Annotated in this window: 55 protein-coding genes and 2 riboswitches (2 of these 57 cut by a window edge); of the genes, 45 read left to right on the top strand and 10 right to left on the bottom strand. The window is 43.0% G+C overall.

Annotation, left to right across the window (positions count from 1 at the left end; all coding sequences use genetic code 11):
• Positions 1-379: part of an ABC transporter permease coding region (locus ACQRCC_RS01715; protein ID WP_427849078.1), annotated on the top strand (this coding region is incomplete at its 5' end). 1016 nt of the annotated region lie to the left of the window's left edge; the window shows 379 of its 1395 annotated nt.
• Between the two features lie 35 nt (positions 380-414).
• Here the strand turns inward: ACQRCC_RS01715 and ACQRCC_RS01710 are convergent.
• Positions 415-675 carry a helix-turn-helix domain-containing protein gene (locus ACQRCC_RS01710; protein ID WP_427849077.1) on the bottom strand — a complete coding sequence of 87 codons (261 nt, stop codon included), beginning with the start codon at positions 673-675 and terminating at the stop codon, positions 415-417.
• A gap of 126 nt (positions 676-801) precedes the next feature.
• Between ACQRCC_RS01710 and ACQRCC_RS01705 the strand changes: the two genes are divergently transcribed.
• The 4 genes from ACQRCC_RS01705 to ACQRCC_RS01690 all read left to right on the top strand — a co-directional run bounded on the left by ACQRCC_RS01705 (position 802) and on the right by ACQRCC_RS01690 (position 2966).
• The gene (locus ACQRCC_RS01705) at positions 802-1179 is read left to right on the top strand and encodes a hypothetical protein (protein ID WP_427849076.1); all 378 of its coding nucleotides are present in this window, start codon (positions 802-804) and stop codon (positions 1177-1179) included.
• A 186-nt stretch (positions 1180-1365) separates the two neighbouring features.
• On the top strand, positions 1366-1749 hold the full coding sequence (locus ACQRCC_RS01700; RefSeq protein WP_427849075.1) for a sporulation initiation factor Spo0A C-terminal domain-containing protein: 384 nt from the start codon (positions 1366-1368) through the stop codon (positions 1747-1749).
• Positions 1750-1865: 116 nt separating this feature from the next.
• The gene (locus ACQRCC_RS01695) at positions 1866-2171 is read left to right on the top strand and encodes a hypothetical protein (protein WP_427849074.1); all 306 of its coding nucleotides are present in this window, start codon (positions 1866-1868) and stop codon (positions 2169-2171) included.
• Positions 2172-2285: 114 nt separating this feature from the next.
• A complete protein-coding gene (locus ACQRCC_RS01690) occupies positions 2286-2966 on the top strand; it encodes a response regulator transcription factor (protein ID WP_427849073.1) in 681 nt (226 codons plus the stop codon).
• Position 2967: 1 nt separating this feature from the next.
• Here ACQRCC_RS01690 and ACQRCC_RS01685 read toward each other — a convergent pair whose 3' ends face one another.
• Positions 2968-3486 (bottom strand): N-acetyltransferase family protein, encoded by a 519-nt coding sequence (locus ACQRCC_RS01685; protein WP_427849072.1) that lies wholly within the window; start codon positions 3484-3486, stop codon positions 2968-2970.
• Between the two features lie 63 nt (positions 3487-3549).
• Positions 3550-4554, bottom strand: a complete 1005-nt coding sequence (locus tag ACQRCC_RS01680; RefSeq protein WP_427849071.1) for an asparaginase — start codon at positions 4552-4554, stop codon at positions 3550-3552.
• Between the two features lie 191 nt (positions 4555-4745).
• Here ACQRCC_RS01680 and ACQRCC_RS01675 point away from each other — a divergent pair, with 191 nt between their 5' ends.
• From ACQRCC_RS01675 to grdF, 4 genes are all read left to right on the top strand, one after another.
• Positions 4746-5450: an ABC transporter ATP-binding protein gene (locus ACQRCC_RS01675; protein WP_427849070.1), complete on the top strand. Its 705-nt coding sequence runs from the start codon at positions 4746-4748 to the stop codon at positions 5448-5450.
• Positions 5451-5751: 301 nt separating this feature from the next.
• Entirely contained in the window at positions 5752-6150 is a 399-nt protein-coding gene (locus tag ACQRCC_RS01670; RefSeq protein WP_427849069.1) for a GrdX family protein, read from the top strand.
• A gap of 22 nt (positions 6151-6172) precedes the next feature.
• Positions 6173-7459 (top strand): sarcosine reductase complex component B subunit alpha, encoded by a 1287-nt coding sequence (gene grdG / locus ACQRCC_RS01665; protein ID WP_427849068.1) that lies wholly within the window; start codon positions 6173-6175, stop codon positions 7457-7459.
• A gap of 16 nt (positions 7460-7475) precedes the next feature.
• A complete protein-coding gene (gene grdF / locus ACQRCC_RS01660; protein ID WP_427849067.1) occupies positions 7476-8783 on the top strand; it encodes a sarcosine reductase complex component B subunit beta in 1308 nt (435 codons plus the stop codon).
• 39 nt (positions 8784-8822) lie between these two features.
• Here grdF and ACQRCC_RS01655 read toward each other — a convergent pair whose 3' ends face one another.
• A complete protein-coding gene (locus ACQRCC_RS01655; protein WP_427849066.1) occupies positions 8823-9806 on the bottom strand; it encodes a sigma-54 interaction domain-containing protein in 984 nt (327 codons plus the stop codon).
• 142 nt (positions 9807-9948) lie between these two features.
• Between ACQRCC_RS01655 and rpoN the strand changes: the two genes are divergently transcribed.
• Positions 9949-11256 carry an RNA polymerase factor sigma-54 gene (rpoN, locus tag ACQRCC_RS01650; RefSeq protein WP_427849065.1) on the top strand — a complete coding sequence of 436 codons (1308 nt, stop codon included), beginning with the start codon at positions 9949-9951 and terminating at the stop codon, positions 11254-11256.
• A 7-nt stretch (positions 11257-11263) separates the two neighbouring features.
• On the opposite strand, the gene ACQRCC_RS01645 is transcribed toward rpoN, so the two are convergent.
• Positions 11264-12382, bottom strand: a complete 1119-nt coding sequence (locus ACQRCC_RS01645) for an Ldh family oxidoreductase (RefSeq protein WP_427849064.1) — start codon at positions 12380-12382, stop codon at positions 11264-11266.
• Between the two features lie 116 nt (positions 12383-12498).
• Positions 12499-12582, top strand: a riboswitch (ZMP/ZTP riboswitch).
• 108 nt (positions 12583-12690) lie between these two features.
• Here ACQRCC_RS01645 and ACQRCC_RS01640 point away from each other — a divergent pair.
• Together ACQRCC_RS01640 and ACQRCC_RS01635 are read left to right on the top strand one after the other, a co-directional pair.
• Positions 12691-14376 (top strand): formate--tetrahydrofolate ligase, encoded by a 1686-nt coding sequence (locus ACQRCC_RS01640; RefSeq protein ID WP_427849063.1) that lies wholly within the window; start codon positions 12691-12693, stop codon positions 14374-14376.
• Between the two features lie 14 nt (positions 14377-14390).
• Positions 14391-14813 (top strand): prepilin peptidase, encoded by a 423-nt coding sequence (locus tag ACQRCC_RS01635; protein WP_427849062.1) that lies wholly within the window; start codon positions 14391-14393, stop codon positions 14811-14813.
• Positions 14814-14851: 38 nt separating this feature from the next.
• Here ACQRCC_RS01635 and ACQRCC_RS01630 read toward each other — a convergent pair whose 3' ends face one another.
• Both ACQRCC_RS01630 and ACQRCC_RS01625 read right to left on the bottom strand, forming a co-directional pair.
• A complete protein-coding gene (locus ACQRCC_RS01630; protein ID WP_427849061.1) occupies positions 14852-15589 on the bottom strand; it encodes a response regulator in 738 nt (245 codons plus the stop codon).
• Positions 15582-16670, bottom strand: a complete 1089-nt coding sequence (locus ACQRCC_RS01625) for a sensor histidine kinase (protein WP_427849060.1) — start codon at positions 16668-16670, stop codon at positions 15582-15584. The genes ACQRCC_RS01630 and ACQRCC_RS01625 overlap by 8 nt, the downstream gene beginning before the upstream one ends.
• Before the next feature lie 192 nt (positions 16671-16862).
• Between ACQRCC_RS01625 and ACQRCC_RS01620 the strand changes: the two genes are divergently transcribed.
• The 12 genes from ACQRCC_RS01620 (at position 16863) to ACQRCC_RS01565 (ending at position 27726) form a co-directional block, all read left to right on the top strand.
• Positions 16863-17819, top strand: coding sequence for a tRNA dihydrouridine synthase (locus ACQRCC_RS01620; protein ID WP_427849059.1), 957 nt, complete (start codon positions 16863-16865; stop codon positions 17817-17819).
• Positions 17820-17823: 4 nt separating this feature from the next.
• Positions 17824-18441 carry a DUF3841 domain-containing protein gene (locus ACQRCC_RS01615; RefSeq protein WP_427849058.1) on the top strand — a complete coding sequence of 206 codons (618 nt, stop codon included), beginning with the start codon at positions 17824-17826 and terminating at the stop codon, positions 18439-18441.
• A gap of 90 nt (positions 18442-18531) precedes the next feature.
• Positions 18532-19017 carry an AAA family ATPase gene (locus tag ACQRCC_RS01610; RefSeq protein ID WP_427849057.1) on the top strand — a complete coding sequence of 162 codons (486 nt, stop codon included), beginning with the start codon at positions 18532-18534 and terminating at the stop codon, positions 19015-19017.
• Positions 19018-19168: 151 nt separating this feature from the next.
• Positions 19169-20509, top strand: coding sequence for an MATE family efflux transporter (locus tag ACQRCC_RS01605; RefSeq protein ID WP_427849056.1), 1341 nt, complete (start codon positions 19169-19171; stop codon positions 20507-20509).
• Positions 20510-20583: 74 nt separating this feature from the next.
• Complete coding sequence (pyrH, locus tag ACQRCC_RS01600; RefSeq protein WP_427849055.1) at positions 20584-21279, top strand: UMP kinase; 696 nt, start codon at positions 20584-20586, stop codon at positions 21277-21279.
• A gap of 18 nt (positions 21280-21297) precedes the next feature.
• Positions 21298-21849 (top strand): ribosome recycling factor, encoded by a 552-nt coding sequence (frr, locus tag ACQRCC_RS01595; RefSeq protein ID WP_427849054.1) that lies wholly within the window; start codon positions 21298-21300, stop codon positions 21847-21849.
• A gap of 100 nt (positions 21850-21949) precedes the next feature.
• The gene (locus ACQRCC_RS01590) at positions 21950-22669 is read left to right on the top strand and encodes an isoprenyl transferase (RefSeq protein WP_427849053.1); all 720 of its coding nucleotides are present in this window, start codon (positions 21950-21952) and stop codon (positions 22667-22669) included.
• Positions 22662-23459 (top strand): phosphatidate cytidylyltransferase, encoded by a 798-nt coding sequence (locus ACQRCC_RS01585; RefSeq protein WP_427849052.1) that lies wholly within the window; start codon positions 22662-22664, stop codon positions 23457-23459. The genes ACQRCC_RS01590 and ACQRCC_RS01585 overlap by 8 nt, the downstream gene beginning before the upstream one ends.
• Before the next feature lie 18 nt (positions 23460-23477).
• Complete coding sequence (locus ACQRCC_RS01580; protein ID WP_427849051.1) at positions 23478-24620, top strand: 1-deoxy-D-xylulose-5-phosphate reductoisomerase; 1143 nt, start codon at positions 23478-23480, stop codon at positions 24618-24620.
• A gap of 9 nt (positions 24621-24629) precedes the next feature.
• A complete protein-coding gene (gene rseP, locus ACQRCC_RS01575) occupies positions 24630-25661 on the top strand; it encodes an RIP metalloprotease RseP (RefSeq protein WP_427849050.1) in 1032 nt (343 codons plus the stop codon).
• Positions 25662-25669: 8 nt separating this feature from the next.
• Positions 25670-26467, top strand: a complete 798-nt coding sequence (gene arsM, locus ACQRCC_RS01570; RefSeq protein ID WP_427849049.1) for an arsenite methyltransferase — start codon at positions 25670-25672, stop codon at positions 26465-26467.
• Positions 26468-26484: 17 nt separating this feature from the next.
• A complete protein-coding gene (locus ACQRCC_RS01565) occupies positions 26485-27726 on the top strand; it encodes an AGE family epimerase/isomerase (RefSeq protein WP_427849048.1) in 1242 nt (413 codons plus the stop codon).
• 67 nt (positions 27727-27793) lie between these two features.
• Here the strand turns inward: ACQRCC_RS01565 and ACQRCC_RS01560 are convergent, their stop codons facing one another.
• Positions 27794-28684, bottom strand: coding sequence for a LysR family transcriptional regulator (locus ACQRCC_RS01560; protein ID WP_427849047.1), 891 nt, complete (start codon positions 28682-28684; stop codon positions 27794-27796).
• A gap of 265 nt (positions 28685-28949) precedes the next feature.
• Between ACQRCC_RS01560 and ACQRCC_RS01555 the strand changes: the two genes are divergently transcribed.
• The 5 genes from ACQRCC_RS01555 (at position 28950) to ACQRCC_RS01535 (ending at position 33961) form a co-directional block, all read left to right on the top strand.
• Positions 28950-30215: an SLC13 family permease gene (locus ACQRCC_RS01555; RefSeq protein WP_427849046.1), complete on the top strand. Its 1266-nt coding sequence runs from the start codon at positions 28950-28952 to the stop codon at positions 30213-30215.
• A gap of 44 nt (positions 30216-30259) precedes the next feature.
• Positions 30260-31159, top strand: coding sequence for a L(+)-tartrate dehydratase subunit alpha (gene ttdA, locus ACQRCC_RS01550; RefSeq protein ID WP_427849045.1), 900 nt, complete (start codon positions 30260-30262; stop codon positions 31157-31159).
• Positions 31159-31785, top strand: coding sequence for a L(+)-tartrate dehydratase subunit beta (gene ttdB / locus ACQRCC_RS01545; RefSeq protein ID WP_427849044.1), 627 nt, complete (start codon positions 31159-31161; stop codon positions 31783-31785). The genes ttdA and ttdB overlap by 1 nt, the downstream gene beginning before the upstream one ends.
• Before the next feature lie 191 nt (positions 31786-31976).
• Entirely contained in the window at positions 31977-33383 is a 1407-nt protein-coding gene (locus ACQRCC_RS01540) for an MATE family efflux transporter (RefSeq protein WP_427849043.1), read from the top strand.
• On the top strand, positions 33383-33961 hold the full coding sequence (locus tag ACQRCC_RS01535) for an AAA family ATPase (RefSeq protein ID WP_427849042.1): 579 nt from the start codon (positions 33383-33385) through the stop codon (positions 33959-33961). Before ACQRCC_RS01540 ends, ACQRCC_RS01535 begins: the two co-directional genes overlap by 1 nt.
• Before the next feature lie 114 nt (positions 33962-34075).
• Here ACQRCC_RS01535 and ACQRCC_RS01530 read toward each other — a convergent pair whose 3' ends face one another.
• Entirely contained in the window at positions 34076-35341 is a 1266-nt protein-coding gene (locus tag ACQRCC_RS01530; protein WP_427849041.1) for a peptidoglycan-binding protein, read from the bottom strand.
• A gap of 349 nt (positions 35342-35690) precedes the next feature.
• On the opposite strand from ACQRCC_RS01530, the gene ACQRCC_RS01525 reads away from it, so the two are divergent.
• The 4 genes from ACQRCC_RS01525 (at position 35691) to ACQRCC_RS01510 (ending at position 41190) form a co-directional block, all read left to right on the top strand.
• Complete coding sequence (locus ACQRCC_RS01525; RefSeq protein WP_427849040.1) at positions 35691-36758, top strand: carbamoyl phosphate synthase small subunit; 1068 nt, start codon at positions 35691-35693, stop codon at positions 36756-36758.
• A 3-nt stretch (positions 36759-36761) separates the two neighbouring features.
• Complete coding sequence (carB, locus tag ACQRCC_RS01520) at positions 36762-39959, top strand: carbamoyl-phosphate synthase large subunit (protein WP_427849039.1); 3198 nt, start codon at positions 36762-36764, stop codon at positions 39957-39959.
• 182 nt (positions 39960-40141) lie between these two features.
• Positions 40142-40690 carry a cell wall hydrolase gene (locus tag ACQRCC_RS01515; RefSeq protein WP_427849038.1) on the top strand — a complete coding sequence of 183 codons (549 nt, stop codon included), beginning with the start codon at positions 40142-40144 and terminating at the stop codon, positions 40688-40690.
• Positions 40691-40845: 155 nt separating this feature from the next.
• Complete coding sequence (locus ACQRCC_RS01510) at positions 40846-41190, top strand: cupin domain-containing protein (RefSeq protein WP_427849037.1); 345 nt, start codon at positions 40846-40848, stop codon at positions 41188-41190.
• Positions 41191-41316: 126 nt separating this feature from the next.
• On the opposite strand, the gene ACQRCC_RS01505 is transcribed toward ACQRCC_RS01510, so the two are convergent.
• Positions 41317-42429 (bottom strand): pyridoxal phosphate-dependent aminotransferase, encoded by a 1113-nt coding sequence (locus tag ACQRCC_RS01505; RefSeq protein WP_427849036.1) that lies wholly within the window; start codon positions 42427-42429, stop codon positions 41317-41319.
• Between the two features lie 147 nt (positions 42430-42576).
• On the opposite strand from ACQRCC_RS01505, the gene ACQRCC_RS01500 reads away from it, so the two are divergent.
• The 12 genes from ACQRCC_RS01500 to grdA all read left to right on the top strand — a co-directional run.
• Positions 42577-45873 (top strand): DUF5717 family protein, encoded by a 3297-nt coding sequence (locus ACQRCC_RS01500; protein ID WP_427849035.1) that lies wholly within the window; start codon positions 42577-42579, stop codon positions 45871-45873.
• A gap of 15 nt (positions 45874-45888) precedes the next feature.
• Positions 45889-47172 (top strand): DUF5716 family protein, encoded by a 1284-nt coding sequence (locus ACQRCC_RS01495; RefSeq protein ID WP_427849034.1) that lies wholly within the window; start codon positions 45889-45891, stop codon positions 47170-47172.
• Positions 47147-47914 carry a hypothetical protein gene (locus ACQRCC_RS01490; RefSeq protein WP_427849033.1) on the top strand — a complete coding sequence of 256 codons (768 nt, stop codon included), beginning with the start codon at positions 47147-47149 and terminating at the stop codon, positions 47912-47914. The genes ACQRCC_RS01495 and ACQRCC_RS01490 overlap by 26 nt, the downstream gene beginning before the upstream one ends.
• 82 nt (positions 47915-47996) lie before the next feature.
• Complete coding sequence (gene purF / locus ACQRCC_RS01485; RefSeq protein WP_427849032.1) at positions 47997-49424, top strand: amidophosphoribosyltransferase; 1428 nt, start codon at positions 47997-47999, stop codon at positions 49422-49424.
• Positions 49425-49456: 32 nt separating this feature from the next.
• Complete coding sequence (gene purB, locus ACQRCC_RS01480) at positions 49457-50890, top strand: adenylosuccinate lyase (protein ID WP_427849031.1); 1434 nt, start codon at positions 49457-49459, stop codon at positions 50888-50890.
• Between the two features lie 263 nt (positions 50891-51153).
• Positions 51154-52524, top strand: a complete 1371-nt coding sequence (locus ACQRCC_RS01475) for an alanine/glycine:cation symporter family protein (RefSeq protein WP_427849030.1) — start codon at positions 51154-51156, stop codon at positions 52522-52524.
• A gap of 153 nt (positions 52525-52677) precedes the next feature.
• Positions 52678-52787: riboswitch (glycine riboswitch) on the top strand.
• A 142-nt stretch (positions 52788-52929) separates the two neighbouring features.
• A complete protein-coding gene (locus ACQRCC_RS01470) occupies positions 52930-53316 on the top strand; it encodes a GrdX family protein (protein ID WP_427849029.1) in 387 nt (128 codons plus the stop codon).
• Between the two features lie 64 nt (positions 53317-53380).
• Entirely contained in the window at positions 53381-54661 is a 1281-nt protein-coding gene (locus ACQRCC_RS01465) for a glycine/sarcosine/betaine reductase component B subunit (protein ID WP_427849028.1), read from the top strand.
• A gap of 16 nt (positions 54662-54677) precedes the next feature.
• Positions 54678-55988 carry a glycine reductase complex selenoprotein B gene (gene grdB, locus ACQRCC_RS01460; RefSeq protein ID WP_427849027.1) on the top strand — a complete coding sequence of 437 codons (1311 nt, stop codon included), beginning with the start codon at positions 54678-54680 and terminating at the stop codon, positions 55986-55988.
• 31 nt (positions 55989-56019) lie between these two features.
• Positions 56020-56964, top strand: a complete 945-nt coding sequence (trxB, locus tag ACQRCC_RS01455) for a thioredoxin-disulfide reductase (RefSeq protein WP_427849026.1) — start codon at positions 56020-56022, stop codon at positions 56962-56964.
• Between the two features lie 63 nt (positions 56965-57027).
• Positions 57028-57345 carry a thioredoxin TrxA gene (gene trxA / locus ACQRCC_RS01450; protein WP_427849025.1) on the top strand — a complete coding sequence of 106 codons (318 nt, stop codon included), beginning with the start codon at positions 57028-57030 and terminating at the stop codon, positions 57343-57345.
• 65 nt (positions 57346-57410) lie between these two features.
• Positions 57411-57671: the 5' portion of a glycine/sarcosine/betaine reductase complex selenoprotein A gene (gene grdA, locus ACQRCC_RS01445; protein WP_427849024.1), read on the top strand. 210 nt of this gene lie beyond the right edge of the window; 261 of the gene's 471 nt are visible here — the first part of the coding sequence; the start codon lies at positions 57411-57413; the stop codon falls past the right edge of the window.

Genomic DNA, 57671 nt, shown 5'->3' with positions numbered 1-57671 from the left:
AATACTGAGTGCAATCTGTATCATGAATATGATCAATACCATGATTCACAGTGTTCACGTCAGAAAAAAGGAAATCGGCATGCTGCAGGCGGTAGGAATGTCGGACGCTCAGCTTTTAAAAATGCTGCAGCTCGAAGGTTTATTTTATACGGCCGGAACGCTGATTGTCGCGGTCGGCGGCGGAAGTGTGGCAGGATATCCCGTTTTCCTGTGGGCAAGAGAGCATGGAATGTTCAGTATCAGGAATTATCATTATCCTCTGGGAGCAACTCTTATTATGGTAGCCCTGCTTATATTTGTTCAGATCATCATGGTATTTATAATCGGAAAATCGGTGAAGAAGGATTCGCTGATTGACAGAATACGGTTTGCGAATTAGGAAAAAAGAAAAAAAGCCACAGTCCCCATCGGAGGCTATGGCTTTTCTTCTTCTTTTCCCTCAATGAGATAATCGTAAGAAACATTGAATATCTCTGCAAGTGCCTTTAACTCTACATCAGTAACATATCTCTTGTTTGTTTCAATTCTGGTGATCACATTTTTATCGATATCATATCCATTCAGTTGAAGTCGATATGCTAAGAGTCTCTGGGACATATTGTGTTGGCGGCGGAGTGCGATGAGCCTCTGGCTGATCAGGTTTTTCTCCCCGGTGGATGGTTTCGGTTTTGGCATTTTTCAAATCCCTCCTGCAAATAGTGTGAGCAGGATTGTCTCACTTTCTGCACTTTTTCTATTGATTTTACATGGGATTAGGAATACAATCGGTTGTAAAAGTGAGACAAAAAGAGGGGGATAATTATGCACCAGAGTGATATGGAACGGTTTGCCTTTCTTTTCTTATGCGGAAAGCATGACAGGGACATTTTGATGGGGAAAGAAAAAATGACGTTTTCTGATTTTGACAGACTTACTTTTATTACCGATTTTCTGGGATTGAAATTGTATAACCTGGAAATCTGGAATACGTATTCCGAACAGTTCACCGAGCAGTTTCAAAGGCTGGAACAGTTATATGATGAGACCTGTGGCATTGAGTACTGGGACACCACGGAGACGGAGCAGCATGACCACTGGATTCAGGAATTCTGCAGACAGGTATCAGACAGAAAGAGCCGGAAGAAGCTGGAAGAGATTGTGAAACAGCAGTATCAGGAAAAAGGACTGGACGACGCGTAGCTCTTGACGAAATCTTTACTAATATTTTGACGAAATCTTGACGTACTTCTTTACCCTTTTTTTGAGTTTATAGATTAATATTAAATCAAGTATTCAAATTATATTATTTTCACAGACATTGATCTAAAGAATGATCCTTAGTAGGACACAATTAAAAGAGACTTAGAAAGGAGAAACGTAAGAGAAATGAAAACGATAAATGGGATAATTAGAAAACTTGGGGCTACATCAAAATATAAGGGGTACTATTTGGTGTCGGATGCTATTCGCCTGGCAATGAATTTTCAGGATGAACCAATGAAGATTACGAAAGATATTTATCCATATCTGGCAAGTAAATATAAAACGACACCAATGAATATCGAGCATAATATTCGTACTGTTATTAATGTTTGTTGGGAGACGAATAAGAAAGGAATGGATGAGATTGCAGGCTATCCGCTTAACTATAAGCCGACAAACAGTGAATTCGTGGATATGGTAGCTTACTATATTTCGGAAGAAGAACAGATGAATACTCAAAGTAAAACAACCGCACAATATGTCGATGCAGTGTGTGTTACGTCATAAAACGTCGAAAAGCGTCGAACGATAGTTCGAGTGCCTCATTGACTTTATTCAAACCGACATTGTATAATATTTTCATATCAGATAATGACAAATGACAGAAAAGAGAGGAAATGACAATGTACTTATCAACAGTATTTTTATCTGAAATTGAAAATGGGGTTGAAAATGCAATCACAAAATGTAATGAGGAATTTTTAAGGCGATTTGGAACTATTCAGGATTACATATCCGACTCAATTATTACAGATTTTTCAGGAGAAACATTTCTGGTGGACAGCAGATGTGACGAAGTGATGGCTCTTTGGGATGTTTTTAAAGATTTTAAAGATGAAATTTTTATTGATCTTCCGGTCATCAAGGCAATGGATACAACTCGTACAGTAAGGGACGAAATGCGTGGAGTGAAAAGGATGTTTCACTAAAGTCGGGGTATGATGATCTGAATAATATATGGAATTAAGGCTTATTAAATAGAGATACTTGGTAAGCCTTTTATTTATGTACATTGAGAAAATACTTAATTTTTGAGGTGGGTTATGGAAACGATCGCTGTAATTGAAGATAATGTACTGACTGGAGATATGTTAACAGAGATTTTAATGGAAGAGGGATTCCAGGTTATCCGGGCGTATTCCGGGACGGAAGCGTTATATTTGCTTAAACACAATAAGCCGGATCTGATATTGCTGGATCTGGTACTCCCGGGTCTCGACGGAGAAGGCGTGCTGGAGCATATTGAGGATATTCCGGTCATTATACTGAGTTCAAAAGCGGAAGTAGAGGACAAGATTCATCTTTTGAATGAGGGTGCATGCGACTACATAACAAAACCGTTTAATACAGGAGAATTGATTGCCCGTATTTTTGTTCAGCTACGCAAAGAAAAAAGTTCAGTTAATCACGCAGAGGCATCTACTGTATCTGTTGGAGATTTAACATTGGATCCATTATCATTGAACCTGATTGCTCAGGCACAGGTCGTAAAACTGACAAAGACGGAAGCAGTGATTCTCAAATTGTTGATGTCACATTCGAAATATACTGTTTCGAAGGATTTTCTTCTGGACAGCGTTAGCTATGAAACACCCGATTGTACAGAAAAATCCCTGAAACAGCATATCTATAATTTGCGAAAAAAGTTGTGCAGCATTAACAGCAATATACAAATCGAGACCGTTCGGGGCGTTGGTTTTAAATTGTCTGAAAATAGAGCTTAATTTACAGCATCAGTCCCATAACATATAAATCATAGTAAACACCGTTTAGTAAAGTGGTATTTTTCAGGCGTCCTTCAATCTCGAATCCGAAACGTTCATAGAGTTTGACGGCAACCTCATTATCACAACGTGTATCTAGCTGGATTCTTGTCGTGATACCATTATTTTTGCAAAAATCGATCAGACGGCGAATAATTTCACTTCCGATTCCCTGTGCCTGATATTTTTTTGCAACCACGATACCGAGTTCGCCCTGATGGCGGGCTTTGATTTTGTTACTGGAATGAATCGTTCCAATTCCGAGAATCTCGTCTCCGTCCATGGCAAGGAGCATAATGCTTGCCGGATGCGCATTTGTCGACAGAATGTCTTCTCGCTGACCGGCAGCATCCATGGGATATTCATCCTTTTCAAAACTCAGATATGTAGTTTCCCCGCCTACATAATTGTAGAAATCTACAATTTTTTCTGCGTCCTCCGGTACCGGTTCGCGATAGATAATGTCTTTTGTGTTACTCATTGATATTCCCTCCCTGATCATTTGATAAATATATAAAAGAAACCTAAGTTTCTTTATTATCTGTTAAAGGTCAATCTGACGATCATTGTTGACCGGAGTATAGAAGAGCTTGCGGATTTGCCGGCAATCATTTGCCTGTCCCAGCACCCACATTATTTTTGCAACGATAGATTCTGTTGTCATATCACCTGCAGTTAATATTCCCGGACAATCACTGTATTTTTTGCCGACCTTGTACACTCCGAGATCGCATCCTTCCTCCGGAACCTGCGTTGTTACAGCAATGACTTTGCCGGAATTTACCCATTCAAAAATTGCTTTCTCAAATGAGGCATCCTCATATTCAGGGATACCGCCAATTCCAAATGTCTCCAGAATAATAGCGTCATAATCATTCCTGAGGAGTCGGAAAATATCGGGCTTTACTTCCGGAGTCAGCTTTAATACGAAAACACGGTCGTTTAACTGTGTGTATGTCTTTAAATCAGAAGCCGTCGGACGCGGCGATTTGTAGTAGCGGATAATTTTATCATCATGAATCATGGCAAGAAACGGAAAATTCATACTTTCAAATGCATCGAAGCTTCTGGTTCTCTGTTTCCGTGCACGTGTGCCTGCAACGACTTTGCCGTTGAAAACAATAGAAACGTCACAGGATTTATCATCCAACGCATATAAAATGCTCTGGTATACATTCAGTTTTGCATCAGTGTAAGGATTTCCCATTGGTTTCTGGGAACCGGTCAGGACGATTGGTTTTATGCTGTTCTGAATCAGATAAGAAAGGGCTGCTGCCGTGTACGCCAGCGTATCCGTTCCGTGAAGAACTACAAAACCATCGTTAGCATCATAATGCTCGATAATAATATCCCGAATCATCATCCAATGCTTCGGACGCATATTTGTGCTGTCAATATTCATAAGCTGAAGAACATTAAGTTCACATTTGTCTTCAATGCCAGGAACATTTGCTGCCAATTCTTCCCCTGTCATGGCAGGCGTCAGACCACTGTCACTTTCTTTAGAAGCAATCGTTCCCCCGGTTGCTATCATAAGTATTTTCTTCATAAAAAGTCCTCTCAATTATTTATATTAGTGTTTCTAGTTAAGTATAAAGGAAAAATGGTTGGGAGGCAAGGAGGTGAATTATGTTTCGTTTTCTCAGGCTCATAATTTATATTTTATTCATAGATATTTGCACAGATATGTAGTAAAATGAATAAAGATTTAGTTTTGCGACAGAATAGGAGAGATAAAACATGTCAGAATTTGTTGAACTCAGGGATGTGCGTAAGATTTATCAAATGGGTGAAGTGAAAATCCGGGCTGTAGATGGAATTAATTTTTCTATTGATCAGGGCGAATTTGTGGTTATTGTTGGACCGAGTGGTGCTGGTAAGACTACAGTTTTAAATATTTTAGGCGGAATGGACACTGCTTCTTCAGGTGAAGTCTGGGTAGATGGGAAGAATGTTGCAGAGTACTCAAACAGAGAATTAACAAGGTACCGAAGAGACGACATTGGATTTGTCTTCCAGTTTTATAATCTGGTGCAAAATCTGACAGCGAGAGAAAATGTGGAACTGGCCTCTCAGATTTGTAAAAAACCGTTGGAGGCGGGTTCGGTATTAAAAGAAGTTGGTCTTGGAGAACGAATGGACAATTTCCCGGCACAGCTTTCCGGTGGAGAGCAGCAGAGAGTGGCAATTGCAAGAGCATTGGCAAAGAATCCGAAGCTGCTATTATGTGATGAGCCAACGGGTGCGTTGGATTATCAGACAGGTAAACAGATTTTGAGATTGTTGCAGGGAACCTGTTGGAAGAAAAAAATGACGGTGATAGTTATTACTCATAATTCAGCGATTGCGCCGATGGCGGATCATGTAATTGAAATAAAGAATGGTCGCGTTGGACGAGAATACTATAATGATAATCCTCTTCCGGTGGACAAGATTGAATGGTAAAAATAGAAATTAGAGTAGGGAATACAAATAGATTCCTTGCTCTTTTTTTGTACATCTTTTGGAATAGAAAAGAATGATGAAAAATATTTCAAAATCAGGAAATAAATTACAAGATTTTTGAAGCGGTTTGAGGAAATTAGAGTCAAACTATAGATAATTAAAATAATTATATGCCATTTATGGTGAATATCTATAAGTGCGAATGGTGAAAATTGAAAGTTGGCATGAGTTTTGCTAATTAATATTAAGTAGAAGGATTATATCCGACTTCAAAGGTATACGGATAAAAGGAGAGGACAACATGAATTGTGTAATGGTAACGAATAATTCAAAATGTTTTGAAAAGTGGAAGGGGAAAATAAAGGTTGACTACAGTGAAGAGTGGAAGTATCTGGATGTGCTGACAGCGGCAAGAGATTATATACATCGGGGATATTTCTTGCTGACTCACCCTCTTGCAGGGAGTGTGAAACCGAATCAGACGCCTTTTAAATCGATTCTTCTGTCAACGGAATCTCTGGAAGGTGCAGAGGAATTCAAAGACCTGATTTTGATTGAGGAAAGCATTGCGGCCTATCACAAATTTATGAACAACCGTCCACTCCCCAGATGGTCAGAAAAATCTACGGATGATTTTCGAACCATTGATCTGTCGCTGATGGAAGGGGCAATGTCGAATCCTATTTTGAACAGACGATAAGGATTAAGGAGGTACGGGAATTATGAAATTGGAATTGGGAAAGATTTACATCAAAGATGTTCAGTTTGCGGACAGGACTTATGTGGAAAATGGAACATTGTATGTGTGTAAAGAAGAAATCGAAAAAATCGTACTGGAAGATGAGAGACTTACAAAAGCAACTGTTGAACTGGCAAGACCAGGTGAGCCTGTGCGCATTTCTCCGGTAAAAGATGTCATTGAACCACGAGTAAAGGTAGAGGGGCCGGGAGGTATTTTTCCGGGTGTAATCAATAAAGTGCAGCAGGTAGGTGAAGGAAGAACCCACGCGCTGGTAGGCTCGACCGTGATTACATGTGGTAAGATTGTTGGTTTCCAGGAAGGTGTAATTGACATGTCAGGACCGACAGCAAAATACACACCATTTTCAGAGACCTATAATGTGTGTGTGGTAATTGAACCTGCAGATGGACTGGAAACGCATGACTATGAGGCTGCCGGAAGAATGGCAGGTCTGAAAGTTGCTACTTACATCGGTGAAGCAGGAAGAAATGTTACACCCGACGAGATCGTAACTTATGAGACAAAACCGCTCCTTGAGCAGATTGCGCAGTATCCGGATCTTCCGAAGATCGGATATGTACATATGCTGCAGTCACAGGGACTTCTTCATGATACATACTATTACGGAGTGGATGCGAAGAAGTTTATCCCTACGATCATGTATCCTACAGAGATTATGGATGGAGCCATTGTCAGTGGAAACTGTGTAGCTCCGTGTGATAAGGTTACAACCTATCATCACCTGAATAACCCGGTCATCGAAGATCTGTACAAACGTCATGGAAAGGATCTGAATTTCGTGGGAGTGATCCTGACAAATGAAAATGTATTTCTTGCCGATAAAGAGAGACATTCCGATATGGTGGCTAAGCTTGCAAAATATCTGGGACTTGATGGTCTTCTCATTACAGAAGAAGGTTACGGAAATCCGGATACAGACCTTATGATGAACTGTAAGAAAGTAACACAGGCCGGTGTGAAGGTTGTGATTATTACTGATGAATTCCCGGGTCGTGACGGAAAGTCATATTCCCTTGCTGATGCAGTTCCGGAAGCAGATACGATGGTATCCTGCGGACAGGGTAATCTGATCGTGCACTTCCCGCCGATGGACAAACTGATTGGAACGATGGATTATGTGGAAAGTCAGATTGGCGGTTATGCAGGATGTATGAATGCGGATGGAAGCTTTGATGCAGAGCTTCAGATTATCATAGCATCTACGATAGCAAATGGATTCAACAAGCTTGCGGCACGTACATACTAGGAAGGGGGATATTAAAATGGCAAAATATAAGATCGTACATTATATAAATAATTTTTTTGCGGGAGCAGGCGGTGAAGAAGCAGCAGGTATGAAACCGGAACTTCATGAAGGCGCCATGGGTCCGGGCCTTGCACTTGCTGCTGCATTCGGTGAAGATTATGAGATTGCGGCAACAGTCGTATGTGGAGATAATTACTTTGGAGAGAATCTGGAGGATGCCACTGCTGAACTAATCGGCATGATAAGCAAATATGAGCCGGATCTATTTATTGCCGGACCTGCCTTCAATGCAGGGCGTTACGGAGTTGCCTGCGGAACCATATGTAAGGCGGTAGAAAAAGAATTAGGTATTCCGGTTATTACAGGTATGTATGAGGAAAATCCGGGTGTAGATATGTTCCGCAAAGACCTAATTATTGTAAAGACGAAAAATTCCGCCGCAGGAATGAGAAATGCAGTGCCTGTTTTCAAAACTCTGGGCGAAAAAATGGTAAAAGGTGAGGAGATTTTAGGACCGGATATTGAAGGATATCTGGAAAGAGGAATCCGTGTCAACTATTTTGCGGAGAAAAGAGGTTCTGAGAGAGCAATTGATCTCCTGGTGAAAAAATGTAACGGAGAAGAGTGCCCGACAGAGTATCCGATGCCGGTGTTTGACCGTGTAGAGCCGACTGCTCCGGTAACAGATATGGCGCATACGAAGATTGCAGTTGTTACCTCCGGCGGTATTGTTCCCCAGGGAAATCCGGATCATATTGAGTCTTCCAGTGCTACAAAGTATGGAATTTACAGTATTGAAGGTATGAACAGAATGGATAAGAAAGATTTTATGACTGTCCATGGAGGTTATGACAGGGCATATGTAACTGAAGATCCTAACCTTGTTGTTCCGCTGGATGTACTTAGAGACATGGAGCGGGAAGGTGTGATCGGCGAACTGGCAGATTATTTTATTACAACAACAGGAACAGGAACCGCAACCGGGAATGCGAAGGCATTTGGTGAAGATTTTGTAGGCAAATTAAAGGAAGACGGAATCGGGGCTGTCATCCTTACTTCTACCTGAGGTACCTGCACACGTTGCGGTGCAACGATGGTAAAGGAAATTGAACGTGTGGGAATTCCAGTCGTTCATATCTGTACGGTGGTACCGATTTCCAGGACGATCGGTGCCAACAGAATTGTTCCGGCAATCGGTATTCCTTATCCGCTTGGAGATCCTAATAAGTCTCCGGAGCAGAGTAAAAAGATTCGCCGTGAATTGGTAGAAAAAGGGCTTAAGGCTCTGGAAACACCGATCACTGAGCAGACTGTATTTGAATAAACAAAAACCGGGACAGGTTTTGGTGCCTGTCCCCTGCTGCTATTTCAGCTGATATTCCTGAATCTTATTAAAAATCTGCCGGGAAGTGATTCCCAGTCGTCTTGAAGCCTCGGCCACATTTCCGTCCAGCTGCTCCAGCACCCATTTGAGATAAGCTTTTTCACTGGCTGCTTTATATTCCTTCCAGGGGAGAATTTCTGAAAAGTAAGGAGTTTTTTGGGCGTACTTTAGTGTGCCAATATTATATAGAATCGGCAGGGATTCTTCGGTGATTACTCCATGATCTGATAAAATGACCATGCGTTCGATGATGTTTTTCAGTTCCCGTATGTTTCCGGGATAATCATACTGCATCAGAAATTTTTCCGCAGAGCTGTCTATCGAATGAATCGTAATATTGTTTTCTTTCTGTGCCTTTTTCATGAAAAAATCAATGAATGCGGGAAGATCTTCTTTTCGTTCCCGAAGAGCCGGGATGCGGATTACAATAGTGCTGATTCGGTAGAAGAAATCTTCCCGGAATTCCCGACGTTCAATCTTTGCTGGAAGATCCTGATTGGTAGCGGTGATTAGCTGGAAATCAATTTCACGCTTTTTATTACTGCCGATTCGTTCGATTTGCTTTGTCTCCAGAGCGCGCAGAAGTTTAATCTGGGTTGTAAGGGAAAGATCACCGATCTCGTCAAGAAACAGTGTACCATGATTGGAAAGTTCAAATTTACCTTCGCGGGCTTTGGAAGCACCTGTGAAGGATCCCTGTTCGTGGCCGAACAATTCTGATTCCAGAAGTGTCTCAGTAAATGCGCTGCAGTTCACGGCAACAAAATTCTGATTACTTCTGTGACCACAGGCATGGATATATTTTGCCGCAACTTCTTTTCCGCTGCCCGACTCCCCGGTAAGCAGGATGTTTGCATGGGTATCCGCCACGCGCTCACAGAAATCCAGTGCCTGCCGGAATTTTTTGTTTTTCGTATCAAGATGAAACTGTTCTCTGAGATGTTGCTTTTCTGACGTACCCATAAATGTAGCCTCCTTCGGATTATTAATATATCAATTAATTTCATTATATAAGAAAAAAATTTCCCACACAAGAAAGTTTTTGTTATTGCTTGTAGATAGTAGAAAAATTGTTTAAAATAAGAGACATATAAGGAGAAATACCATGGAACTGAAAACAGAGGTACAACAGAAAATAGCGCTTTCCGTACATATGCAGCAATGCTTGGAGATTCTGGCTATGGATCATGCACAGCTGGGTGAATTCATAGCCGATCAGGCAATGGAAAACCCGATAATTGAGATTGCTGAACGAACCATGTGGCTCAATGATCATTCACATGTTGTGAGTGTGGAAAAGGATTGGTCGGCAGAAGATGATGAGATGATTGAACGGGAAATAGTAGCAAATGAGCGCCCGAACGGTGATCTCTATTTTCAGTTGTCTGTATATCATTTGTCACCGGAAGTACAAAGAGCGGCGGAGTACATAGTGGAGAGCCTGGATGAAAGAGGTTATTTTACGGACGATCTTCAGGAAACTGCTAAAGCTTTAAAGATAAATATCAGAACTGTGAGAGAAGCATTGAAAATTATAAAACAGCTGGAGCCCAAAGGAGTGGGTGCGTCTGGTTTGCAGGAATGTCTGCTTCTGCAGCTGAAAGAGTATTATCCACAGGAAACGGTTGCAGAAGAACTGATCCAAAAAAATTACCTTACAGAGTTCGCGCAGGGAAGGTATGAGAGTATTGCAAAAAAGATGAGGGAAGATGTGTCCCGGATCCGTCAGGCAGCAGAGATCATCCGAAGACTTGATCCGAAGCCTTTCGAAAATGGAACACCTGCGGTGCGGACAAGGTATCTGACTGCGGATCTTGTACTGGTTAATTACGAAAATCATTATGACATACTTTTGAATCAGGAATATGTTCCGGAAATACATCTGAATCAGACCTATCTGGATCTGTTAAAGCATGGAACTGATGAGAATACAAGGCAGTATATTCAGGAAAAATATGAAAAGGCGCAGTGGCTGAGAAGCTGCATCAGGCGAAGAGGGGAAACCCTGCTCCGGATAGCAGAGAGGATTTTTCAGTACCAGCAGGCATTTCTCATAGAGGGACCTCCGAGTCTCCGGCCATTGACATTAAAGCAGGTGGCAGACGACCTGGAGCTTCATGTATCAACGGTAAGCCGTGCGCTGAAAGGGAAATATATTCAGACCAAATGGGGGATTTATGCCCTGAAATATTTCTTCAGCAGTGGTGTACAGACGGAAGAGGGCAGTATCAGTCCTGCTCAGATTCGAGCTGTAATAGGAAGAATCATACAAAAAGAGGACAGGAACCATCCGCTCAGTGACAAAAAGATTGAAATGCTGTTGAAAGAGCATGGTATCTCTATATCTAGAAGAACGATTGCGTCCTATAGGGAGCAGATGAATATTCCGTCCTCTACTGCAAGGAAGTTATAAGACAATACTAATCCTCAAACGGAAAATGGAACTGTGTCAGCCCCAGTTCATCACGAATCTGGATAAATTCCTTCTGCACAGCCTCTGTCACAGGCACTCCTCTGTCTTTGCGATACAGCCAGGTTTCGTATTCTTTTTCACCGGCCGTGTAAATGCGGGATTGTCCCGGTGCCTTTTCGGAAGCGCGCAGACCTCTTAGAATATCGCCGCAGGTCTTCTTAAATGCATCAGCGCCCATGAAAGCCTCTGTATCAATAGCAATAAAGAAGTGACCGAGATGATAAGGACGGATATTTCCATTCTCGTCTTTTCCTTCCAGGTCTTTCAGGAAGATACCGGACTGCAGTGCAGCGGAGAGAATCTCAACAACGGTAGCATAGCCGTATCCTTTATATCCGGCAAAAAGTGTACCCAGACCACCGAGGGGTGCAAGAGCAGCCTTCTGGCTTCGTATATCCTTTAAGATCTGCGCACTGTCAGTCATTTCAGAACCATCTCTTCCGATTACCATTCCGGCGGGAACATCCTGACCAATGCGCTCATAATATTCGATCTTTCCGTTCTGAATTATAGAAGTGGCGCAGTCCAGAACGAAGGGGAAGGGCTCATCTGTCGGCATACCGAAGGTCAGTGGATTGGTTCCCAGCATATTCTCCACACCGAAAGTAGGAGCTATGGAAGGTCTTGCGTTGGTGCCTGTGATACCGATCATATTTTCCTTTGTTGCCATTGTAGCCCAGTATCCGGCAATGCCATAGTGAGAAGAGTTCCGTACAGCAACCATGCCCATACCGTACTGACGTGCTTTTTCTATACACATATCCATTGCTTTTTTGCTGGCAACCATGCCCATGCCGTCATTTGCATCCAGTACGGCGGTGGTAGGTGTTTCTTTTAGAATATCAATCTTTGTAACCGGATTCAGGATGCCTTTTTTAATGCGGTCCACGTAAATTGGCTTAAAACGGTTACATCCGTGACTTTCAATACCCCGGCGGTCACTTTCCAGTAATACATCTGAACAGAGTCTGGCATCTTCACGCGGCAGACCCAGACGTACAAAAGCTTCCGTCATAAAGTCGTCTGCCAGCTGCCAGGGCATATATGGTCTGTTGTCTTGTTCCATAATAGCACCTCCTTAATAATGATATAACTATAGCATTCTGGCGCGAATAGTGTCAAGAAAACGGAAAAATAACTTGCATTTCTATTTTGAGTATGTTACGATGACGACAGTTAAAGAAGGATTCGGTTTACTGACGGATAATATGTGGAGTACCACAGGGGAGCCGGATTTTTGGAACGTCGACCGTCTGGGCAGCATGTGTTACCGCATATGCTGTCCTTTTTGCGTAACAGAATAGTATGATGTTCCATTTAACAGGGAAAGATTTTTCAAAAACAGATTTTGTTGTAAAAAGAAGGGAGAAAATTATGGGATTCAAATCAGACATTGAAATTGCTCAGGAGTGTCAGATGGCACCGATCACCGAGATTGCAGCAAAGGCAGGTATTGATGACAAGTATCTGGAACAGTATGGAAAGTACAAAGCAAAGATTGATTATAATCTTCTGAAAGAAAGTGATAAGAAGGATGGGAAACTGATCCTTGTGACAGCTATCAATCCGACTCCGGCAGGAGAAGGTAAGACAACGACGACTATCGGTCTTGCAGACGGTATGCAGAAGCTTGGCAAGAATGTAATGGTAGCACTCCGTGAGCCATCCCTTGGACCGGTATTTGGAGTAAAGGGCGGCGCAGCAGGCGGCGGATATGCTCAGGTTGTACCGATGGAGGATATCAATCTTCATTTTACAGGAGATTTTCATGCAATCGGAGCAGCTAACAATCTTCTTGCAGCTATGATTGACAACCACATTTATCAGGGAAATGAGCTGAATATTGACCCGAGAAAGATTACCTGGAAGCGCTGTGTGGATATGAATGACCGTCAGCTTCGTTATGTGGTAGACGGACTTGGCGGAAAGCCAAACGGAACACCGCGTGAGGATGGATATGATATTACCGTTGCATCTGAGATTATGGCAGTTCTGTGCCTTGCAAAGGATATTACAGATCTGAAAGAACGTCTGTCCCGTATTATCATCGGATATACTTATGGCAAGATCGCAGATCAGAAACCGGTGACAGCAGGAGACCTTCATGCAGAGGGCGCAATGGCAGCACTTCTGAAGGATGCCCTGAAACCGAATCTTGTACAGACACTTGAAAAAGTACCGGCTATCGTGCACGGAGGACCATTTGCAAATATCGCTCATGGATGTAACTCTGTAACTGCAACAAGAATGGCAATGAAGCTGGCAGATTACGCAATCACAGAGGCAGGATTCGGTGCTGACCTTGGCGCTGAGAAATTCCTGGATATCAAGTGCCGTATGGCAGGAATCAAACCGGATGCAGTTGTAATCGTAGCAACCGTTCGCGCATTGAAATATAATGGCGGTGTGGCAAAGGCAGACCTGAACAATGAGAATCTTGAGGCACTGGAAAAAGGACTTCCGAACCTTCTGAAACACGTAAGCAATATCAAGAATGTGTACAAGCTTCCATGTGTTGTTGCCATCAATGCATTCCCGACCGATACCAAAGCAGAGCTGGATCTGGTAGAGGCAAAATGCAAGGAACTTGGCGTCAATGTTGCATTATCTGAAGTATGGGCAAAAGGCGGCGAAGGCGGAATTAAGCTGGCAGAGGAAGTCATCCGTCTGGCAGAGGAGCCGAATGACTTTACCTATTCTTACGAGTTGGAAGGAAGCATTGAGGATAAGCTGAATCAGATTGTTCAGAAAATCTACGGAGGAAAGAGAGCAGTTCTGACTGCACAGGCTCAGAAGCAGGCTAAGGAGCTTGAAGCACTGGGATTCGGCAATTGTCCGATTTGTGTGGCTAAGACACAGTACAGTCTGACCGATGACCAGACAAAGCTTGGCGCACCGACAGATTTTGAAATCACCGTACGTAACCTGAAAATTTCAGCAGGTGCTGGATTTATCGTAGCATTGACCGGAGAAATCATGACCATGCCGGGTCTTCCGAAAGTTCCGGCAGCGGTTCGGATTGATGTAGATGATACCGGAAAGATTACCGGATTGTTCTAAATAATTGGAGGTATATGAGGACAGTTATCTTTGTTATTTATCTGGCAGTGTTGATTGCAGTCGCATGGATAGATTGGAAAACACAGACCATACCGGATAATGCAGTGATTTTCATCGGGATTATGGGGATGATCGCAATCCCCTTTTTCCCGGAAATTACTCTGATCGACAGAGTGGCTGGTGTGTTTAGCATAAGTCTGCCTCTTTTATTGATTGCAGTTATTGTGCCGGGGGCTTTTGGCGGCGGAGATGTCAAATTAATGGCATCCAGTGGTTTTATGATAGGGTGGAGATTGAGTTTGTATGCATTTGCGATAGCAGTTTTGGCTGGTGGAGTGTATGCAGGCTGGCTTCTGTTGACTGGAAAGGGGACCAGAAAAAGTACATTTGCTTTTGGTCCGTTTCTTTGTATTGGAATAATTGTGGCTTGGTGTTAATTGGGGACGTAGCAAAATGCATTTTGCTACGTCCCCAATTAACATTTGCCCTGTCCCCATTTGCACTCATCCTCCCGCATACGATAGCCAATACCGACCTCAGTAAAGAGATACTCCGGTTCTGCCGGATTTTCTTCTATCTTTCTTCGAATGTTGGCCATGTTCACCCTGAGGATTTTGTTATTGTTCTTATCCGAGTAAGGTCCCCAGATCTGGGTCATGATGGAGGTATATGTAACTACTTTTCCGGAATTCTGAGCCAGATAGGCGACGATACGGAATTCTACCGGTGTCAGATGAATCTGTTGCCCTGCGAGGGATACAATACGCTTCTCAAAATCAATTGTCAGTTTCCCGGAATGATAGGGTCTGAGATAGAGATTTGAATGATTGTTCAGGCGGTTGCTGTGCCGAAGGGAGGTTCGGATGCGTGCCAGAAGCTCGGATGTACCAAAGGGCTTTGTGATATAATCATCTGCACCGGCATCCAGTGCATCCACCTTTTCCTGTTCCTGAATACGGGCAGAGACGACAATAATCGGTGTACTGGACCATTCCCGTACCTGGCGGATAATCTCCATACCATCCATGTCCGGCAGACCGAGATCCAGAAGAATCAAATCGGGACACTGAGAATGAATGATGGAGAGGGCTTCTCTGCCGGCGGAAGCGGTAATTGTTTTGTAACCGTTAAGCTTCAGGGTTTTACAGATAAAGGAAGCGATATTTTCCTCGTCTTCAATAACCAGAACGACAAATTTAATTGAATTACTCAAGTATGTTATCCTCCTTTGGAAGTGTGAACATGAATTCGGCACCATCCTCATGATTCAGGGCGGTAATCGTTCCTGAATGAGCATTTATAATGGTCTTACAAATGGATAATCCGATTCCCATACCTTTGTGGGCATCGGGAGCATTCTTGCTTCGAGAGCTGGTACCGTCAAATATGGTTGGAAGCAGGGTGGATTCAATACCCTTGCCAAAATCTCTGACGCAGAAAATCACAGAGGAAGGTGAATCAATAACTGTCAGTTCAATAGACTGACTGCTGGAGGAATGTACGTAAGCATTATCCAGCAGATTGATAATTACCTGCTCAATTAAAAGCGGATCCATAGGAAGCATGATGAAATCTTTTGGAATAGAGACGACAACAGAGGCTTCCGAGTGTCTTTTCTTAAATCGCTGTATTGCTTCAGCGACAACTTCTTCTACAATTTCCGGTGATTTGTTTACTCTTGCGGTTTCGGAATCTTTAATTCTTGTTACGGAGAGCAGATTTTCCACCATGTTGAGCAGCCAGTTGGCATCCTCGTTAATCTGCTGTACCAGGGAATCTTTTTCTTCGGAGGAAAGCGAAGCCCCCAGTTCCAGATAGGAAGCAGAAGTACCGATAATACTGGTCAGAGGTGTGCGAAGGTCGTGAGAGATGGCGCGAAGCAGATTTGCACGCATTTTCTCTTTTTCGGCCTTGTTGATGATTTCTTCTCTCTCTGCAAGAAGTGCTGCCTGAATTTTCAGGTGACTGGTTGCAGTACTGGTTATCAGTGTGATTGCCAGTGTGAGAATAAAAGAAACCGGATAACCGGACAGTGTGAAGTTCAGTTTAAAAAAAGGGTAGGTAAAAAAATAATTAATACAGATAACGCTGAACAACGCAAACACAATGCCATACCAGTATCCATCCGTGTACCTTGCTGTAAGAATCAGTGCAAGAATATAGATCAAAGCAATATTTGCAGAATTGATATTTGCAATGCGGAAAAAAACAAATGCAAGGATGGTTGATAAAATCATTAATAGGATTGTAAAAGAAAAACTAAAATATTTGTTTGCTCTGTATTTCCCCATCATGCCAAATCCTCCCAGCTAAGTATTCTTATTTTCTATTTTACAAAAATATCACCGGATATCAATATCATATCATAAAAGAGAAATGCAGAAATTGATTCGAGCAGTTCTTAGCATAATTTTAGCAATTGCGGTTCCCGGATATTACTGGTACAATATTTTCAGCGAGTTTTGAAAGTAAAGGATTGAATCTGTATGAAATATTATTATGCCCCGATGGAGGGGATTACCGGTTATATTCAGCGCGGTGCAAGCCATGCTCTGTTTCCGCAGATAGACAAATATTTTACCGCGTTTATTGCTCCGAACCAGAAGGGAAAATTCAGCTCAAAGGAGAAGAATGATTTTCGACCGGAGCATAATCAGGGCCTTACCCTGGTACCGCAGATACTCACGAATTCTGCCGAGGATTTTCTGCTGACAACGAAGAAGCTTAAAGAATATGGACACACAGAGGTGAATCTCAATCTGGGTTGCCCTTCGAGGACGGTAGTGTCCAAATACCGCGGGTCGGGTTTCCTGGCAAAGCCGGCAGAACTGGATCGCTTTCTTGAGGAAATATTTTCAGGTACGGATGTGGAGATATCGATTAAGACCAGAATCGGTCGGGATGATGAGGAGGAATGGCCGGGACTCATGGAGATATATAACCGGTATCCTCTGAAAGAGCTGATCATTCACCCAAGGACACAGAAGGATTATTATAAAAATGCTCCGCATATGGATGTGTTCCGGGATGCACTCAGGGAGAGCAGATGTCCGGTGTGCTATAACGGAGACTTGTTTACATTAGATGATTACCGCAAGTTCCGGGAGGAATTTCCGGAGGTGGAAGCAGTAATGCTGGGGAGAGGACTTCTGGCGAACCCGGGTCTTGTGCGGATGATTGAGGGTGGCCCCATGCCGGACAAAGAAGAGATTCTTGCCTATCATAATCTGGTGTATGAGGGATACCGCGAGGTTATGTATGGGGAACGCAATGTACTTTTTAAAATGAAAGAACTGTGGATCTATCTGATACGGATATTTGCAGATTCGAAGAAATATGCAAAAAAGATCCGTAAGGCAGAGAAGCTGGCTGTATACGAAAGTGTGATCTGGGAATTGTTTGCAAACTGTAATATTATAGAAGATTATCGGTATCAGGAGTGAGAGTATGGAAAATCGAGATGAGAAAAGAGAAATGGTGAAGCTGTATACCCGTCAGAATGACAAGACCTTGTATCAGTTGCAGCGGGATGGAAGAATCATTAACCAGAGAATCTATGTGGAACTTCATTTTGGTGATATTGCGCCTCTTTTCATGGAGAGTTATGACTGGTTCACGAAGGAGGCGGCGAAGCGCGTGCCAAAGCCTGAGGATGTACATGCACCTATCTGGTGTTCCATCAGTGCTGAAAATTGCCTGAAGCCGATTGACGGAACGGTGGTATATGTGCTGGAGGTGCCGAAGGAGCAGGTAATCTATTTTGATGAGGCAAAATGGGATTATGTCCTCAACCGGATTTATCTACCGAAGGATGCAGAGGATGCCAGACAGTATAAACAATATCTAAAGGACATTGGTGTTGCAAATGGATTTGAGTTTTTCCAGGGAAGATATCAGGGAAAGTATCCGGAGGAAGAGCGCAGGATTATTGAGAGCTGGAAAAGAGTGTTTGAAATAGATCAATGGACCATCTTTAACGTCTGTGGCAATCTGTGGGAGATCCGGGAGGAATGGGTGAAGAAGATTGTTCATCCCGGAGAGGATCTGGAAGGTCTTAAATACTAAAAATTCCATTTCCTTTTTCGAAAAAACTGTGGTATAATTGGTTCGTAGTTTTCGCAGACAGATGTGGAGCATTACGAAGGAGGATGAAGCATGAAGCTGGTAATTACAATGAGCAGAAGATATGGAACCGGTGCAAGCAAGATCGCAGAGGAACTGTCAGAGCGGTTGGGAATTCCGGTGTATGATAAAGTAAATGTGGAGGAAGAGCTGTCGAAGAACATTTATGAATCTGAGGTAGAGGTTATCCGTCAGCTTGCCAAGGAGCCCTGCATTATTCTGGGACGATGTGCATCTGAGATACTGAAGGATCAGAGAAATGCCTTTAATATTTACGTGTGTGCAGATAAGGAAGACCGTATCAAACGAATTATGGCAAAAAGCGGTTTGTCCTATGAGGATGCGAAAGAGGAACTGGAGAAGACAGACAAGGAACGTGCGGAATATTACCATGAGCATACCGGAAAGGCCTGGGGAGATGTGAATAACTATCACATGATTCTCAATACATCTGATCTGGGTGTGGACAATTGTGCGGATATTCTGATGAAATATTTTGAACGGCTGGAACTGATTTAATCATTAAATAATAATAGAAAAAATGTATAAAAAGAATGCTTATCTGAGGAAAAAGATAGGCATTTTTTTCGTGTTTAAAACTATTGCGAAATAGAAAATGATTTTATATAATGGATGAAGTTTTTGCATAAGAATGAGAGGAGAAGAAGGTATGGAAAGAGACATGACAGTCGGAAAACCGGGGAAGATTATTCTTAATTTTACCATCCCGATTTTTATCGGCAATATTTTTCAGCAGCTTTACAGCATGGTAGACACAGTAATCGTAGGAAAATTTGTTGGAAATGAAGCTTTGGCGGCGGTGGGATCCTGCGGAACACTCATGTTTCTGATCCTGGGGTTTCTGATGGGATTAACTGCAGGTTTTACGGTGGTCACGGCACAGCATTTTGGTGCGGGCAACATGAGGGCCATGCGTCAGTCCGTGGCATCTGCATCTGTTCTGTCAGCAGTGATTTCTGTATTAATGACGGTTCTTAGTATGTCTTTTATGAAGCAGATACTGCATCTGATGCATACTCCCGAAGATATTTATGGAGAGGCGTACAGTTATATTATGATTATCTGTGGCGGAATCGTGGCGCAGGTGCTTTATAACCTTTTAGCCAGTATTCTGCGTGCTCTCGGCAATAGTAAGATTCCGCTATATTTTCTGATTCTGGCAGCGCTTCTTAATATCGTGCTGGATCTGGTATTTATAATTGTATTCCATCTGGGAGCAGCAGGAGCAGCCTGGGCAACGGTTATTTCTCAGGGAATATCAGGTATTCTTTGTCTGTTTTATATTATAAAAGCGGTGCCGGAGCTGTATTTGAAGCGGGAGGACTGGCATATGAACTGGAATCTGGCAGGATGGCAGATGAAGATTGGTCTGCCTATGGCATTTCAGTATTCCATTACGGCCATCGGAACGATCATGGTACAGACGGCGCTGAATACACTTGGTTCTCTGGCGGTTGCAAGCTTTGCGGCTGCAACTAAGATTGAGCAGGTGGTAACACAGGCATATGTTGCAATGGGAACGACAATGGCAACCTACTGTGCCCAGAATACCGGTGCAAAGAAGATTGACAGGGTACGTCAGGGATTCCGCTCCGCTACGATTATGGGCAGTATCTACGCAGTGGTCACTGGTGCAGTTCTGATTCTTGGCGGTAAATATCTGACTATATTATTTGTGAAAGATAATCTGACACAGGTGATGGGAATGGTAGATATCTATCTGCGCTGTGTCAGCATCATGTTTATCCCTCTTCTTGTAGTAAATGTATACCGCAATGGAATTCAGGGGATGGGATTTGGCCTTTTGCCGATGATGGCAGGAATTGCCGAACTGATTGGAAGAGGAGTGATGGCGATTATTTCCGGGAAAATAGGCAGCTATACAGGAGCGTGTATGGCAAGCCCTGCAGCATGGATACTGGCAGGGGGTCTGCTGTTGGTAATGTATTTCTACATTATGAAGAAATATGAAAGACAGAAAGCGAAGTAAAATATTCCCTTTTAGGAAAACATATGTTATACTTTACTGTAAGTATGACAACTGAAAAAGTAAGGAGCGTCGTTATGAAAAGAGTATTATTGAAATTAAGCGGGGAAGCTCTTGCGGGAGATAAGAAGACCGGATTTGATGAGGCGACCTGTATTGGAGTAGCTGAGCAGGTGAAAAAACTGGTAGATGATGGAATTCAGGTGGCAATTGTGACCGGAGGAGGTAATTTCTGGAGAGGACGTACCAGCGAGACGATTGACCGTACCAAGGCAGATCAGATCGGTATGCTTGCAACGGTTATGAACTGTATTTATGTATCAGACATTTTCCGTCATGTTGGTATGAAGACAGAGGTGTTCACTCCTTTTGTGTGCGGAGCATTTACGACCCTGTTTTCCAAAGACCGTGCATTAGAGGCATTGGAGGAAGGTAAGGTAATCTTTTTTGCAGGAGGAACCGGACATCCGTATTTTTCAACGGATACAGGAGCAGTGCTTCGTGCCATTGAGATTGAAGCTGATGCGATGCTTCTTGCAAAAGCAATTGACGGTATCTATGACAGTGATCCGAAGGTGAATCCGGATGCTAAGAAGTATGATGAGATTTCCATTCAGGAGATTATTGACAAGAAACTGATGGCTGTGGATCTTACTGCATCTATTATGTGTCTTGAGAATAAGATGCCGATGCTGGTATTTGGATTGAATGAGAAGAACAGTATTGTAGAGACAATGTCAGGAACATTTACAGGCACCAAGGTGACTGTTTAATAAAGGGAGGATATAAACATGAACGAGAGATTACAGGTATATGAAGACAAGATGAATAAAACGATGGCCAGTCTGGATGGAGAACTGATGACGATCCGTGCCGGACGTGCAAATCCAAATGTTCTGAACAGGATTATGGTAGATTATTACGGAACACCGACACCGATTCAGCAGGTTGCCAATGTATCCGTACCGGAGGCTCGTATGATCCAGATCCAGCCATGGGAGAAGAGCATGGTTAAAGCGATTGAGAAGGCAATTAATATGTCTGATCTGGGAATTAATCCGACTAATGACGGATCTACAATTCGTCTGATATTCCCGGAGCTTACAGAAGATCGCAGAAAAGAGCTTGTAAAGGATGTTAAGAAAAAAGGAGAGCAGGCTAAGGTTGCAATCCGTAACATCCGCCGTGATGGAAATGACGCGTTTAAGAAATTAAAAGGAGGAGATGTTTCTGAGGATGAGATCAAGGATCTTGAGACAAAGCTTCAGAAGCTTACAGACAAATTCGTAAAAGAAGTGGACAAGGCAATTGAGTCAAAGTCAAAAGAGGTTATGACAGTATAATAAGATGCCGGAAAATATCAGGACAGCTTCCGATTCGTACAGAGCGGAAGCTGTTCTGATTGGATATAGGCGAACTTGAATTGGTAGGAGGAAAGGTAAGATGAAGGTACCACAGCATGTGGCGATTATTTTGGATGGAAATGGTCGCTGGGCAAAAGCAAAGGGAATGCCCAGAAATTACGGACATGCCCAGGGCAGCAAGAATGTGGAACGTATCTGTGAGGAAGCATGGAAAATGGGGATCAAGTACCTCACAGTGTATGCATTTTCAACGGAAAACTGGAATCGTCCCAAAGATGAGGTGGATGCGTTAATGAAGCTGCTGCGCAGTTACATGAAAACCTGTCTGAAGACGGCGGCAAAGAATGATATGAAGATCCGCGTTATCGGAGATAAGAGCAGACTGGACCAGGATATCCGGGACCGTATTGATGAACTGGAGAAGGCAACAGTGAATAATGGAGGACTGAGTTTCCAGATTGCGATCAATTACGGCAGCAGGGATGAGATCGTGCGTGCAGTACGCCGTCTGGCACAGGATTGTGTGGATGGAAAACAGACAGCTTCAGAGATTAATGAAGAAATACTGGAATCCTATCTGGATACTCATGATATACCGGATCCGGATCTTATGATCCGTACAAGCGGGGAGCTGAGACTTTCCAACTATCTGTTGTGGCAGCTTGCATACACAGAATTTTATTTTACAGATGTTCCGTGGCCGGATTTCTCAAAAGAGGAATTGGAAAAAGCTATCCTTCAATATAATGCTAGAGACAGACGTTACGGAGGAGTAAAGGAGGAACCTCAAAATGTTTAAAACAAGATTATTAAGTGGTATTATGCTTGTGATCGTGCTTGTGATCACGGTTGGATTTGGCGGGAATCTCCTTCTTGCAGTATCTGCTGTCATAAGTATTATAGGAATGACGGAATTATATAAAGTAGTAAAAGCTGAGCGTACACCGCTTGCTGTGGCAGGTTATCTGGCGGCAATTTTGTATTATGCAATGGTATTTGTAGGGCATACCGATCTTTTGATCTATTTTGCCATCTTTTACCTGATTGCATTGATGGCAGTATATGTGTTTACATTTCCCAAATACCGTGCCGAACAGGTTATGACCGTATTTTTCGGTGTATTCTATGTTGCGGTGATGCTTTCTTTTGTATATCAGACAAGAACGCTGGAAGACGGAATGATTATGGTATGGCTGATCTTCCTGAGTTCCTGGGGATGCGATACCTGTGCATACTGTGCAGGTATGCTTTTCGGAAAGCATAAGATGGCGCCGAAACTCAGCCCCAAGAAATCTGTGGAAGGCGGTATTGGCGGTATCGTGGGTGCGGCACTACTTGGTGCATTGTATGCCCTGGCAATGAATCACTGGGGAGGAGCGGCAATCAGTCCTCTGTTCTGTGCAGTGACCTGCGCGGTGGGCGGAGGAATTTCCCAGATAGGAGATCTTGCGGCATCAGCGATTAAGAGAAATTATGAGATTAAGGATTATGGAAAACTGATTCCGGGACATGGAGGTATTCTGGACCGGTTTGACAGTGTCATATTCACTGCTCCGGTTATCTGTTTTCTGGCCTGGATTCTGTTGTAGACAAGAGAGGATAAAAGGATGAAGAAGATTGCGATTCTTGGTTCCACAGGGTCAATTGGAACACAGACTCTTGAAGTAGTAAGAGAAAATAAAGATATAGAGGTTCTGGGACTGGCTGCAGGAAATAATATTGAGCTTCTGGAGAAGCAGATTCGGGAATTTCATCCGAAGCTGGTGGCAGTCTGGACAGAAGAAAAAGCAAAAGAATTGAGAAGCCGTATTCAGGATATGGATGTGCGCATCACTGCAGGTATGGATGGACTGATTGAGGTATCAATCCTGCCGGAGACGGAGATACTAGTGACAGCTATTGTGGGCATGATCGGAATCCGTCCAACAATTGAGGCGATTAAAGCGGGAAAAGATATTGCACTTGCGAATAAAGAGACACTGGTTACGGCAGGCCATATTATTATGCCCCTGGCGAAGGAATGCGGTGTTTCCATTCTTCCGGTGGACAGCGAACACAGTGCTATATTCCAATCCCTGCAGGGTGGGCAGCACCAGGCAATAAAGAAGATTCTGCTGACGGCTTCCGGAGGACCATTCCGTGGCAAAAGAGAGGAGGATCTTCTGGAGATTAAAGTGGAGGATGCATTGAAGCATCCGAACTGGGAGATGGGAAGAAAGATTACCATCGATTCTTCTACCATGGTAAACAAAGGATTGGAAGTAATAGAAGCAAAATGGCTGTTTGACGTGAGTGTGGATGACGTACAGGTGGTTGTTCAGCCCCAGAGTGTGATTCACTCTATGGTAGAGTATGTGGACGGTGCTATCATCGCAGAGCTTGGCACACCGGATATGAAGCTCCCGATACAGTATGCGCTGTACTATCCGGAGCGGAGGTATCTTCCGGGAGAACGTCTGGATTTCTGGAGCCTGGGGAAACTGGATTTTGAAAAGCCTGACATGGATACATTCTATGGTCTGGCTCTTGCCTATGAGGCAGGAAGAGCCGGAGGTTCACTTCCGACCGTATTTAATGCGGCAAATGAGCTTGCGGTCAGCCAGTTCCTGAATCGTCAGATCAAGTATCTGGAGATTGTGGAGATAATCGAGGACTGTATGAGAGCGCATAAGAATATTCAGAATCCGACACTGGAGCAGATTCTTGAGACAGAAGCGGCGACCTATGACCGGATCAATAGCAGGAGGTAAGACAGAAATTTGGGTATTATATTAGCAGTTTTATTATTTAGCTTTATCGTTTTTTTTCATGAATTGGGACATTTTTCAGTTGCCAAGAAGAACGGAATTGATGTAGATGAGTTCTGCCTTGGAATGGGACCGGTACTTTTTTCTAAAGAATATAAGGGTACAAGATATGCCCTGCGCCTTTTTCCTATCGGCGGAGCCTGCATGATGGGAGAGGACGAGGAGGCAACAGGAAGCAGTGGGAATTTTCACAGTAAATCTGTGTGGGCAAGGATTGCGGTCATTGCGGCAGGACCGGTCTTCAACTTTATTCTGGCATTTATAATGTCTGTGATTCTGGTGGCGATAGTAGGATATGATAAACCTGTGATCAGTGAAGTGAACGAAGGGTATCCGGCTGCCGAGGCAGGGCTGGAACCCGGTGATGAGATCATCCGGATGAATCATAAGCGGATTCATCTGTTCAGTGAAGTTTCAGCCTATAACCAGTTCCATCAGGGAGAAGAGGTGGATGTTACCTATAAACGGGACGGAGAGACATATACAGTGACACTGACTCCGAAGTATAGTGAAGAGGCTCAGTACTATATGCTGGGCGTAGTCAGGATCCCCAATGAGAAGGCGAACCTTCTGGAGGCTTTTCAGTATGGCGCTTATAAGGTGAAATACTGGATCGATACAACGCTGTCGAGTCTTAAGCTTCTGATTACCGGTCAGGCCGGTCTTCAGGAACTGTCCGGACCGGTGGGAATCGTGAATCTGGTGGACGACACCTATCAGTCAAGCCGGAGCTATGGAGTTCTGATCGTGACTGTGAATCTCCTGAATCTGGCGATTCTTCTGTCGGCCAATCTGGGGGTAATGAATCTGCTGCCTATTCCGGCTCTGGATGGAGGAAGGCTTGTGTTCCTTTTTGCGGAAGCAGTGCGCAGAAAGCGGATTCCTCCGGAAAAAGAGGGATACTTCCACTTTGCGGGATTTGTGCTTCTGATGCTGCTTATGGTGGTGGTCATGTTCAATGATCTGAAAAGAATATTTTTCTAAAGTGGTGTATGATGGAATCAATTTATGAAAGTGTAAGAAAAGAATATGGTAAAATTGCGATGGAACAGCACGAAGAGTCGATTATGACAGAGACAATTTCCTCGGAGTGTATGTCGGCAACGGTAGGATATACCCCAGAGGAATTGGCAATGGCTCCGGAAGGAGCAAACATGGGACTTGGATGCGGCAATCCGCATCGAAAAGCTGAGATTAAGCAGGGAGAAGTAGTGCTGGATCTCGGAAGCGGAGCAGGGCTTGATTGTTTTATTGCAGGAAAAGTCGTAGGAAGACGCGGAAGGGCAATCGGAGTCGATATGACCCCGGAAATGCTGACGAGAGCCAGAAACATTGCGAAGGAAAATAGAATCCGCAATGTAGAGTTCCGTCTGGGGGAAATCGAGAATCTTCCGGTGGCAGATAACACGGCAGATGTGTGTATTTCTAATTGTGTGATTAATATGTCAGATAATAAGCCGCGTGTTTATCGGGAGATTTATCGGGCCTTAAAGCCGGGAGGCAGAATCTCCATATGCGATATTGTTATTATGAAAGAACTTACTAAGGAGATGCAGGAAGATGAAGCCATGCATTCCTGCTGAGTGTCCGGTGCTTCTTCGGTAGAAGAACTGGAAAAAATCGTCAGGCTTGCGGGCTTTGAGGACATAGAGATAGTAACCAAACCTGTATCAAAAGAATATGAGGAGCGCTGGGGAAGAAGCCTCTCCATCGGAGAATATATCATGTCTTCGGCACTGACGGCGAGAAAACCTTGCGAAAATACCAAAAATGCTGAGGGACATTGCTAAACAAGGAGCATCTTTTTATGAACAATAAATATCGGCTTGATACAGAAGAGAATAAAAAATTTCTAAGCGAGATTCGGGAGAACCTGTTTGATTTTGGGCATCAGTTCCCTTCTCCCGGGGGAAGCTCCTACTATCTTGGAAATGACGGAACTCCGTGGAAGGAGCGTAATCGGGAAACATGGATTACCTGTCGCATGGCACATGTCTACAGTCTGGGAACGATGCTTGGACATGCAGGAAGTGAGCAGCTTGTAGATGAAGCACTTCGGGGAATCCGTGGAGAACTCCATGATGTGAAAAATGGGGGCTGGTATGCAGGGGTTACTGCGGATGGAAAAGCACTGCCATGTAAGCAGTGTTATGCACATGCGTTTGTCATTCTCGCTGCTACATCCGCAATCCTTGCTGTACGGGAAGGGGCAGAAGAATTGCTGGAGGAGGCGCTGGAACTGTATGATCTCAGATTTTGGAATGAAGAAGAGGGACTTGCCTGCGATACATGGAATACAGAATTTACAGTTTTGGATGATTATCGTGGATTAAATGCCAATATGCATACGGTGGAAGCATTTTTGGCGGTAGCAGATGTTACTGGGAGAGAAGAGTACCGGGTAAGGGCGGGACGTATTATAAACCGAGTTCTGGGCTGGGCGTCCTCCAATAACTGGAGAATCCCGGAACATTTTACAAATGAATGGGCTGCGGATCTGGAGTGCAATAAGGAACAGCCGGACGATCAGTTCAAGCCATATGGGGCGACACCGGGACATGGGATTGAGTGGTCAAGACTGATTACACAGTGGGCACTTTCTACATACAAAAATGACAGAGAGTCTGCATGGACATATATTGAAGCGGCAGAAAATCTGTTTGATCGGGCAGTTCAGGATGCATGGAAGTCAGATGGAGCACCCGGAATCGTATATACAACAGATTGGGATGGAAAACCGGTGGTACATGACAGAATGCACTGGACACTGGCAGAGGCGATCAATACGTCGTCAGTTCTTTATCATGTGACAGAAAAACAGGAATATGCAGACAGATATGCAGATTTTATGCAGTATCTGGATGAAAAAGTGCTGGATCATGTGAATGGATCCTGGTTCCATCAGCTGGATCGCAATAATAATGTGATTGGAACAGTCTGGCCGGGAAAATCAGATCTTTATCATGCTGTGCAGGCAACGCTGATTCCATATTATGTGCCAGATGTGTCCATTGCACAGGCGGTGAAAAAATCTATAGTTCACAGTTAGGTGAACTATAGTATAAAATGGAAGTAATCAGAGAAAACAAACCGATGATTACTTCCATTTTTAATTTTTATGATAGGTTGAAAAGTTCAGGATTTCTTCTCTGAACAAAAGTAATGTATTTCTCTACACTGCCATTTACATATTTTCCTTTTTTCCATACAAGACCAATTTCCTGCTGAATGATCGGGGCGATCGGAATACCCATGAGTCCCGGAAGATTCTTCATTAGAGAAGAGTACAGGAATGCACCGCCCAGCTTATTGCTGATAAAATTCTGAATTGTATATAACTGGCTTGCGTGCATGATGACATTCGGTTTTATACCTGCTCCCTCAAATCTTGAGTAGAGAGTGGTGTTTAAAACAGAATCTGTATTGTACATGATTAATTTCTCATCTTTTAACATCTCCAGTGATATCTCTTTTTTCTGCACCAGATGGTGCTTTGGAGATACACAAAATACAATCCTGTCAGAAAGAAGCTGATAGGAATTCAGTTTATCTATTTCATAAAAGTTCATATTAACAAGAGCAAGATCCAGGGTTTCTTCTAATACCATATTGGTAGCTTTGATAGAACCATACTCATATAATTCAACCGGAATAGACGGGTATTCCTTCTGAAAAGCAATCATCATGTCCGGAAAGAATACAGTGCTTAAAAGAGGAGGTATTCCGATACGGATCGGAGTAATCTGTCTGCCAAGATCATAGAGTTCGGAAGAGGTCTGGTTAATCGTATCCAAAAGCTGGTTAGCCTTCTGGTAAAAAATTTCTCCCTCTTTGGTAAGAGACATATGATTCTTAGATCTTGTAAACAGGCTGATAGAAAACTCTTTCTCCAGTTCACGTATTGCGTTGGATATTGCAGGCTGTGTTACATATAATTTCTGTGCGGCCTGTGTTATGCTGTGGCAGCGGCAGACAGCGCAAAAATATTCCAGTTGAATAATCTTCATATTATTTTCCTTTTTCTAATAGTATTTTTTTTCGACAGTTTTTAATAAAAAGTAACGAAAACAAGGATGCTGTTTCTTTGGATTATAACATATCTTTTGTAAAAATGCACAAAAATCCCGTTCACTTTAATCTTTTTTTATGGCAGTATAAGTATTCGTAAATGTACAAGTGAAAATCTGTTTTGTATAATAAAACCGTAACAGGAAGTAATAAGAGCGGCCGCCATATTACTCGATAAAATGAATAAGGATTGGGGGAAAGAAAATGAGTCCATCTACAATTACTTTACTTTTTCTCCTGTTTGCAGTCGTAATGTTCGTGCTGGAAAAGATTCCGCTGGGTGTTACTTCGATGATCGTCTGTATCGGACTGGTCGTAACGGGAGTGCTGGATGTCAAAACAGCTTTTGCGGGATTTATAGACAGCAATGTTATTCTGTTTGTGGCAATGTTTATCATTGGAGGTGCATTGTTTGAAACAGGAATGGCTAATAAAATTGGCGGCATTGTAACGAAATTTGCAAAGACAGAGCGAATGCTGATCATAGCAATTATGATCATAGTAGGATTAATGAGTGGAGTCCTGTCAAATACAGGAACAGCAGCCGTTCTGATTCCGGTGGTTATCGGTATTGCGGCAAAATCCGGGTACAAGAGATCACGTTTACTGATGCCGCTGGTATTTGCCGCGGCAATGGGAGGAAATCTTTCCCTGATCGGGGCTCCCGGAAATCTGATCGCACAGAGTGCGCTGGAAGAACTGGGACTTGGCTTCGGGTTCTTTGAATACGCTATTGTGGGATTGCCTATTCTGATCGTGGGAATTATTTTCTATGCTACCATCGGATATAAACTTCTACCAAATCATGATGTGAAAAATGATGGTGCATTTGACACACAGAAGGATTTCAGTGATGTTCCGGCATGGAAACAGTGGTTATCATTGATTATTCTGGTCTTTACACTGCTTGCGATGATTTTTGAAGATCAGATAGGTATCAAGCTCTGTATTTCCGGAGGAATTGGAGCACTGCTTCTGATTCTCACAGGAGTTATTTCAGAGAAGGATGCATTAAAATCCATTGATCTTAAAACGATTTTTCTGTTTGGTGGAACCCTTTCGCTTGCAGCAGCCCTGCAGAGTACAGGAGCCGGTGAGATGATTGCCGGTAAGGTAATTGGTGCGTTGGGAGAAAATCCATCACCATACATCCTGACGTTGGTTGTATTTCTTCTTTGCTGTGTGATGACAAATTTCATGTCCAATACAGCAACGACTGCACTTATGGTCCCGATTTGTCTGTCAATTGCCCAGGGAATGGGAGCTGATCCGAGAGCAGTGCTGATGGCATGTGTAATAGGAGGATCCTGTGCATATGCAACACCAATAGGAATGCCCGCAAACACAATGGTAGTGGGAGCAGGAGAATATAAATTCATGGATTACGTAAAAGCCGGAGCACCGCTGATCGTAATCGCAACTATCGTAAGTATGATCATTCTTCCAATTGCATTTCCGTTCTTCCCATAAAAGAAGAAGGATTGAATTCGAATTTATAAGGAGTGAAAAAAGTTATGGATAAAAAACAACAGGTAGAACAGCTTACTAATTATATGGCAAATTTTGTGTCATATATCGGAAAAGTACTGCCGGATGACATTATTGCAAAGCTGGACGAGCTTGCCGAAAAAGAAGACAGCCCGCTTTCAAAAGTAATCTATCAGACAATGAAGAAGAACCAGCTACTGGCAAAGGAACTGAACAGACCAAGCTGTCAGGATACGGGTGTACTGCAGTTCTGGGTAAAATGCGGAACAGCATTTCCTCTGATCGGTGAACTGGAAGCACTGTTAAAAGAAGCAGTTGTAAAAGCAACCTTTGAGGCACCTCTTCGCCACAACAGTGTAGAAACCTTTGATGAGTATAATACGGGAAAGAATGTAGGAAAAGGAACACCGACCGTATTCTGGGATATTGTTCCAGACAGTGACCAGTGCGAAATCTATGCATACATGGCAGGCGGCGGATGTACCCTTCCGGGAAAAGCCATGGTTCTGATGCCGGGGGCAGGATACGAAGGAGTTACAAAATTCGTTATGGACGTTATGACGTCCTATGGACTTAATGCATGTCCTCCGCTTCTTGTAGGTGTAGGCGTAGCAACATCTGTTGAGACAGCAGCGCTGCTTTCTAAGAAAGCACTGATGAGACCACTGGGAAGTCACAATGAAAATGAACGTGCCGCTTCTATGGAAAAACTGTTGGAAGACGGAATCAACGCAATCGGCCTCGGACCTCAGGGAATGGGAGGAAAATATTCCGTAATGGGTGTCCATATTGAAAATACAGCAAGACATCCGTCTGCAATCGGAGTTGCGGTAAATGTTGGATGCTGGTCGCACAGAAGAGGGCACATTATTTTCGATAAAGATCTCAACTATACAATCACGACACATTCGGGGGTGGAATTATAATGTTAGAAATCAAAGATGGAAAGAAAATCCTTACAACGCCAATATCAGCTGATGATCTGGCAGATATCCATATTGGAGATATCGTATATTTGAACGGAAGCATGACAACCTGCAGAGATGTGGCACACAGAAGACTGGTGGAAGCCGGACGTGAGCTTCCCGTTGATGTGAGAGATGCGGCAATTTTCCATGCAGGACCGATTATCCGTCCACTGGAAAATGACAAGTTCGAAATGGTATCCGTTGGACCTACTACCAGTATGCGCATGGAGAAATTTGAAAAAGAATTTGTTGAAAAAACAGGTGTAAAAGTAATCATCGGCAAGGGCGGCATGGGACCGAACACAGAATATGCCTGCAAGAATTACAAAGCGATTCATTGTGTATTCCCTGCCGGAAATGCTGTTGTGGCAGCTACCGAAGTAGAGGAGATCATAGATGCACAGTGGCGTGATCTGGGTATGCCGGAAACCTTATGGCATTGCCGTGTAAAAGAATTCGGACCTCTTATTGTATCCATTGATACAGAGGGACGAAACCTCTTTGAAGAGAATAAAGTAATCTTCAATGAAAGAAAAGACAAAGCAATTGAAGAAATCTGTAAACACGTAAGCTTTATAAAGTAATCCATAAATAAAAAACTAAAACTATTTTTTCTGCCAAAAAAAGTTTTTTGTTCAAAATTACCTTTGAAAAATCCATAGGATTTTTGATATAATTTAAAAACAACAAGAGCGTGTAGCCTGTGGCGTAAATCCAGCGTCATAGGTTTACACGCTCTTATTTTGTTAAAAAATGCGAAAGAAAGGTGAAACAAATGGAATCAAATTCAAATCAGTTTCTGGGGGAGGAGCGCATCGGAAATATGATGCGTCAGTATGCGATCCCCTGTATTATTTCTCTTCTGGTTGGGGCGCTTTACAATATCGTGGATCAGATATTTATTGCCAATGCCAGTTATCTGGGGTCTTACGGAAATGCGGCTAACACGGTGGTATTTCCGCTGACGGTGGTTGCCCTTGCCATCGCCGTCATGATTGGAGACGGATGTTGTGCTTTTGTAAGCATTTCTCTGGGGAAAAATGAATTAGAGACGGCGAAGAGGAGCGTAGGAAACTCTGTGGTGATGATTGTTATAAGCAGCATTCTCTTAACTGCGATTTATCTGTTCTCTTCGAATCAGATTATTTCTATGTTTGGAGGTACCGTTAATGCAGAAACATTTCATCACTCGAAGGAGTATTTTTTCTATATTTCTCTTGGAATACCGTTTTATATGTTTGGGCAGGCCATGAATCCCATTATACGAGCGGATGGCAATCCGAAATTTGCCATGGTTTCTACGCTGGCAGGTGCGGTTATTAATATTATACTTGACCCGATTTTTATCTTTATTTTCCGCTGGGGAATGATGGGGGCGGCTGTGGCAACTGTGATCGGGCAGGTGGTTACTGCGGTGCTTGCAGTCTGGTATTTGCTGCATATGAAGATTATCCGACCTTCCGGAGAAAAATATCGTATCAACAGAACAATTTGCACAAGGACACTGGTTCTCGGTATTACCAGCTTCCTGTCCCAGATCAGTCTTGTTGCGGCCATGGCAGCTATCAACAATATGCTTCGAAAATACGGTGCACTGGATCCGATTTTCGGACAGGAAGAATTTGCGCAGATTCCGATGGCAGTTGTTGGAATTGTTATGAAATTCTTCCAGATTGTGATTTCTATTGTTGTAGGTATGGCAGCGGGCTGTATCCCGATTGTAGGATTTAATATGGGAGCAGGACATAAAGATCGTGTGAAGGAGTTATTTACGAAGCTCCTGACTGCAGAAGCAACGGTAGGCGCGGTCGCATTTATTTTGGTTGAGTTTCTCCCGCGTCAGCTAATTGCTATCTTTGGTGCAGCCAATGAAAGCCTTTATTATACGGAATTTGCTGTAAAAGCATTCCGCATCTATCTTTGTATGGTAATACTTGCCTGTGTGAATAAAGCATGTTTTATTTTCCTTCAGGCTATGGGAAAGGCGGCAGCATCAACGGCACTTTCCATGATTCGAGAGGTTGTATTCGGCGTAGGATTTGCAATCCTTCTTCCGGTATTTTTTGATCTGAACGGGGTGCTGTATTCCATGCCGGTATCGGATATATTAACATTTATTATTGCATTATTTTTAATTATCAGAACCTACAGGGAACTGAATGAGAAAGGAGAGTTGGGATAATGAAGAACAGAGTGATTACCATCAGTCGTGAATTTGGAAGCGGAGGTCGTACGATTGGGAAAAGAACAGCGGAGAAACTGGGAATTCCCTGCTATGACAGTGAATTGATTCATGAGATTGCACGGGAAAGTGGATTTGCAGAAAGTTATATCAAGGACGCCGGCGAATATGCACCGGGTGGATTCTTTGCATCTGCGTTTTCCAATCGCGCGTTCGGACCGACAAATGAGGATTATCTGTGGCAGATTCAGTACCATATTATCACGGAACTGGCGGAAAAAGGACCTTGCGTGATCGTGGGACGGTGTGCGGATTATATTTTGAGGGATAAAGCTGACTGCATGAAGGTCTTTATTCATGCAGACATGGATTTCCGTGCAAAGAGAATTGTAGATGTCTACGGGGAAAGAGAAGAATCACCGGTGCAGCGCCTGAAGGATAAGGATAAACGCCGGGCGGCCTATTATCGTTTCTATACGGATATGAAATGGGGGCATGCTCAGAATTATCATATTACACTGGATAGTGGGAAATTGGGAATCGACAAATGTGTGGAAATTTTGAAGGGGCTTTACTGATCTGCTTCCCGTATCAGGAAAACATGGGCGGATGCACGAAATGAATTAGTGCACCTGCCCATTTTTACAATGTTTTCAAATAATGACTGTAGGAGGAAGTGGTTTTCCTGTTCTTCAAACGAGTTCGGCTATCCTTGAAACACCGACATATATTTCCGATATTTTGAACCATGTTCTGTAATCCACAATTCCTGTCGCGGGAAGTCCGAAGACAGACTGGAATTTTCGTACGGCAGCCTCGGTGGCCGGACCATAGATGCCATCTGCGGTGATTTTTGGAATGGCGGGATAGGCTCCGGCTATCACATTCAGCTGCTCCTGCATCTGACGCACTTTCTGTCCGCTTGAGCCAATTTCCAGATTGTATCCCGTCCAGGAGGACGGAATTCCGGAAATAGCTTCTGCGGTATTGATGTACATATCGTCTCCGTAATAATAACGAAGAATTTCTATTGGGCTATAACCCTGATCTCCCAGGGATTTCGATCCCCATTGTGTCATCCAGTTTGGACATTGGACACGCCTTCCGTCGCAGTACTGGGTCAGTATAGGCTGCCGTACATTTGGACGTGAGAGATAGTCGGCAAAGAGCTCATCCACAATAACGGAGATGGTGTCGAAGACGTTTCGCTCCGGTATCCACTTATGGTCAAAGGCGGTGGATGAGGTGATGGTGAAATCATAGCCCTGATTTCGGTACCATTCTGTGTATACCCGGTTAAGGGTGAAAGACATGATTGCCAGTACGTTTGCCCGGATGGTATTTTCCGGCCAGGTGGCATAAATTTCACTGGAGGCTACATTCTTGATGTAGTCTTTGTATTTTACGTAATAATTCTGTGCGGTCGTGTCTCGTGGGCTTCCGTCATGGACGACGATATATTCCGGAACAACGACACGACTTAATACAATTTCTCCGGTCTCATTCACCGGTTTGATTTCATCTTCCGGGATTTTTGGCGGATATACACCATACAGGGTATGTGCCGGAATGACAAAAGTATCCTCCGCTTCTCCGGTGGTATCGATTGGACGTAGCTGTACGTTTTGAAGCGCCGTTACATCTGCCAGAATTTCTGCCCCTGCAATCGTAACAGGTTCGAAACCGGAGGCCTCAATCTGGAAGGTATACTCGGAGTATGGCTGTATATCATTATCAACATCCAGGCTATACTCCACGGGCGGAGCATCCAGTTCAATGGTTTCCGTCTGCCCGGAAGAGTCGGTGGTGAGTTCCTCCAGCTGACTGTCCGGGATACCGGTATAAGAGATGCGGATCGTTGCGTCTGCAACAGGAATTGATGTAATCTCGGATACAATATTAATCTGAAGTCTGCCCTTATCCGGAGTGTCGGGCAGGGAAGAGGTGGGGATATTCATGGTAACTAACCTCGCAACTTCTGTCTCAATTATTATATGCAGTTGATAATAAATGATGAAAATAGTTGTTAAAATGATTAAAAACCGGTTTTTAAAAATTTTAAAATAATAGTTGAAAATGTTACAATCTTGTAGTATAATCATTTCAATTTGTGAAGACATGATTAGTCGAAAAAAATATGACGCAGAATGGCAGATTCAGGCTTTTTCTGTATATGGGAGGTAATAACAAGGCGGTTGTGCTTGCACAAACAGCCTTGTTTTTTTTACACCCGTCCAACCGGTTTTTAGACTGAATGCATGGATTTGTAAAGATAACAATAAATAGATGAAGGGATAAGGTGAACACATGAAAGCATTTCTAATACTGGAAGATGGAACCGTCTTTAAAGGAACGAGTATCGGCTCCACCAAAGACATGATAAGTGAAATCGTATTTAATACCTCAATGACAGGTTATCTGGAGGTATTGACTGACCCTTCTTACGCAGGACAGGCCGTTGTAATGACTTATCCGTTGATTGGTAATTATGGAGTGACGCCGGACATGGAGTCCAAAAAGGCCTGGCCGGATGGATATATCGTAAGAGAATTGTCAAGAATGCCCAGCAATTTCCGCTGCGAAGGAACACTTCAGGATTTTTTAAAGGAGCAGGATATTCCGGGAATTGCCGGGGTAGATACCAGAGCTCTCACGAAAATACTGAGGGAAAAGGGTACCATGAATGGTATGATTACTACCAATGAGAATTATAATCTGGAAGAGATTATTCCAAAACTGAAAGCTTACAGGGTAGGAGATGTGGTTTCAAAAGTCACCTGCAAGGAGAAATATATCTTACCTGGCGATGGATATAAGGTTGCACTGATGGATTTTGGTGCGAAAAACAATATTGCCAGATCTTTAAATGCTAGAGGCTGCGAAGTGACCGTTTATCCGGCCAATACTACAGCTGAGGAAATCATCGCATCCAATCCGGATGGAATCATGTTATCCAACGGACCTGGAGATCCACAGGACTGTGTATCTATAATCGAAGAAATCAGAAAGCTTTATCATACGAATATTCCGATATTTGCAATCTGTCTGGGACATCAGCTTATGGCTCTGGCAAATGGAGGAAAGACCTATAAGTTAAAATACGGACATCGCGGAGGAAATCATCCGGTTAAAGATCTTTCCACAAACCGTGTATATATTTCTTCACAGAATCATGGGTATGCGGTAGAAGCGGATTCGCTGGATGAATCCATTGCAAAACCTGCATTTATCAATGTAAATGACGGTACGAATGAGGGACTTTCTTATATCGGTAAGAATATTTTTACGGTACAGTTCCATCCGGAAGCATGTCCTGGTCCACAGGATTCCGGTTATTTGTTTGACAGATTTATGGATATGATGAAAGGAGCTTAAGCAATGCCTAGAAATAAAGATATTAAAAAAGTACTGGTGATCGGATCTGGTCCGATTATCATTGGACAGGCGGCGGAATTCGACTATGCAGGAACCCAGGCCTGCCGTTCATTGAAAGAAGAAGGGATTGAAGTAGTTCTTCTGAATTCCAATCCGGCAACCATTATGACGGATAAGGATATTGCAGATCGTGTATACATAGAACCGCTGACGGTGGAAGTGGTGGAACAGCTGATTTTGAAGGAGAAGCCGGACAGTATTTTGCCTACTCTGGGAGGACAGGCAGGACTGAATCTTGCCATGGAGCTTGAGGAGGCAGGATTTCTGAAGGAGAATGGGGTGCGTCTGATTGGAACTACTTCCGAGACCATTCGTAAAGCAGAAGACCGTCTGGAATTCAAAGCGACTATGGAGAAAATCGGAGAACCATGTGCGGCTTCACTGGTGGTAGAGGATGTGGAGTCCGGTATTAAATTTGCGGAAAGCATCGGATATCCGGTCGTACTCCGCCCGGCCTATACTCTGGGAGGAAGCGGCGGCGGAATTGCTCATAATCGTGGTCAGCTCATTGAGATTCTGGAAAATGGTCTCCGTCTTTCCCGTGTGGGACAGGTTCTGGTAGAGCGGTGTATTGCAGGATGGAAGGAAATCGAATACGAGGTAATGCGTGATGGTAACGGCAACTGCATTACCGTATGTAATATGGAAAATATCGACCCGGTAGGAGTACATACCGGAGACAGTATCGTTGTGGCACCATCCCAGACTCTGGGAGATAAAGAGTATCAGATGCTCAGGAGCTCTGCGCTGAATATTATCAGCGAGCTGAATATAACCGGAGGATGTAATGTGCAGTATGCCCTGCACCCAGAGACATTTGAATATTGCGTTATTGAAGTAAATCCGCGTGTAAGCCGTTCATCAGCACTGGCATCCAAGGCGACCGGATATCCGATCGCAAAGGTGGCAGCAAAGATTGCGCTTGGATATACACTGGATGAGATTAAGAATGCGGTAACGCAGAAGACTTATGCAAGTTTTGAGCCAATGCTGGATTACTGTGTAGTGAAGATTCCAAGACTGCCATTTGATAAATTTATCAGCGCTAAGAGAACGCTTACCACCCAGATGAAAGCTACCGGAGAGGTTATGAGTATCTGCGATAACTTTGAAGGGGCACTTATGAAAGCCATCCGTTCTCTGGAGCAGCATGTAGACAGCCTGATGTCCTATGATTTCTCAGGACTTTCTGAGGAAGAGCTGCTGGAAGAGCTGGAGGTGGTAGATGACCGCCGTATCTGGAAGATTGCTGAGGCTCTGAGAAAAGGCATTTCCTATGATGCAATCCATAATATTACAAAGATTGATAAATGGTTCATCGATAAAATTGCAATCCTGGTTGAGATGGAGCAGAGATTAAAGAAGGAGGTATTGACAGAAGACCTTCTTCGGGAAGCGAAGAGACTGGAGTTCCCGGATAATGTAATCGGACAGCTTACCGGCAAGACGGAACGTCAGATTCATGATCTTCGTCATGAGTATGGAATTACTGCAGCATACAAGATGGTTGATACATGTGCGGCAGAATTCGCTGCGGCAACACCTTACTATTACTCTGTATTCGGAAGCGAGAATGAGGTAGAGAAAACTCACGATAAGAAGAAGGTGCTGGTTCTTGGCTCCGGTCCGATCCGTATCGGACAGGGAATTGAGTTCGACTTCTGTTCTGTTCACTGTACCTGGGCATTTGCGAAAGAGGGATATGAGACGATTATTGTAAATAATAATCCGGAGACGGTAAGTACGGATTTTGACATAGCAGATAAGCTGTATTTCGAGCCGCTGACTCCTGAGGATGTGGAGAGTATTGTGGATCTGGAAAAACCGGACGGAGCAGTTGTGCAGTTCGGTGGACAGACAGCGATCAAGCTTACGGAAGCCCTGATGAAAATGGGTGTTCCGATTCTTGGTACTTCCGCAGAAAATGTAGATGCGGCAGAGGACAGAGAGTTGTTTGATGCAATTCTGGAGAAATGTGGAATTCCGAGACCGACAGGCGGAACCGTGTATACTGCTGAGGAAGCAAAAGAGGTTGCAAACCGACTTGGTTATCCGGTGCTGGTACGTCCTTCCTATGTACTTGGCGGACAGGGTATGCAGATTGCCATTAATGATCATGATATAGAAGAGTTTATCGGAATTATTAACCGTATCGCACAGGATCATCCGATTTTGGTTGATAAATATCTTCAGGGAAAAGAAATTGAGGTAGATGCGGTCTGTGACGGGGAAGATATTCTGATCCCTGGAATTATGGAGCATATTGAGCGTGCGGGAATCCATTCCGGAGACAGTATTTCCGTATACCCGGCCAAGAGTATTTCTGAAAAAACGAAACGGACAATCGAAGATTATACGAGGAAGCTTGCAAGATCCCTGCATGTAATCGGCCTGATTAACATTCAGTTTATTGTTTGCGGTGAGGATGTGTATGTGATCGAGGTAAATCCACGTTCCAGCCGTACAGTTCCGTATATCAGCAAGGTTACGGGAATACCGATTGTACCGCTTGCAACTCAGGTGATTATCGGACATAAGATCAAAGAGCTTGGATACACACCGGGACTTCAGAAAGAAGCAGAGTATTTCGCAGTGAAGATGCCGGTATTCTCCTTTGAAAAGATCCGCGACGCGGATATCAGCCTGGGACCTGAGATGAAATCCACCGGAGAATGTCTGGGTATTGCAAAGACATTTGATGAAGCACTTTATAAAGCTTTTCTGGGAGCTGGAATTAAGCTTCCGAAATTCAATAACATGATCCTTACAGTAAGGGATGAGGACAAACCGGAGGCGGTTGAGATTGGTCGCCGATTTGAAAAAATCGGTTATCGGATTTTTGCGACCAAAGGAACGGCAGAAGCTCTGAAACAAGGTGGAGTAAAAGCCATTCCTGTCAACAAGATTGAGCAGGAATCACCGAACCTGCTGGACTTGATTCTCGGACATAAGATTGATCTGGTTATTGATACACCTCCGCAGGGAGCAGAGCGATGCAGAGATGGTTTCCTGATTCGCCGCAATGCAATAGAGACAGGTGTAAATGTACTGACTGCTATTGATACCGCGCAGGCTCTGATTACCAGTCTGGAAAACACGGATATCGCAAAACTTACGCTGGTTGATATTGCAAAATTATAAGATTGTTACGACAGGCGCAGCAAAGATTATTGCTGCGTCTTTTATAATAAGGTTTTCAATCCTTCTGAAAATATGAGTGCGAATGTGAAAATTAATAAAATCGTAATAAATGTAATAAAATCGAAATTATTGCGTATACTTTATTAAAACAATATTCATATTGTTTGCAGGAGGAATATGGTATGTTAAATAAAGAAAATAAATGCATAAAGATAAAAGTTGTAAAAACCGTTCTGGCGGGAGTGATGATTGGGAGCGTGGTGACCGGTAACATGACGGTTCACGCATCAGAAATCACTACTTTTACTCGGGTGATGCCATGTATGGAAGTGCAGAATGAATATATACAGAAGATAGCGGCAGAGGCAAGGGCAAAGGAAGAAGCCAGGCGGCAGAAAGAAAAGCAGGATCAGGAACTGATGGCCTCCATCATTTTCTGTGAGGCGGGAAATCAGTCTTATGTGGGACAGGTTGCAGTAGGAGCGGTTGTGATGAACCGGCTGAACAGTGATCTGTATCCTGACACACTGGAAGAGGTTATTTACCAGTCAGGACAATTTGGCCCTGCGGTGACCGGGTGGCTTGATCGTGTAAGGGCAGAATCCGGTTATACGGAATCTGCAATGCAGGCGGCGAAAGATGCACTTGCCGGGGCTAATCCTGTTGGCGACTGCCTTTTCTTTGATCAGGGTGGATACGGCATGCAGATTGGAGCACATTATTTTCATTGAGGACGTAGCAAAGTGCACTTTGCTACGTCCTCAATTGAACTTTGCCCTGTCCCCAATTGCATTTTACCCTGTCCCCAAATGAATGTTGACACATCCCTTTAGTAAGATGTATTGTTTTTATAAGAGTAAAAATACAAGCAAGGAGGATACTTAATATGACAAAAGCAGGAGAAAGAGAGGTTCTCACAGTTGAACGTGCTAATGGGGGTGCAGGCTTTTTGATGAAGGAGCCGTTGATCAGTCCGGAGGAAAGAGGAGAACATTGTGGTTTGTTTGCGAGAGTAACATTGAAACCTAATTGTGAGTTGGGTCATCATGAGCATCATGGGGAGACGGAAACCTATTATATTCTTACTGGAAAAGGCATGTATGACGATAATGGAAAAGCTGTTCCCGTTGAAGCTGGAGATGTGGTCTTCTGTAAGGATGGAGACGGACATGGAATGAAGAATACAGGAGATGAGGATTTATCTTTTGTAGCATTGATTTTGAAAAAGTAACCAGAGAAGAGAGCATGGAATTAATAAAGAAGATTATAGTTGAAATGTCATAATTAAAAGAAGTGCTGCCACAAATGGATTGAATAACAATCTGATTTGAAGCAGCACTTTTCTATTCTTTTGTGTCTAGCTGGGGTTTAGCAATTCACCCAGACATTGTATAAGCCTTGTATTGTCTTCAGGGTTCATGATGCAGAATCGGATAAATTCTCCATTCAGGCTTTCGAAGGAGGAACAGTCCCGTATCATGAGTCCCTGTCGGATAGCGTGTTCAAATACCTGGTGCGAAGTGAGACCTTCTTTCAGTATTTTTACGAGAATAAAATTCGCGTAAGGCCTGTAGTATTTTGCATATTGAAAAGAGTCGAGATAATTGCACATCCGTTCCCGCTCAGACAGGATAAGTTCTCGTGTCTTCTGAATATATTCTGTGTCGGTAAGCATCAGCTCTCCGGCAAGTGCACCGATACTGTTGAGGCTCCATGGATTCTGATATTTTTTCAGAGTGGAGAGAAATGCTTCGTTTCCGGTGATACCATAGCCAAGTCGAAGTCCCGGGGCGGCAAAAAATTTGGACACTCCCCGTATGATCATCAGATTATCATAGCGTTTTGTCAAAGGAATGGCCGTGATGAGTGAAACAACGGGAGCGAATTCTACATAAGTTTCATCAATCATAACAAAGATGCCGCGGTTCCTGCATTCCTGAATGACTACTTCAAGCTCTTCGGCGGTAAGCGCGGAAGAGGTGGGATTGTTTGGATTACAGAGAATCAGAAAGTCAATATCTGCTTCTGCATCCAGGCGAGACCGCAAAGCTTCAATATTTAATCTAAAATCATTTTTCTCTTTCAAATTGAAGAAAGACATATGGCCTCCGGTCAGCGACAGCTCCCGCTCATATTCGGAATAGGTGGGGCCGATCACCAGGGCGTGACGGGCATTCCGGTGGCTGATAAGTAAGGAAATCAATTCGGTGGAACCGTTTCCCGTGACTACGTTCTGATAGTCCACTTCGCAGTAGTCTGCAATGACTTTGCGAAGGGCGGTGTATTCCCGATCCGGATAGCGGGTGATAACATCAAGCTGCTCTGACAGGCTTTTGCGAACTGAATCCGAAAGCCCCAGAGGGTTTACGTTTGCACCGAAACTTACGATTTTTTCTTTGGGAATGTTATAATATTCTTCAATCAATTCCAGGTCGCTGCCATGAAAAGCAGGTGCCTTTTTTTCTTCCATAATATTCCTCCTCGGCTGTAAAATGACATTTATTTTCATACAAATTCAACATTTTCTGCTTCCGGCATTGCTATTAAGGTTGAAACAATGCTATAATCTATTATAGTATGTTTAAATGAAAATGCAATGCAAGAAGAGGTGGCAGGCTTGAAAAATAAGATTAAAAAATTTTCAAAAGGAGACTTTCAGGTAATGCAGCCGGAAATTGTATTTCCGGATACCTGTCTGATTCTGACAATCGGAGAGGGAGAAGTGTTTCATGGAAGTTTTACAATAAAGAGCCTAACTGACGGAACAATAAGGGGACTTGTGTATCCGTCTTCTTTTCGTATGCGCTGTATTGACCAGGGATTTGAGGGGAATCCGGTAAAGGTTGAATTTGAATATGATGGAAGAGGACTTCGCCCGGGACATGTGGAACAGGGAAAGTTTACAGTAGTATGCAGCGGCGGAGAATACGAACTTGCATTTACGGCGCTGATTGAAAAGCCCTATGTTATGACTGCTTATGGCAAGGTACAGAGTACCGATGATTTTAAAAGACTGGCAATCAAGGATTATTCAGAAGCGCAGAAATTATTCCGTTCCCGGGAATTTTACGAAGTGTTGAAATATGAAAATCCGAGAACATTTACCCTTTATGATAATATGAGAAAATGGGCTCTTGACGAGCAGGCAATGGAAGAATTTCTGGTGGGAATCAAGCAGAAGGAATGCATTTTCCTTACCTTATCCGGTGAAGGAATGCTTTTTGAAGATCTGAAGGAAGCAACAAAAGGTATGCTTACAATTATGAAGAATACCTGGGGATTTATGCCGATTTCCATCCGTACGGAAGGAGATTTCCTCAAGGTGGGACGTAGTGAGATTACGACCGATGACTTTGTGGGAAATGTTTATACGATGGAGTTTGTGGTGAATCCGGATAAGCTTCATGCGGGAAGGAATTTTGGAAAACTTAAGCTTGTGACACCGTATGAAATTCTGAATTATGAGGTAGAGGTTCTTCAAAACGGAAAATATACGGAAGACAGACGGGAGATAGAATTCCTGATCGCGCAGATATTAAAGGAATATGTCGCCTGTGAAGCCGGAAGAATTGATGTAAATACCTGGGTGGAGAGCGCTCTTGAAAAAAGTAAAGATATGATACGTTATGCTCCTATGTCCGATGAGCTTCAGCTTTTCCAGGCGCACATTTATATAAAAGGTGGAAGGATAGAGGAAGCAAAATGGATTCTGGAAAATTATAATTATAACCGGTTTGCTGTTGGTAAGGATCCTATGAGCAATGCTTATTATCTCTATCTCACGGCATTGATTCGCAAGACAGGAAGTCATGTGGAGAGGGTGATTGATGAAATCGGGAAGACTTATCTCAGGCATCAGGATTCTCTTCCGATTCTTTTGATGCTGCTCAGTATTGATCCTCAGTATAAGGATCCCTACCGGAGAATTAAGGTGTTGGAGCAGCAGTACTATGGTTATGATGTGAACAGTGTCCTGTTTTATCTGGAATCTTATATCTGTTTTCAGGAGAAGAGTAATCTGTTGAAAAAACTTGGTAAATTTGAGCTTCAGGTTCTGAATTTTGCCACAAAATACCGGTTGCTTAACAGAGAGCTGGCTATGTATGTGGTAAATCTCGCCAGTCAACAGAAGAATTACAGTGAAGGATTGTTCCGTATCCTTGAAAGAATTTATGATGTATTTAAGGAGCCGATGGTATTAAATGCCATCTGTACACTTCTCATTAAAGGAAATAGAAATCAGAGACGGTATTTTATCTGGTATCAGCGGGCTGTGGATGCGGAGCTTAAGATTGCGCAGCTTTATGAATATTATATGGCAACTATTGAAGAGGAAAAAGTGCGTGATGCGCTTCCCAGATCGATTTTCCTGTATTTTATGCATGGAAATAATCTGAATTACCGGAAGGCAGCTTTACTATATGCGAATCTGATTACCTACGAACAGTATGCCAGTGATCTCTATATCAGCTATAGAGAGCAGATGGTGGAATTTGCCTGGGATCAGCTTATGAAACGTCATATCAATGAATCCCTGAAGATTATATATAAGAGATTCTGTACGGAAGAAGAAATGACGGGTGAGCGCCTTGAAGCTATGCGGGATATCTGTTATGCATATAAGGTGACTGCTAAGGCACATGATCTGCAATATGTTCTGGTGATCGAAAAGGACGGTACAGTCAAACAGAGAGTGCCATATCGTGCTGAGGGTACGATTGTATATTTATATGATAAAGAAGCAAGAATTGTCTGGGAATCGAAAGAAGGAAGGCATTTTACGGATTCCATACCTTTTGAGACACAGAGAATGTTTTATGAACCCCGGTTTTTAGAGATGTGTAAAAAATACATGTCACATATGAATAATTGGGGAAAGGAAAGTGGAAAGCTGGAGGTCAATTTCGAAAATATTCATCAGAATGATCTGGATGACTTTGATGAAAAAGAGGTTTTTCGTCTGTGCAGTAAGAGAATCCGGGAGGATAATTATGATGAAGATGAATTCCTGCTGTATCTTTGTTTTGAGTTATTTAAGCGTCAGCAGTATGATAAAGTGACTTTAATGTATCTTGCTAATTTCTATTGTGGCGCGACCAAAGATATGAAGGCTTTGTGGCGGGTGGCTAAAGAATATGAAGTCCCTGTGGCAAAGCTTGGGGAGCGGATTATTACACAGATGCTCTTTTCGGAAGATATGTATGGAGAAGAAGATATTTTCCTGGATTATTATCTTACCGGGAATGCCTATTTCCGGTTAAAACAGGCTTATCTTGCATATGTATCCAGAGAATATGTCGTGGATAACCGTGAGACAGGAAGTACAGTGTTTGAAATTATCCTGAATGAGTTGAAATTGGAAGAAGATCTTGCGGATATCTGTAAGATTGCTCTTTTGCGTTATTATTCTGATAAGGAATATGAAGAGGAAGAAACCAGGATTTTACATCAGATTCTTCGGGAAATGTGTGAAAAACAGCTGATTTTTCCATTTTATCTTTGCTATCCGGAATCCTGGCTGCGTGAGGTTCAGATTTATGACAGAACGATGGTAGAGTATCGGGCTCCGAGGCGGGGAAAGGTGCGGATCATATACAAGATGCGTCGTGGTGATGTAGAAGATCTTGGCTATCAGTCGGAGAGTCTGACACCGGTATATGAGAATATTTATGTCAAAAGTTTTGTCCTGTTTAAGGATGAACAGGTTAAATTTTCTTTTGAAGAAACAAAGGATCATAATGTGGTTGTACAGGAGGAGCATCTTCTGCAGCAGAGAAAAGATATTCCGGCAATTGGTAGATTTGGAAAGCTGAATGCCATGACAGATATGGAGCCTGCGCAGAGAAAAGTGGCCATGCTTCAGTATCAGCAGGAACTTCTTATGGCGGAGGAAATATTTCAGCAGCAGAATTAAAGGAGGAGAAAAGCATTGAAGGGCGGAAAGATATTAGGAATTGAACTGAATGATGAATATTGCCAGATCAGCTATTATGATGATGAGAAACATGAACCGGAGACATTGGAAGTGGCAATTGACAATTATCAGATTCCGCTGATGCTTGGTTACCTGAAGGAGCAGTGGGTATATGGCAAAGATGCCAAACGCCTGTCTGAGGTGGATGAAAAGTATACGGTTTCGAATCTGTATTCCAAAGCTTTACAGCGGGAAAAAGTGGTCCTTGGTGAGAAAACTTATGATGCCATCTGGCTTCTGGCTAAATTTATGCAGATGGCTCTGGAACTGTTTGGCAGTATAGAGTATATTACTTTTTCGGTACCTCATACAGATATTGACATCAGCAAAATGTTAAAGGGAGTAGGACAATTTGTTGGAGTTTCCAAGGAGCGTGTACAGGTGCAGGATTTTAAAGAAAGTTTCTGCCATTATATGTTCTACCAGCCTAAGGAACTCTGGCAGTATGAAGCGGCACTGTTTTATTGTGACCGTAATGAAATACGGGCGTATATGCTTCGAAAGCTGAAAACAGTCGTAGGAAGAGGCACTGACCTCTTCGTGACGGTTGATGAGGTGGCAAGTGCCAAGATGAAAGAGCTGGCAGCGATTTATCCGGTACTGAATGTAGATAAGGCAAAGGATGCGGATGAACGTTTTAAGTCCTTTATTCAAAGCGTATTTGATAAAAAAGTAGTTTCTTCAGTATTTCTTACAGGAGAGGGATTTGAAAACAACTGGTATCCCAATTCTCTGAAAGTTCTGTGTAACGGGCGCAGAGCATTTCTTGGAAATAACCTGTACAGTAAGGGGGCATGCTACGCATCCTATAGAAAAGGCAGAGATTATGAGGAACGTCCCATCTATCTCGATGACTCCAAAATGATGGAGCAGGTTTGCCTGAAAATGCGAGTGCGGGGAAAAGAATGCTGGTATCCTATTGTAGAGTGGGGAACCCACTGGTATGAAGCCGATGGTCAGTGGGAGGTTCTTCTGGAAGATACGTCAGATATAGAGATACACATAGAATCTCTGGCGAGCGGAGAGCTTCAGGCCGAAACCGTGTCTCTGGCAGGACTTCCTGAACGTAAGGATTATGCACTCAGATTGCAGATAAAGACGATGTTTCTGGATGAACAGACCTGTAAGATTACGTTTAAAGATGCGGGATTTGGAGAGTTTTTCCCAGCTACCGATTTTCAGGTGGAAAAGATGATACATTTAGGAGGAAGCAATGGGCAGTTTAATTCTTTGTCATAAAAAGAAAGCAAAACATCCATATGAAATAGCGAGAATACATGTGCGTATTTATACAATAGAAGAACTTTGTTATTATTTTTGCAATAACCTGTATCTGATTGACTATACCATTGTGAATCGTCAGCTTTGTGACTGGCTGGAGAGTGAACTTGAGCTTTATGAACTTGCCAGAGAACTGAGGTGGCAGTTGGAGCAGAATATGGCAATCGAGCAGTTTGTACTCACGATCCTGAGTCATGCGTCTATTTATTCACCGGCAGAGATTACGAAGATTCATAATGTTCTGGAACATTTAAAAAACCAGAATGAGGTGGAACGTGAGAAATTCAAAGCAGACAACCTGCTAAAGTCCGGAGAGTATGCGACAGCAATTCTGGTATATCAGTCAATTATAAATAAGGAATGGGATGATTCCATTGGCAAGGACTTCTATGGTAAGGTGTATGGATGTCTGGGAGCTGCTTATGGAAAAATGTTCCTGTATGAAGAAGCAGCAAAAATGTATGAAAAGGGGTTTCAGGTCTGTCAGGATCCTCAAATGGTAAAAGCATATCTGTATTGTTGTTACAGGTACATGCCGGAAGCGCAGTATGTAAAAATGCTGTCTAACGAGCCGGTATATCTGAGCCTTGATTCTCTTCTTAAGGAACAGCTCAGAAGAATGGGTGAAAAAGAAGAACCGGAATTGACAGATGAAACCTTCGAACAGTGGAAACGGGAATACCGTAAGAATGAAAAATAGATTATTGCTTTTGGAATATGGTTGTATTATAATGAGGTACGTAATAAAATCAGTCATCTAAGAATAAGGAGCATAAACATTCATGAACAAATTTGAAAAAGTGACTACAGGTTTGGGAGAGGAATGTGGTGTATTTGGAGCCTATAATATGGATGGAGACGACGTTGCCTCTACCATATACTATGGGCTTTTTGCATTACAGCATCGTGGACAGGAAAGCTGCGGTATTGCAGTGACGGATACGTATGGGGAACGTAAGGTCCACTCAAAAAAAGGTTTGGGACTTGTCAATGAGGTGTTTAATGAGGAATCTCTGGGTTCATTAAAGGGAAATCTTGGGGTAGGGCATGTGAGATATTCAACTGCCGGGGCATCTAAGGCGGAGAATGCCATGCCGCTTGTAATTAATTATGTAAAAGGAACGCTGGCCATTGCCCATAATGGAAATCTGACCAATGCTGTTGAACTCAGACATGAACTGGAATATACAGGAGCAATTTTCCAGACTACTATTGATTCTGAAGTGATCGCCTATCATATTGCCAGAGAAAGGTTGAATACAAAGAAGGCAGAAGATGCGGTGAAGAATGCCATGAAGAAGATTAAGGGAGCGTATGCTCTGGTTGTAAGTTCACCGCGTAAAATGATAGGAGCCAGGGATCCATTCGGGCTGAAGCCGTTATGTATTGGAAAGAGAGACAATACGTATTTTCTTGCATCTGAAAGCTGTGCCATTACAGCAGTTGGCGGTGAATTTGTCCGCGATGTAGAACCGGGTGAGATTGTGTCTTTTACCAAGCATGGAATTAAGTCGGATATGAGTATGGCAATTGATCCGAAAAAGCATGCAAGATGTATTTTTGAGTATATTTATTTTGCAAGAATGGACAGCACGATTGATAAAGTCAATGTTTATCATTCCCGGATTGTTGCAGGAAAGGCACTTGCAAGATCCTATCCGGTAGAGGCTGATCTTGTAGTGGGAGTTCCGGATTCCGGCCTTGTGGCTGCGAAAGGATATTCCGAGGAAACGGGAATCCCGTATGGAATGGCTTTCCATAAAAACAGCTATGTAGGAAGAACATTCATTAAGCCGAAACAGAGTGAACGGGAATCCAGTGTGAAAATTAAATTAAGTGTAATTGAAGAGGTAGTCCGTGGAAAACGTATTGTCATGGTAGATGATTCTATCGTCCGTGGAACGACCTGTGCAAATATCATCCGGATGTTGAAGGCTGCGGGGGCAACGGAAGTACATGTGAGGATCAGCTCACCTCCGTTCCTGTATCCCTGTTACTTTGGAACGGATGTACCGTCCAATGAGCAGCTGATTGCTCACTCTCATACGACGGAAGAAATTCGTGAGATGATAGGGGCCGATTCCCTTGGTTACATGGAAATCGACAAATTAAAGGATATGGTTGGAGATCTGGGATATTGTGATGCCTGTTTCACCGGAAATTATCCGATGAAAGTTCCGGACAGAGATATCTCACATGCTTTTGACTAAATACAAAAACAAGTAGAGAGAGGTAAAAAACTATGAGCAACGACAGATATCAGAGCCCATTGTCAGAACGCTATGCGAGTAAGGAGATGCAGTACATTTTTTCTCCTGATATGAAATTCAGAACATGGAGACGTCTCTGGATCGCACTTGCAGAGACAGAAAAGGAGCTTGGACTTCCGATTACGGACGAGCAGATTGAAGAATTGAAGGCTCACAAGGATGATATTAATTATGATGTGGCAAAAGAGAGAGAAAAAGTGGTGCGTCATGATGTAATGTCCCATGTATATGCGTATGGACAGCAGTGCCCGAAGGCAAAGGGGATTATTCACCTGGGGGCAACGTCCTGTTATGTTGGCGATAATACAGATATTATTGTAATGTCTGAGGCTTTGAAACTGGTAAGAAAGAAACTGGTTAATGTAATTGCCGAGCTTGCAGATTTTGCGGAAAAATACAAAGATCAGCCAACGCTTGCGTTTACACATTTCCAGCCGGCACAGCCCACCAGTGTCGGAAAAAGAGCTACACTCTGGCTGCAGGAATTTACCATGGATCTGGAAGACCTGGATTATGTACTTGGAAGCCTGAAGCTGCTCGGCTCTAAGGGAACAACAGGAACTCAGGCAAGTTTCCTGGAATTGTTTGATGGAGATCAGGAAACCATTGATAAGATTGACCCTATGATTGCAAAGAAAATGGGATTCGAGCATTGTTATCCGGTTTCCGGACAGACGTATTCCCGAAAGGTAGATACAAGAGTATTGAATGTTCTGGCCGGTATTGCGGCAAGCGCACACAAATTCTCCAATGATATCCGTCTTCTTCAGCATCTGAAAGAAGTGGAAGAACCATTTGAAAAGACTCAGATTGGTTCATCGGCTATGGCTTATAAACGTAATCCTATGAGAAGTGAGCGTATTGCATCTCTTTCCAGATATGTTATGATTGATGCGCTGAACCCGGCAATTACTTCTGCTACTCAGTGGTTTGAGAGAACTCTGGATGATTCTGCAAATAAACGTCTCAGTGTACCGGAAGGTTTTCTGGCAATTGACGGAATTATGGATCTCTGCCTGAACGTAGTGGATGGGCTGGTTGTATATCCGAAAGTAATTGAAAAACGTCTGATGTCTGAGCTTCCTTTTATGGCAACAGAGAATATCATGATGGATGCGGTGAAGGCAGGCGGCGATAGACAGGAACTTCACGAGCGCATCCGTGAGCTTTCTATGGAAGCGGGACGTAATGTAAAAGAAAAGGGTCTTGATAATAATCTTCTGGAGCTGATTGCGGCAGATCCGGCATTTAATCTTACACTGGATGAACTGAAGAAGACCATGGATCCGTCCAGGTATATCGGCCGTGCATCTGTACAGGTGGATGCATATCTGAAGAATGTAATTCGTCCTCTTCTGGATGCAAACAAGGATGTTCTCGGAATGAAGGCGGAAATCAACGTATAGTAGATGATGGGGATTGCTAAAAAAATAGCAATATGCCCAAAAATGTAAATTTCTGATTTTAATACATAAAAATCAAAAGGCGAAAAACCGTGTGTTTTCGCCTTTTTTCTTTCACAGATTTACTTATAGAAATACAAAATATGTGAAAAGTATATAAAAATAATATTAAATCTTACTAAATATTGTAAATAAATGTTAAAAATGGTAATATAGACGCAGTGAATAAATGCATTCACAATATCTATATTAAAGGGGGTTATGTTGTGGAAGCAGTATTAAACAACATATTTTCAACGATCGGTAGTTATCTTTCTAACTACATCCTCATCGTCGCACTTCTCGGCGGTGGTATCTGGTTCTCAGTAAAGCTGGGATTCATTCAGGTGAGAGGCTTTGGCGAAGGAATGAGAAGAACTTTTGGCGGTCTTTTCAGCAAGAAAGGTGAAGCGGGAAATGATGGTATGTCATCTTTCCAGGCTCTTGCAACAGCGATTGCGGCTCAGGTTGGTACCGGAAATATTGCCGGTGCAGCAACAGCGATTGCAGTAGGTGGTCCGGGAGCTATTTTCTGGATGTGGATCGCAGCATTCCTTGGAATGGCTACAATTTATGCCGAGGCTATTATGGCACAAAAGTATAAACAGGTTGGTAAAGACGGAGTTGTTACAGGTGGTCCTGTGTACTACATAAGAGCCGCTTTCCAGGGCACACTTGGAAAGGTACTGGCAGGTGTCTTTGCTGTTCTGATCGTGCTGGCACTTGGATTTATGGGTAATGCTGTACAGTCCAACTCTATCGCAGCAGCATGGAACACTGCTTTTGGTATTCCGAAATGGGTAATGGGTGCAGTAATTGCTTTGGTTGCTCTGTTTGTATTTATGGGTGGTATGGGACGTATTGCAAAGATTACTGAGCTTATCGTTCCGGTAATGGCAGCACTTTATATTGTTGGTGCACTTATTGTAATTCTTTATAACTTTAAGGAAATTCCATATGCATTCTATTCAATTATTGTCGGTGCCTTTGCTCCTTCTTCAATTGTCGGTGGTGCAGCTGGTGCAACTGTAAAGCTTGCACTTACAAAAGGTGTGGCACGTGGTCTGTTCTCTAATGAAGCTGGTATGGGTTCTACACCTCACGCACATGCTGTTGCTAAGGTTGATCATCCGGTTGAACAGGGATTTGTAGCAATGACAGGTGTATTTATTGACACATTCGTAATCCTGAACCTGACAGCATTGGTTATCATTACAACACACTCTATTCCGACAGGACTTACAGGTGCAGAACTTAGTCAGTATGCATTTTCAACCTTATTTGGCAAGGGCGGAGACGTATTTATTGCAGTATGTATGCTGTTCTTTGCATTTTCTACTATCCTTGGATGGTATTTCTTCGGACAGGCTAATGTGAAATATCTGTTTGGACCGAAGGCCGTAAAGATTTATTCCATTATCGCAGCATTGTGCGTTTTCCTGGGCTCTCTTGCAGAAGTAGAGCTTGTGTGGACCATGCAGGATACATTTAACTCCCTGATGGTTCTTCCGAATATTCTGGCACTGTTTGCTTTGAGCGGAGTAATCAAATCAGTACATGATGATTACTTTAAGAATTTCAAGAATAAGAAGAAGTAATTATTCATAAAAAACGGCACGTATTTTTGTTAATATCTACCAAAAGCTAGAAAAGTTATTTGAAACTATTGCAAAAAAAATAACGATAAGTTACTATAGAAATAGGCAATGACATATATTCGTTGCGTCTATAAATATAAGTGAATAGCGGAGTGATTTTTCTTAAGAGAGAGTTAGTAATGACCGCCGAAGAGGCAAACCGTACAGACGAGGGTGAACGTTTGTAAGGCGAAACTTTCAGGCAAAAGGACTAAGAAAAGGACCGCGTTCTGGATCTTGTGTTGATAATGAATCTAAGCTTTTTGAAAGAGCTGTCAAGACGAAAGACAGAAGGACGATGCCACAATTGTGTGTTTGCATCGTCCTTTTTTGTTAAACGCAAGGCAGGAGGGAAGGAGTGGAAAAATGAAGAATAAATATATTATTATCACCAACAATCCACTGGTTTTTGAAAAGCTTGATGGAAAGCGCAGCGTGACTTACAGAGAGGTATCTTATGAAGAGATTCTGAAAGAAGTCCGAGACAGAATCCACGAGGGGCATATGCTGTTGACACATCCATTGTCAGGAAGCGTAAAACCCAACGAAACACCGTACAAATCCATTATGATCAGTGAACAGAGGGGGGATGTTGATCCGAACGCCCTGAAATTGATTGAAAACGCCATACAAGCGTGCCATAAGTTTGTAATGAAATCTGATAAGTACAAACCTGAGGTATATGACGATTTTCAGTTGATTGACTGGACATTACTGGAGAGTGCAATGGCATCGGCCGATGCATTGTATTAAGAAAGGTTGTAATAGCAATAAGCTTCAACAATAATATCATTTTTTTCAAAGGAGGGAATACACAGTGAGATTAGAAATGGGACACATATACATTAAGGATATTCAGTTCGCAGCAGAATCTAAGATCGAAGATGGAATCCTTTATGTATCAGAAGAGGCCGTAAAGGCAGTTGCTCTTGAGGATGAGAAGATTAAGAGCGTATCACTTGACATTGCTAAACCAGGCGAGTCTGTAAGAATTACACCAGTTAAGGATGTAATCGAACCACGTGTAAAAGTAGAGGGAAGAGGGGGAATCTTCCCGGGCGTTATCGCAAAAGTTGATACTGTAGGAAGCGGAAAAACATATGCATTAAAAGGAATGGCTGTTGTTACAGCTGGTAAGATCGTAGGATTCCAGGAAGGTATTATTGATATGACAGGTCCTGGAGCTGATTACACTCCATTCTCCAAGACACTGAACCTTGTTATGGTTTGTGAGCCGGTTGAAGATCTTAAGCCGCATGATTATGAGGCTGCAGTAAGATTTGCAGGATTCAGAGTTGCTACTTATATCGGTGAGCTTGCTCGTAATCTTACACCGGATGAGACAAAGGTTTATGAGACATGTACAATTAAGGAAGGACTTGAGAAATATCCGAATCTGCCGAGAGTTGCATATGTACAGATGCTTCAGAGCCAGGGACTTCTGCACGACACATATGTATATGGCGTTGATGCAAAGAAGATTGTTCCTACAATCTTAAGCCCAACTGAAGTTATGGATGGTGCTATTGTATCAGGTAACTGTGTATCTGCATGTGACAAGAACCCAACATATGTTCATTTGAACAACCCGGTTGTACATGATCTGTTTGAAGAACATGGAAAGACAATCAACTTTGTATGCCAGATCATTACAAATGAGAACGTATACCTTGCTGATAAGATGCGTTCCTCTGACTGGACAGCTAAACTTTGCAAGATGTTAGATCTTGACGGTGTTATCGTTTCTCAGGAAGGATTTGGTAACCCGGATACAGACCTTATCATGAACTGTAAGAAGATTGAGGCTGAAGGCGTTAAGACTGTTATCATCACAGACGAGTATGCCGGACGTGATGGAAAATCTCAGTCTCTGGCAGATGCAGACGCAGCAGCAGATGCAGTTGTAACAGGCGGTAATGCAAACCAGGTAATTATCCTGCCGAAACTTGATAAAGTAATTGGAACTCTTGACTACGTTACAAAGATTGCAGGTGCAAGTGAAGAAACACTTCGCGAGGACGGATCTCTTGAAGTTGAACTTCAGGTATTGACAGGTGCAACTAACGAGACAGGTTTCAACAAGCTGAGCGCAAGATAGAAGGGAGGATAAGATAATGGCTAAGATTAAAGTTGTTCATTACATCAATCAGTTCTTTGCACAGATTGGTGGAGAAGAAAAAGCAGATTATCCGGCAGAGCTTCGTGTTGGCGAAGTAGTTGGACCGGGTATGGCACTGACTCAGAATTTTAAGGATGAAGCAGAGATTGTTGCAACAATCATTTGTGGTGACTCTTACTTCAATGAGAATCTGGAGAAAGCAAAAGCAGATATCCTTGCAATGGTTAAGGAGCAGGCTCCGGATGTATTTATCGCAGGACCGGCATTCAATGCTGGACGTTATGGTGTTGCATGTGGTACTATCGCTGCAGCAGTTCAGGAAGAACTTGGAATTCCTGCACTGACAGGTATGTATGTAGAGAACCCTGGTGCTGATATGTTCAAGAATCAGGTATATATGGTTTCTACAAAGAATAATGCAGCAGGTATGAGAGATGCAGTTAAGAAGATGGCTCCTCTTGCAATCAAACTTGCAAAAGGTGAGGCAATCGGTGCATCCTGCGAAGAAGGATATATGCCAAATGGTGTTCGTGTTAACTTCTTTGAGAAAGAAAGAGGTTCCAAGCGTGCAGTTAAGATGCTGCTTAAGAAACTGGCTGATAAGCCGTTTGAGACAGAGTTCCCGATGCCAGACTTCGACAGAGTTGATCCGAATCCGGCAGTAAAGGATCTTGCACACGCTAAAATTGCACTCGTTACTTCCGGTGGTATTGTTCCGAAGGGAAATCCGGATCACATCGAAAGCTCCAGTGCTTCTCACTATGGAGAATATGACATTACCGGCGTTATGGATCTGACCGAAGAGACTTATGAGACAGCTCACGGTGGATATGATCCGATTTACGCTAATGAAGATGCTGACCGTGTACTTCCGGTTGACGTTCTTCGTGATATGGAAAAGGAAGGAATTATTGGGGAATTACATCACCTGTTCTACACAACAACAGGTAACGGTACAGCCGTAGCATCCTCTAAGGCATTTGCTGCTGAGTTCTCACAGAAACTGAAAGCAGACGGTGTTGATGCAGTAATCCTCACCTCCACTTGAGGTACCTGTACTCGTTGCGGTGCAACGATGGTTAAAGAAGTAGAGAGAGCTGGTATTCCGGTTGTACATGTATGTACAGTAACTCCTATTTCCATGACGGTTGGTGCGAACAGAATCGTTCCGGCTATCGCAATTCCACATCCTCTTGGAAATCCTGCATTGGATAAAGATGAGGAGAAAGCACTTCGTCGCCACATCGTTGAGAAAGCACTCAATGCTTTAACAACAGAGGTTGACGGACAGACAATTTTCGACTAGAGCATTTGAAAATATTAAGGAGAATTTCGTTATGAGTAAAATTTATGACGTTATTGTCCTGGGTGCAGGTCCTGCTGGTTTAGCAGCAGGACTGTACGCAGGAAGAAGCCGTCTTTCTGTTCTGATTATTGAAAAAGGTCAGGATGGCGGACAGATTGCAATCACAGATGAGATTGAGAACTATCCTGGACAGATCGTTGAGGGAGAATCCGGACCGTCTCTGATCGCAAGAATGACAGAACAGGCTACTAAATTCGGTGCTGAGCGTGTATCTGACACCATTACAGAGGTATCTCTGGAAGGCGATGTTAAGGTATTAAAGAGCGCAAAGGCTGAATATCAGGGAAGAAATGTAATTATCGCTACCGGCGCACATGCACGTCCAATCGGATGTAAAGGTGAGGCTGAGTTTACCGGTAAAGGAGTTTCCTACTGTGCTACCTGTGATGCTAACTTCTTTGAAGATTTTGAAGTATATGTAGTAGGCGGCGGAGATTCCGCAGTAGAAGAAGCTATGTACCTTACAAAATTTGCAAGAAAAGTTACGATTATTCACAGACGTAATGAGCTTCGTGCTGCAAAATCCATTCAGGAGAAAGCATTCAAGAATCCGAAGCTTGAGTTCATGTGGGATACTGTTGTAGAGGAAGTTGGTGGAGATGACATTCTTCAGTGGATGAAAGTGAAGAATGTAAAGACCGGTGAGATCACAACAATTGAGGCAGATGAAGAAGACGGAATGTTCGGTGTGTTCGGATTTATCGGAACCATTCCGAACAGCAAACCGTTCGAAGGAATCATTGATATGGATGAGCGTGGATATATCAAGACAGATGATGATATGCACACCAATATTCCAGGCGTATACGCCGCTGGAGATGTTCGTATCAAGAGCTTAAGACAGGTTGTTACTGCAGCAGCAGACGGTGCAATTGCAGCAGTTCAGGTTGAAAGAAGCATGTCTGATTATTTCTAGACTGTTTGGTACAGTAGTTTTACTGTGCAGGACATAAAAACCTAATAAAAGGAGGAGAAACCAATGGTAGATTTAGACAAAAACAACTTTGCAGCAGAAGTATTAGAGGCAGAGGGATATGTATTCGTAGATTTCTACGGTGACGGATGTGTTCCATGCCAGGCACTGATGCCGAAGGTACATGAGTTCGCAGAGACATACGGAGATAAGATGAAATTCACATCTCTGAACACAACAAAGGCACGTCGTCTTGCAATCTCACAGAAGATTCTTGGACTTCCTGTAATGGCCATCTACAAAGGTGGAGAGAAAGTAGAGGAGTTAGTAAAAGACGACTGTACACCAGAAACAATTGAAGCGATGATTAAGAAATACATCTAATTATTAGGTCATTTTCTTTGTCATATATAAACACAATAGTATCATAAGAAAGGAGACTCTGAATTATGGCTATTTTAGAAGGGAAAAAAGCAATAATTATCGGAGACCGTGATGGAATTCCGGGACCGGCTATCGCAGAGTGCGTAAAGACAGCTGGTGCTGAGATTGTATTTTCATCCACGGAATGTTTCGTCTGAACGAGCGCAGGCGCAATGGACTTAGAGAATCAGAAGAGAGTAAAGGAATTTGCTGATGAATACGGCGCAGAGAACTTAGTAGTAGTTCTTGGTGCTGCAGAAGGCGAAGCTGCAGGACTTGCAGCTGAG

Source organism: Sporofaciens sp. SGI.106, from assembly GCF_050314255.1.
Taxonomy (GTDB): domain Bacteria; phylum Bacillota; class Clostridia; order Lachnospirales; family Lachnospiraceae; genus Claveliimonas.
The sequence above is the reverse complement of the archived record's forward strand: the minus strand, read 5'-3'. Positions and strand labels throughout refer to the sequence as shown.

What these genes read in the sequence shown, in the direction of transcription:
- ACQRCC_RS01710 (WP_427849077.1), bottom strand. Translation starts at nt 675, where the DNA reads ATGCCAAAACCGAAACCATCCACCGGGGAGAAAAACCTGATCAGCCAG.
- ACQRCC_RS01705 (WP_427849076.1), top strand. Translation starts at nt 802, where the DNA reads ATGCACCAGAGTGATATGGAACGGTTTGCCTTTCTTTTCTTATGCGGA.
- ACQRCC_RS01700 (WP_427849075.1), top strand. Translation starts at nt 1,366, where the DNA reads ATGAAAACGATAAATGGGATAATTAGAAAACTTGGGGCTACATCAAAA.
- ACQRCC_RS01695 (WP_427849074.1), top strand. Translation starts at nt 1,866, where the DNA reads ATGTACTTATCAACAGTATTTTTATCTGAAATTGAAAATGGGGTTGAA.
- ACQRCC_RS01690 (WP_427849073.1), top strand. Translation starts at nt 2,286, where the DNA reads ATGGAAACGATCGCTGTAATTGAAGATAATGTACTGACTGGAGATATG.
- ACQRCC_RS01685 (WP_427849072.1), bottom strand. Translation starts at nt 3,486, where the DNA reads ATGAGTAACACAAAAGACATTATCTATCGCGAACCGGTACCGGAGGAC.
- ACQRCC_RS01680 (WP_427849071.1), bottom strand. Translation starts at nt 4,554, where the DNA reads ATGAAGAAAATACTTATGATAGCAACCGGGGGAACGATTGCTTCTAAA.
- ACQRCC_RS01675 (WP_427849070.1), top strand. Translation starts at nt 4,746, where the DNA reads ATGTCAGAATTTGTTGAACTCAGGGATGTGCGTAAGATTTATCAAATG.
- ACQRCC_RS01670 (WP_427849069.1), top strand. Translation starts at nt 5,752, where the DNA reads ATGAATTGTGTAATGGTAACGAATAATTCAAAATGTTTTGAAAAGTGG.
- grdG (WP_427849068.1), top strand. Translation starts at nt 6,173, where the DNA reads ATGAAATTGGAATTGGGAAAGATTTACATCAAAGATGTTCAGTTTGCG.
- ACQRCC_RS01655 (WP_427849066.1), bottom strand. Translation starts at nt 9,806, where the DNA reads ATGGGTACGTCAGAAAAGCAACATCTCAGAGAACAGTTTCATCTTGAT.
- rpoN (WP_427849065.1), top strand. Translation starts at nt 9,949, where the DNA reads ATGGAACTGAAAACAGAGGTACAACAGAAAATAGCGCTTTCCGTACAT.
- ACQRCC_RS01645 (WP_427849064.1), bottom strand. Translation starts at nt 12,382, where the DNA reads ATGGAACAAGACAACAGACCATATATGCCCTGGCAGCTGGCAGACGAC.
- ACQRCC_RS01640 (WP_427849063.1), top strand. Translation starts at nt 12,691, where the DNA reads ATGGGATTCAAATCAGACATTGAAATTGCTCAGGAGTGTCAGATGGCA.
- ACQRCC_RS01635 (WP_427849062.1), top strand. Translation starts at nt 14,391, where the DNA reads ATGAGGACAGTTATCTTTGTTATTTATCTGGCAGTGTTGATTGCAGTC.
- ACQRCC_RS01625 (WP_427849060.1), bottom strand. Translation starts at nt 16,670, where the DNA reads ATGATGGGGAAATACAGAGCAAACAAATATTTTAGTTTTTCTTTTACA.
- ACQRCC_RS01620 (WP_427849059.1), top strand. Translation starts at nt 16,863, where the DNA reads ATGAAATATTATTATGCCCCGATGGAGGGGATTACCGGTTATATTCAG.
- ACQRCC_RS01615 (WP_427849058.1), top strand. Translation starts at nt 17,824, where the DNA reads ATGGAAAATCGAGATGAGAAAAGAGAAATGGTGAAGCTGTATACCCGT.
- ACQRCC_RS01610 (WP_427849057.1), top strand. Translation starts at nt 18,532, where the DNA reads ATGAAGCTGGTAATTACAATGAGCAGAAGATATGGAACCGGTGCAAGC.
- ACQRCC_RS01605 (WP_427849056.1), top strand. Translation starts at nt 19,169, where the DNA reads ATGGAAAGAGACATGACAGTCGGAAAACCGGGGAAGATTATTCTTAAT.
- pyrH (WP_427849055.1), top strand. Translation starts at nt 20,584, where the DNA reads ATGAAAAGAGTATTATTGAAATTAAGCGGGGAAGCTCTTGCGGGAGAT.
- frr (WP_427849054.1), top strand. Translation starts at nt 21,298, where the DNA reads ATGAACGAGAGATTACAGGTATATGAAGACAAGATGAATAAAACGATG.
- ACQRCC_RS01590 (WP_427849053.1), top strand. Translation starts at nt 21,950, where the DNA reads ATGAAGGTACCACAGCATGTGGCGATTATTTTGGATGGAAATGGTCGC.
- ACQRCC_RS01585 (WP_427849052.1), top strand. Translation starts at nt 22,662, where the DNA reads ATGTTTAAAACAAGATTATTAAGTGGTATTATGCTTGTGATCGTGCTT.
- ACQRCC_RS01580 (WP_427849051.1), top strand. Translation starts at nt 23,478, where the DNA reads ATGAAGAAGATTGCGATTCTTGGTTCCACAGGGTCAATTGGAACACAG.
- ACQRCC_RS01565 (WP_427849048.1), top strand. Translation starts at nt 26,485, where the DNA reads ATGAACAATAAATATCGGCTTGATACAGAAGAGAATAAAAAATTTCTA.
- ACQRCC_RS01560 (WP_427849047.1), bottom strand. Translation starts at nt 28,684, where the DNA reads ATGAAGATTATTCAACTGGAATATTTTTGCGCTGTCTGCCGCTGCCAC.
- ACQRCC_RS01555 (WP_427849046.1), top strand. Translation starts at nt 28,950, where the DNA reads ATGAGTCCATCTACAATTACTTTACTTTTTCTCCTGTTTGCAGTCGTA.
- ttdA (WP_427849045.1), top strand. Translation starts at nt 30,260, where the DNA reads ATGGATAAAAAACAACAGGTAGAACAGCTTACTAATTATATGGCAAAT.
- ttdB (WP_427849044.1), top strand. Translation starts at nt 31,159, where the DNA reads ATGTTAGAAATCAAAGATGGAAAGAAAATCCTTACAACGCCAATATCA.
- ACQRCC_RS01540 (WP_427849043.1), top strand. Translation starts at nt 31,977, where the DNA reads ATGGAATCAAATTCAAATCAGTTTCTGGGGGAGGAGCGCATCGGAAAT.
- ACQRCC_RS01535 (WP_427849042.1), top strand. Translation starts at nt 33,383, where the DNA reads ATGAAGAACAGAGTGATTACCATCAGTCGTGAATTTGGAAGCGGAGGT.
- ACQRCC_RS01530 (WP_427849041.1), bottom strand. Translation starts at nt 35,341, where the DNA reads ATGAATATCCCCACCTCTTCCCTGCCCGACACTCCGGATAAGGGCAGA.
- ACQRCC_RS01525 (WP_427849040.1), top strand. Translation starts at nt 35,691, where the DNA reads ATGAAAGCATTTCTAATACTGGAAGATGGAACCGTCTTTAAAGGAACG.
- carB (WP_427849039.1), top strand. Translation starts at nt 36,762, where the DNA reads ATGCCTAGAAATAAAGATATTAAAAAAGTACTGGTGATCGGATCTGGT.
- ACQRCC_RS01515 (WP_427849038.1), top strand. Translation starts at nt 40,142, where the DNA reads ATGTTAAATAAAGAAAATAAATGCATAAAGATAAAAGTTGTAAAAACC.
- ACQRCC_RS01510 (WP_427849037.1), top strand. Translation starts at nt 40,846, where the DNA reads ATGACAAAAGCAGGAGAAAGAGAGGTTCTCACAGTTGAACGTGCTAAT.
- ACQRCC_RS01505 (WP_427849036.1), bottom strand. Translation starts at nt 42,429, where the DNA reads ATGGAAGAAAAAAAGGCACCTGCTTTTCATGGCAGCGACCTGGAATTG.
- ACQRCC_RS01490 (WP_427849033.1), top strand. Translation starts at nt 47,147, where the DNA reads ATGGGCAGTTTAATTCTTTGTCATAAAAAGAAAGCAAAACATCCATAT.
- purF (WP_427849032.1), top strand. Translation starts at nt 47,997, where the DNA reads ATGAACAAATTTGAAAAAGTGACTACAGGTTTGGGAGAGGAATGTGGT.
- purB (WP_427849031.1), top strand. Translation starts at nt 49,457, where the DNA reads ATGAGCAACGACAGATATCAGAGCCCATTGTCAGAACGCTATGCGAGT.
- ACQRCC_RS01470 (WP_427849029.1), top strand. Translation starts at nt 52,930, where the DNA reads ATGAAGAATAAATATATTATTATCACCAACAATCCACTGGTTTTTGAA.
- trxB (WP_427849026.1), top strand. Translation starts at nt 56,020, where the DNA reads ATGAGTAAAATTTATGACGTTATTGTCCTGGGTGCAGGTCCTGCTGGT.
- trxA (WP_427849025.1), top strand. Translation starts at nt 57,028, where the DNA reads ATGGTAGATTTAGACAAAAACAACTTTGCAGCAGAAGTATTAGAGGCA.